This is a genomic window from Streptococcus mitis (assembly GCF_000722765.2).
GTDB lineage: Bacteria > Bacillota > Bacilli > Lactobacillales > Streptococcaceae > Streptococcus > Streptococcus mitis_AQ.
Map to the genome: position 1 here is coordinate 250,172 of NZ_CP028415.1, position 56,922 is coordinate 307,093.

A 56,922-nucleotide genomic window follows, 5' to 3' on the forward strand; every position below is an offset into this window, starting at 1 on the left:
TGGTTGAAAGGTGGGTACAAAAACAAGATGCTTTGCAAGTAGTTACACGTGAAGCGGATGCTTTTTGGCAACTGTTAGTGCAAGCAGGATGTAGGATTCAAGAAATTGAAGTCAATAATCGTAGCTTGTTGGATACAATCTTTGAAGAAACACAAAAGGGAGATGACTAAGATGAAACGATGGATCGCACTAAACAAGATAGAATTTCTATTGACCAAACGACAATTAGTCTATTATCTATTATCCGTAGGGATGCCGACAGCCTTCTATTTATTCTTTTCAGGCATGTACCAGGACACACCAGGTGGACCCGCGAATTTTATGCGTGATTATCTCATCTCCATGACAGCCTTTTCCATGATGTCGACAGCTATGTTTTCATTCCCAGCTATTTTACATACAGATAAAATCAACAACTGGCAGAAAACATTGCGCCATACTCCGGTAAATATGGTAGAATATTATCTATCAAAGATAACAAGTATGATGGTTGATTATCTGGTCTCAATCCTGGTTGTTTTCTCAGTTGGGCACTTGGTCAGAGGTGTGGATATGCCTTTAGGAAGCTGGATTGGGGCTGCGTTCTTGCTGATAGTAGGAAGTGTAGCTTTTGTAGCGCTTGGCTTGACCTTGACACTCTTGCCTTCTAATCAGCTGATGTCTGTCGTGGGCAATCTTCTCTATCTAGGCTTGGCTGTTTTAGGTGGACTCTGGATGCCCGTCTCTTTATTTCCAGACTGGATGCAAGCAATCGGGAAGCGTCTACCAAGCTATCAGTTGATGGAATTAATCAAGACCTTCTTAAATGAGGGTAGCATCAATTTATCAGCCACAGTTTATCTACTTGTTTTTTCAGTAGTTTTGTTTGGTTTGACCATTTACCTTCAAGGTCATAAGGAGAATGCTTAATGCTTGAAAGACTGAAAAGCATACATTATATGTTCTGGGCCAGTTTAATTTTTATGATTTTCCCCATCCTACCTGTAGTGACTGGGTGGCTTTCTGCCTGGCATTTATTGATTGATATTCTATTTGTAGTGGCATATTTGGGTGTTTTAACAACTAAGAGCCAGCGCCTATCTTGGCTATATTGGGGCCTCATGCTGACTTATGTAGTTGGGAATACTGCCTTTGTTGCTGTTAATTATATCTGGTTTTTCTTTTTCCTATCCAATCTCTTAAGTTATCATTTCAGCGTACGTAGTTTAAAGTCTTTACATGTCTGGACTTTTCTTCTTGCTCAAGTCCTTGTTGTGGGCCAACTGTTGATTTTTCAGAGAATCGAAGTTGAGTTTCTATTCTATCTACTTGTAATTCTTACTTTTGTCGATTTAATGACTTTTGGATTGGTTCGGATTCGGATTGCGGAGGATTTGAAAGAAGCTCAGGCTAAGCAAAATGCCCAGATAAATCTATTGCTTGCTGAAAATGAACGCAGTCGTATCGGTCAGGATTTGCATGATAGTTTGGGACATACCTTTGCTATGCTCAGTGTCAAGACAGATTTAGCCTTGCAGTTATTTCAGATGGAGGCTTATCCACAGGTGGAAAAGGAATTAAAAGAAATTCACCAGATCAGCAAGGATTCGATGAATGAAGTGCGAACTATCGTGGAAAATCTGAAATCACGGACCCTAGCTTCAGAACTTGAAACTGTTAAGAAGATGCTAGAAATTGCTGGGATTGAGGTTGAGGTTGATAATCAATTAGACAAGGCTAGTTTGACCCAGGAATTGGAGTCAACGGCTTCCATGATTTTGCTTGAATTAGTGACCAACATCATCAAACATGCTAAAGCGTTTAAAGTCTACTTAAAATTAGAACGGACAGAGAAAGAACTCATTCTAACAGTGAGAGATGATGGCTGTGGCTTTACTTCTATAAAGGGGGATGACCTCCATACAGTTCGAGATCGTGTTCTTCCATTTTTGGGAGAAGTAAAGGTAATTAGTTGGAAACAACCGACAGAAGTTCAGGTTCGACTACCTTATAAGGAGAGAAAGTAGATGAAAGTATTAGTCGCAGAAGATCAAAGTATGTTGCGAGATGCCATGTGCCAGTTGCTCACGCTTCAACCAGATGTAGAGTCTGTCTTTCAAGCCAAGAATGGGCAAGAAGCAATCCAACTATTAGAAAAGGAGTCTGTAGATATCGCCATCCTTGACGTAGAAATGCCTGTTAAGACAGGTCTTGAAGTTTTGGAGTGGATACGAGCAGAAAAGCTTGAAACAAAGGTGGTTGTGGTGACGACCTTCAAACGTCCTGGGTATTTTGAGCGTGCGGTTAAGGCTGGAGTGGATGCTTATGTATTAAAAGAGCGAAGCATTGCAGACCTCATGCAAACCTTGCACACTGTCCTCGAAGGGCGCAAGGAGTATTCGCCTGAATTGATGGAAGTGGTGATGACGCATCCCAATCCATTAACAGAACAAGAAATTGCAGTTTTAAAGGGAATTGCTCAGGGCTTCTCTAACCAAGAAATTGCAGACAAACTTTATCTATCCAACGGAACAGTCCGAAACTATGTCACTAATATTCTTTCTAAATTACATGCAGGCAATCGAACAGAGGCAGCTAATATTGCGAAAGAATCTGGTTGGTTGTGATACTATCATATCTCGAAAACCATTATGTGCTAAAATTGATGGGATTGAATGGAACAATAGTAACTTTAGGAGAGGGGGGATTCCTCCTTTTTCTTTTTTGGGGAGCACTACAAAAGAGCTAAAATTAACAATAAAAAAGAAAAATATCTTGACAACCAATGGAAAATTTTGTTACAATAATAGACGGTACTTTTTACTTTTGGTCTCTCAAGAGTGTACAGGGACGTGCTGACAAATGTTGCAAAAGTACACACAGATGATAGCTGTCACCAAGTGTATCATCACCAAAAATAAAAAAACACAGGAGAATGTAGATGCCTACAATTAACCAATTGGTTCGCAAACCGCGTAAATCAAAAGTAGAAAAATCTAAATCACCAGCTTTGAACGTTGGTTACAACAGTCATAAAAAAGTTCAAACAAACGTTTCTTCACCACAAAAACGTGGTGTTGCAACTCGTGTTGGAACAATGACACCTAAAAAACCTAACTCAGCCCTTCGTAAATTCGCTCGTGTACGTTTGAGCAACCTTATCGAAGTTACTGCCTACATCCCAGGTATCGGACACAACTTGCAAGAACACAGCGTGGTGCTTCTTCGTGGTGGACGTGTAAAAGACCTTCCAGGGGTACGTTACCATATCGTCCGTGGTGCACTTGATACTGCAGGTGTTAACGATCGTAAACAAGGCCGTTCTAAATACGGTACTAAACGTCCAAAAGCATAAGGAAAGGGGATAAAGAGAAATGAGTCGTAAAAATAGAGCTCCAAAACGTGACGTATTGCCAGATCCGCTTTACAATTCACAACTAGTTACTCGTCTTATCAACCGCGTTATGCTTGATGGTAAACGTGGTACAGCTGCTTCAATCGTTTACGGTGCTTTTGAGCAAATCAAAGAAGCTACTGGAAACGATGCACTTGAAGTATTTGAAACAGCTATGGAAAACATCATGCCTGTACTTGAAGTACGTGCACGTCGTGTTGGTGGTTCTAACTACCAAGTCCCAGTTGAAGTTCGTCCAGAACGTCGTACAACACTTGGACTTCGTTGGTTGGTAACAATCGCTCGTCTTCGTGGTGAACACACAATGCAAGACCGTCTTGCAAAAGAAATCTTGGATGCTGCTAACAACACTGGTGCAGCTGTTAAGAAACGTGAAGACACTCACCGTATGGCTGAAGCTAATCGTGCATTCGCACACTTCCGTTGGTAATATAGGATGCGAAAGCGTTAAGAAAGTCCCAGAGAAAATAGGGAATCGAAGCAGGTTGCGATTGCAACCAATGAGATTCATCTTTTTCTCCAGACTTTTAGCTTGAGCTCAACTAGGTCATGATGCTAGGAACGGTAAGGATGCAAGATGAAAATAGGAAACTGACGCAGTATTCGACGAATACAAGGAAGTTTATCTTTTTCACACAGCATCCCGTTCCGGCTCAAATCGGCTAATTAACTTTAGCCCGAGTTCAACTCACCTTACCATCTCGTAAGTTGAAACCAACAATAGCATGAAAACATTGAGAACGGGTAGGTCCTGCCTATCCGTTTTTATTAAAATCGTGTTATAATAGAATAGAAATCAAAAATAAATAGGAGAAACAAACCTCATGGCACGCGAATTTTCACTTGAAAAAACTCGTAATATCGGTATCATGGCTCACGTCGATGCTGGTAAAACAACAACTACTGAGCGTATTCTTTACTACACTGGTAAAATCCACAAAATCGGTGAAACTCACGAAGGTGCGTCACAAATGGACTGGATGGAGCAAGAGCAAGAACGTGGTATCACTATCACATCTGCTGCGACAACAGCTCAATGGAACAACCACCGCGTAAACATCATCGACACACCAGGACACGTGGACTTCACTATCGAAGTACAACGTTCTCTTCGTGTATTGGACGGTGCGGTTACCGTTCTTGACTCACAATCAGGTGTGGAGCCTCAAACTGAAACAGTTTGGCGTCAAGCAACTGAGTATGGAGTTCCACGTATCGTATTTGCCAACAAAATGGACAAAATTGGTGCTGACTTCCTTTACTCTGTAAGTACACTTCACGATCGTCTTCAAGCAAATGCACACCCAATCCAATTGCCAATCGGTTCTGAAGATGACTTCCGTGGTATCATCGACTTGATCAAGATGAAAGCTGAAATCTATACTAACGACCTTGGTACAGATATCCTTGAAGAAGATATTCCAGCTGAATACCTTGACCAAGCACAAGAATACCGTGAAAAATTGGTTGAAGCAGTTGCTGAAACTGACGAAGAATTGATGATGAAATACCTCGAAGGTGAAGAAATCACTAACGAAGAATTGAAAGCTGGTATTCGTAAAGCGACTATCAACGTTGAATTCTTCCCAGTATTGTGTGGTTCTGCCTTCAAGAACAAAGGTGTTCAATTGATGCTTGATGCGGTTATCGACTACCTTCCAAGCCCACTTGACATCCCAGCAATCAAGGGTATTAACCCAGATACAGACGAAGAAGAAACTCGTCCAGCATCTGACGAAGAGCCATTTGCAGCTCTTGCCTTCAAGATCATGACTGACCCATTTGTAGGTCGTTTGACATTCTTCCGTGTTTACTCTGGTGTTCTTCAATCAGGTTCATACGTATTGAACACTTCTAAAGGTAAACGTGAGCGTATCGGACGTATCCTTCAAATGCACGCCAACAGCCGTCAAGAAATTGACACTGTTTACTCAGGTGATATCGCTGCTGCCGTTGGTTTGAAAGATACTACAACTGGTGACTCATTGACAGATGAAAAAGCTAAAATCATCCTTGAGTCAATCAACGTTCCAGAACCAGTTATCCAATTGATGGTTGAGCCTAAATCTAAGGCTGACCAAGACAAGATGGGTATCGCCCTTCAAAAATTGGCTGAAGAAGATCCAACATTCCGCGTTGAAACAAACGTTGAAACTGGTGAAACAGTTATCTCAGGTATGGGTGAGCTTCACCTTGACGTCCTTGTTGACCGTATGCGTCGTGAGTTCAAAGTTGAAGCGAACGTAGGTGCTCCTCAAGTATCTTACCGTGAAACATTCCGCGCTTCTACTCAAGCACGTGGATTCTTCAAACGTCAGTCTGGTGGTAAAGGTCAATTCGGTGATGTATGGATTGAATTTACTCCAAACGAAGAAGGTAAAGGATTCGAATTCGAAAACGCAATCGTCGGTGGTGTGGTTCCTCGTGAATTTATCCCAGCGGTTGAAAAAGGTTTGGTAGAATCTATGGCTAACGGTGTTCTTGCAGGTTACCCAATGGTTGACGTTAAAGCTAAGCTTTACGATGGTTCATACCACGATGTCGACTCATCTGAAACTGCCTTCAAGATCGCGGCTTCACTTGCCCTTAAAGAAGCTGCTAAATCAGCACAACCAGCTATCCTTGAGCCAATGATGCTTGTAACAATCACTGTTCCAGAAGAAAACCTTGGTGATGTTATGGGTCACGTAACTGCTCGTCGTGGACGTGTAGATGGTATGGAAGCACATGGTAACAGCCAAATCGTTCGTGCTTATGTTCCGCTTGCTGAAATGTTCGGTTACGCAACAGTTCTTCGTTCTGCATCTCAAGGACGTGGTACATTCATGATGGTATTTGACCACTACGAAGATGTACCTAAGTCAGTACAAGAAGAAATCATTAAGAAAAACAAAGGTGAAGACTAATCTGTCCTCGCTCTAGAAGGAAGTCACTTAGTGGCTTCCTTTTGTCTTTAGAAAATACCTCTAAGTATGGTAAAATAGTAGGAGAATAATGTGAGGAAAATGAATGTCAAATAGTTTTGAAATTTTGATGAATCAACTGGGGATGCCTGCTGAAATGAGGCAGTCTCCTGCTTTATCACAGGCCGATATTGAGCGAGTTGTGGTTCATAAAATTAGTAAGGTATGGGAGTTTCATTTCGTATTTTCTAATATTTTACCGATTGAAATCTTTTTAGAATTAAAGAAAGGTTTGAGCGAGGAATTTTCTAAGACAGGTAATAAAGCAATTTTTGAAATCAAGGCTCTGTCTCAAGAATTTTCAAACCAACTCTTGCAGGCCTATTATAGAGAGGCTTTTTCTGAAGGGCCATGTGCTAGTCAAGGTTTTAAGTCCCTTTATCAAAATCTGCAAGTTCGTGCTGAGGGGAACCAACTCTTTATTGAAGGCTCTGAGGCAATTGATAAGGAACATTTTAAGAAGAATCATCTTCCTAATTTAGCCAAACAACTTGAAAAGTTTGGTTTTCCAACTTTTAATTGTCAAATAGAGAAAAATGATGTGCTGACCCAAGAGCAGGAAGAGGCCTTCCATGCTGAAAATGAGCAGATTGTTCAAGCTGCTAATGAGGAAGCGCTCCGTGCTATGGAACAACTAGAACAGATGGCACCTCCTCCAGCGGAAGAGAAACCAGCCTTTGATTTTCAAACGAAAAAAGTTGCAGCTAAACCCAAGCTAGATAAGGCAGAGATTACTCCTATGATCGAAGTGACGACGGAGGAAAATCGTTTGGTCTTTGAAGGGGTTGTTTTTGATGTGGAGCAAAAAGTGACCAGAACTGGTCGCGTTTTGATCAATTTTAAAATGACGGATTACACTTCCAGTTTTTCTATGCAAAAGTGGGTTAAGAATGAAGAAGAAGCTCAGAAATTTGATCTAATCAAGAAAAATTCTTGGCTCCGAGTTCGTGGGAATGTGGAGATGAATAACTTCACACGCGATTTGACTATGAACGTGCAAGACGTGCAGGAAGTTGTTCACTATGAGCGTAAGGATTTGATGCCAGAAGGTGAGCGTCGAGTTGAGTTTCATGCTCATACTAACATGTCGACTATGGATGCTTTGCCAGAGGTAGAAGAAATCGTTGCGACAGCTGCTAAGTGGGGACACAAGGCGGTTGCCATCACGGACCATGGAAATGTTCAATCCTTCCCACACGGCTATAAGGCTGCTAAGAAAGCAGGAATTCAGCTGATCTATGGTATGGAAGCTAATATCGTGGAGGACCGTGTCCCTATCGTCTATAATGAAGTGGGGATGGACTTGTCCGAAGCAACCTATGTGGTCTTTGACGTGGAAACGACGGGTCTATCAGCCATCTATAATGACTTGATTCAGGTTGCGGCTTCTAAGATGTACAAGGGGAATGTTATTGCCGAATTTGATGAATTTATCAATCCTGGGCATCCCTTATCAACTTTTACTACTGAGTTGACTGGAATTACAGATGACCATGTCAAAAATGCCAAGCCACTAGAACAAGTTTTGCAAGAATTCCAAGAATTCTGCAAGGATACGGTCTTAGTTGCCCACAATGCTACCTTTGACGTTGGATTTATGAATGCCAACTATGAGCGTCATGGTCTTCCAAGGATTAGTCAGCCAGTTATTGATACACTTGAGTTTGCTAGAAATCTCTATCCTGAGTATAAACGTCATGGTTTGGGGCCTTTGACCAAGCGTTTTGGTGTGGCTTTGGAACATCACCACATGGCTAACTACGATGCGGAAGCTACAGGTCGCCTGCTTTTCATCTTTATCAAAGAGGTAGCAGAAAAACATGGTGTGACCGATTTAGCTAGACTCAACATTGATTTGATTAGCCCAGATTCTTATAAAAAAGCTCGGATTAAACATGCAACCATTTATGTCAAGAATCAAGTAGGGTTAAAAAATATCTTTAAGCTGGTTTCCTTGTCTAATACCAAGTACTTTGAAGGAGTGCCACGGATTCCAAGAACGGTTCTAGATGCTCATCGGGAAGGTTTGATTTTAGGTTCAGCTTGCTCTGAAGGTGAAGTTTTTGATGCAGTCGTTTCCCAGGGCGTGGATGCGGCGGTTGAGGTGGCCAAGTATTATGACTTTATCGAGGTCATGCCCCCAGCTATCTATGCTCCCTTGATTGCCAAGGAGCAGGTCAAGGATATGGAGGAACTCCAGACCATTATCAAGAGTTTGATAGAAGTTGGAGACCGTCTTGGTAAACCCGTTCTGGCTACCGGAAATGTTCACTATATCGAACCGGAAGAAGAGATTTACCGTGAAATTATCGTCCGTAGTTTGGGACAGGGGGCGATGATTAACCGAACTATTGGTCATGGCGAACATGCCCAACCCGCTCCTCTTCCAAAAGCTCATTTTAGAACGACTAATGAAATGTTGGATGAATTTGCCTTCTTGGGAGAGGAATTAGCTCGCAAATTGGTTATTGAAAATACCAATGCCTTGGCAGATATCTTTGAACCTGTTGAGGTAGTTAAGGGTGACTTGTATACGCCTTTCATCGACAAGGCGGAAGAAACGGTCGCTGAATTGACCTATAAGAAGGCCTTTGAGATTTATGGAAATCCGCTGCCAGATATCGTTGATTTGCGGATTGAAAAAGAACTAACCTCTATTCTGGGGAATGGATTTGCTGTGATTTATCTGGCTTCCCAGATGCTGGTGCAACGTTCCAATGAACGGGGTTACTTGGTTGGTTCTCGTGGGTCTGTCGGATCTAGTTTCGTTGCGACCATGATTGGGATTACAGAGGTCAATCCTCTCTCTCCTCACTATGTCTGTGGTCAGTGTCAGTACAGTGAGTTTATCACAGATGGTTCGTACGGTTCAGGATTTGATATGCCCAATAAGGACTGTCCTAAATGTGGTCACAAACTCAGCAAAAACGGACAGGATATTCCTTTCGAGACCTTCCTTGGTTTTGATGGGGATAAGGTTCCTGATATTGACTTGAACTTCTCGGGAGAAGACCAGCCTAGCGCTCACTTGGATGTGCGTGATATCTTTGGTGAGGAATATGCCTTCCGCGCAGGAACGGTTGGTACGGTGGCTGCTAAAACTGCTTATGGATTTGTCAAAGGATACGAGAGGGACTATGGCAAGTTCTATCGTGATGCAGAGGTGGAGCGACTAGCTCAAGGTGCGGCTGGTGTCAAGCGGACAACAGGACAACACCCGGGAGGAATCGTTGTTATTCCTAACTACATGGATGTTTACGACTTTACGCCTGTTCAGTATCCAGCAGATGACGTGACGGCTGAATGGCAGACGACTCACTTTAACTTCCACGATATCGATGAGAACGTCCTCAAACTCGATGTGCTGGGACATGATGATCCGACCATGATTCGGAAACTGCAGGACTTGTCTGGGATTGACCCTAATGAAATTCCTATGGATGATGAAGGTGTCATGGCCCTCTTTTCTGGGACGGATGTGCTTGGGGTGACGCCTGAGCAAATAGGAACGCCGACGGGTATGCTGGGGATTCCAGAGTTTGGAACCAACTTTGTACGTGGGATGGTGGACGAGACGCACCCAACGACTTTTGCGGAGTTGCTTCAGTTGTCAGGGTTGTCCCACGGTACCGACGTTTGGCTGGGCAATGCACAAGATTTGATTAAACAAGGAATAGCGGACCTATCAACTGTTATCGGTTGTCGGGACGACATCATGGTTTACCTTATGCATGCTGGTCTCGAACCTAAGATGGCCTTTACCATCATGGAACGGGTACGTAAGGGCTTGTGGCTCAAGATTTCCGAAGAGGAGAGAAATGGATATATCGAAGCTATGAAGGCCAATAAGGTGCCAGAGTGGTATATCGAGTCCTGTGGGAAAATTAAGTACATGTTCCCTAAAGCCCATGCGGCAGCCTACGTTATGATGGCCTTGCGTGTAGCTTACTTCAAGGTTCACCATCCTATTTATTACTACTGTGCTTACTTCTCCATTCGTGCTAAGGCTTTTGATATCAAGACTATGGGGGCGGGCTTGGATGCCATCAAACGCAGAATGGAAGAAATCTCTGAAAAACGGAAGAACAATGAAGCCTCTAATGTGGAAATTGATCTCTATACAACTCTTGAGATTGTCAATGAGATGTGGGAGCGTGGTTTCAAGTTTGGAAAACTCGATCTCTACCGTAGTCAGGCTACTGAATTCCTCATCGATGGAGACACCCTCATTCCGCCATTTGTAGCAATGGATGGTCTGGGAGAAAACGTTGCCAAGCAGCTGGTGCGAGCGCGCCAAGAGGGAGAATTCCTCTCTAAAACAGAACTACGCAAGCGTGGTGGACTCTCATCAACCTTGGTTGAAAAGATGGATGAGATGGGGATTCTGGGCAATATGCCAGAGGATAACCAGTTGAGTTTGTTTGATGAGTTGTTTTAAAAAATTGTTTAATCATCTATCCAAAGAGGCTAATGTATATCCAATAGATTTACATTGGCTTTCTTTTTTGTTAAAATAGTCTATAGAAAGAGGGTGAGAGTATGTCAAAGACGAGTATGAGCATCCGTCTGGATAGTGAGGTTAAGGAGCAGGCCCAACAGGTGTTTAGTAATCTGGGAATGGATATGACAACAGCTATTAATATTTTCCTTCGTCAGGCTATTCAATATCAGGGATTACCTTTTGATGTTAGACTAGACGGGAATCGGAAGTTGCTTGAGGTATTAACGGATTTAGACCAAAATCGTAATATGAGCCAATCCTTTGAATCAGTCTCTGACTTGATGGAGGATTTGCGTGCTTAAGATTCGTTATCATAAACAGTTTAAAAAAGATTTTAAGTTGGCTATGAAGCGTGGTTTGAAGGCAGAATTATTAGAAGAAGTTTTAAATTTTCTTGTTCAAGAAAAAGAACTTCCTGCTAGATATCGTGATCATCAATTGACGGCATCCAAACATTTTCAAGGAGTTCGTGAATGCCATATCCAGCCAGATTGGCTTTTGGTTTATAAAGTAGACAAGTCGGAATTGATTTTAAATTTGCTGAGGACAGGCAGTCATAGTGATTTGTTTTAATAAATTTTAAGGGGGTTCTCATGAAACTAAGAATATTCGCGGAAGATAAGCCGGCTGAGAAGGTATTTGAATACCAATTAGAACTTGCTGATCAAACAATTCTTCTATCAACAGCACTCTTGTCAGGTGCTATTGCTTTAGCAGGATTATTCTCTGCTTTGAAAGAAAAATAAAAATAGAAAAGAGAAAATTACATGGTTTTACCAAATTTTAAAGAAAATCTAGAAAAATATGCGAAATTATTGGTTGCGAACGGAATCAACGTGCAACCTGGTCACACTTTGGCTCTCTCTATCGATGTGGAGCAACGTGAGTTGGCTCACTTAATTGTCAAAGAAGCTTATGCCTTGGGTGCGCATGAGGTGATTGTTCAGTGGACAGATGATGTCATTAACCGTGAGAAATTCCTCCATGCGCCGATGGAGCGTTTGGACAATGTGCCTGAATACAAGATTGCTGAGATGAACTATCTCTTGGAGAACAAGGCTAGCCGTCTAGGAGTTCGTTCATCTGATCCAGGTGCCTTGAACGGAGTGGATGCGGACAAGCTTTCAGCTTCTGCGAAAGCTATGGGACTCGCTATGAAGCCAATGCGTATCGCAACTCAATCCAACAAGGTTAGCTGGACTGTGGCAGCCGCTGCTGGACTTGAGTGGGCTAAGAAAGTCTTTCCAAATGCTGCGAGCGACGAAGAAGCAGTCGATTTCCTTTGGGACCAAATCTTCAAAACTTGCCGAGTCTACGAAGCAGATCCTGTTAAGGCTTGGGAAGAGCATGCAGCTATCTTGAAGAGCAAGGCCGATATGCTTAATAAAGAGCAATTTTCAGCCCTTCACTATACAGCGCCAGGGACCGATTTGATACTGGGTTTGCCGAAGGACCACGTTTGGGAATCAGCTGGTGCTATCAATGCACAGGGCGAAGGATTCTTGCCAAATATGCCTACAGAGGAAGTTTTCACAGCGCCTGATTTCCGTCGCGCAGATGGTTATGTCACTTCTACAAAACCGCTTAGTTATAACGGAAACATTATTGAAGGTATTAAGGTGACCTTTAAGGATGGACAAATCGTGGATATTTCAGCTGAGAAGGGTGATCAGGTCATGAAAGACCTTGTCTTTGAAAATGCGGGTGCGCGTGCCTTAGGTGAATGTGCCTTGGTACCAGATCCAAGCCCAATTTCTCAGTCAGGCATTACCTTCTTTAATACTCTTTTCGATGAGAATGCATCAAACCACTTGGCTATCGGTGCAGCCTATGCAACTAGCGTTGTTGGTGGAGCGGAGATGAGCGAAGAGGAGCTTGAAGCTGCGGGGCTTAACCGTTCAGATGTTCACGTAGACTTTATGATTGGTTCTAACCAAATGGATATCGATGGTATCCGTGAGGATGGGACACATGTACCACTCTTCCGTAACGGAGATTGGGCAAATTAAGGAGATAATATGTTAGGAAGTATGTTCGTTGGTCTCCTAGTGGGATTTTTAGCAGGTACTCTGACCAATCGTGGAGAACGCATGGGATGTTTTGGAAAAATGTTTCTCGGCTGGATTGGTGCCTTTATAGGCCACTTGCTTTTTGGGACTTGGGGACCGATAATAGCAGGAACTGCCATTATTCCGGCAGTACTAGGTTCCATGATTGTCTTAGCGATTTTCTGGAGACGAGGAAGTTAATTTCTTAAATCTGATACTCAATGAAAATCAAAGAGCAAACTAGGAGACTAGCCACAGGTTGCTCAAAGCACTGTTTTGAGGTTGCAGATAGAACTGACGAAGTCAGCTCAAAACACTGTTTTGAGGTTGCAGATAGAACTGACGAAGTCAGTAACATCTATACGGCAAGACGACGTTGACACGGTTTGAAGAGATTTTTGAAGAGTATGAAACGAAAAGGAGGTTGGTCATTGTACCAGCCTCCTTTTGATATGATATAATAGTTCTATGAGATTAGATAAATTTTTAGTTACCTGCGCTGTAGGGAGTCGGACAGAGGTCAAAAACATGCTCAAGGCTGGGCGCGTGACGGTAAATGGTAAAAAAGAAAAGTCAGCAAAATTGCAGATTGATGAAGAAATAGATGAGATTCGCTTTGATGGGCAAGTGTTGGAGTATGAAGAGTTTGTCTACTACATGATGAACAAGCCCCAAGGAGTTATCTCAGCGACTGAGGATCCTAAGCACAGAACCGTTCTGGACTTGTTGGATGATATTGCTCGGAGCAAGGAAGTTTTCCCAGTAGGACGCTTGGATATTGATACACATGGTCTTCTACTCTTGACCAATGATGGCCAGCTTGCCCATGCTCTTCTTTCGCCCAAGCGTCATGTGGACAAGACTTATCTGGCTCAGGTCAAGGGAATGATGACCCAAGAAGATGTGGAGACATTTGCCAAGGGAATTCCTCTTAAGGATTTTACCTGTCAGCCCGCTAGACTGGAGCTTGTGTCCATAGATACAGAAAAAAATCAAAGCCAAATCCGTGTGACCATTGCAGAAGGGAAGTTTCATCAGGTCAAGCGTATGGTGGGCTACTGTGGCAAGGAAGTAGTAGACTTGCAACGTTTGACTATGGGAACGCTAGTATTGGATGAGAACTTGCAGAGAGGAGAATGGCGTCGCTTGACCAAGGAAGAATTAGAAGATCTCCGTGCAAGTATTGCTTAGTTTGGTTTATATTCGAAAAGGTGAGGAAGAATGTCCTTGCCTTTTATGTTTTTCAGTTGCTTCCTTTGTGAAAAGAGTTATAATAGACTGTAGAATAAAAGGAGGAATCTATGAACGCGATTCAAGAATCATTTACTGATAAACTATTTGCCAACTATGAAGCAAATGTTAAATACCAAGCGATTGAAAATGCTGCTAGCCACAACGGGATTTTTGCAGCTCTAGAACGCCGTCAAAGCCATGTAGACAATACACCTGTTTTCTCATTGGATTTGACCAAGGACAAGGTAACTAACCAGAAAGCATCTGGTCGTTGCTGGATGTTTGCAGCTCTTAACACCTTCCGTCACAAGCTCATTTCACAATATAAATTGGAAAATTTTGAGTTGTCACAGGCCCACACCTTCTTCTGGGACAAGTATGAGAAATCAAACTGGTTCTTGGAGCAAGTGATTGCGACTGCAGTTCAAGATCTAACTAGCCGTAAGGTTAAATTCCTACTTCAAACTCCCCAACAAGATGGCGGTCAATGGGATATGGTCGTTTCTCTCTTTGAGAAATACGGTGTCGTGCCTAAGTCAGTTTACCCTGAGTCTGTTTCATCTAGTAGCAGCCGTGAGCTAAATGCAATCCTTAACAAATTGCTTCGCCAAGATGCTCAAATCTTGCGTGACTTGCTTGCTTCTGGCGCAGACCAAGCGACTGTTCAAGCTAAGAAAGAAGACCTCTTGCAAGAAATTTTTAACTTCCTTGCTATGTCATTGGGGCTTCCACCACGAAAATTTGACTTTGCTTATCGCGATAAAGACAACAACTACCAAAGCGAAAAGAGCATTACACCACAAGAGTTTTACAAGAAATATGTCAATCTTCCTCTAGAAGACTACGTTTCTGTTATCAATGCTCCAACTGCTGATAAACCTTATGGCCAATCTTATACAGTTGAGATGTTGGGAAATGTGGTTGGTAGCCGTGCGGTTCGTTACATCAATGTACCGATGGAACGCTTGAAAGAATTAGCGATTGCCCAAATGCAAGCAGGTGAGACTGTTTGGTTTGGATCAGATGTCGGTCAACTCAGCAATCGTAAAGCTGGGATCCTTGCGACAGATGTTTATGACTTTGAATCAAGCATGGACATTAAACTCACTCAAGACAAGGCTGGACGTTTGGATTACAGTGAGAGCTTGATGACCCACGCCATGGTCTTGACAGGTGTGGATTTGGATGAAAATGGCAAGTCAACCAAGTGGAAGGTTGAAAACTCATGGGGAGACAAGGTTGGTACAGATGGTTACTTTGTTGCTTCAGATGCTTGGATGGACGAATACACTTATCAAATTGTTGTTCGTAAGGAATTACTAACAGCAGAAGAACTAGCTGCCTATGAAGCAGAACCAATCGTCCTTGCACCATGGGATCCAATGGGTGCCTTGGCATAATAAATGAGATATAAAAAGAACGGTTCTATAATTTTTAGGGTTGATGGAAATTTTCCACCAACCCTATTTTAGTGTATACAAAAAGGCCAACATCCATTATATTAAAGGCGCTGAAACCTAAAACAAAAGAATGATGACCATATGAACAATATACTAGAAGCTACACTACAAATCAAAGATAAAAACATTATTTGGGATAATAATGTTCAAGAGAAGATATTAAAAAATAGAAAATCTTTATTTTATTCAGCTACATATACGCATAAACCAGAATTTTGTGCCGTTTGTGGGTGCGTTAGCCAAAATAACAATATAGTTAAAAACGGGACGAAAACTTCTCGTATCACTCTCTGTTCTGTTTCAGGCCTTCCAGCCTACTTAAATCTACGAAATCAGAGATTTCTCTGTAGAGAATGTGGTTCTTCATTTACTGCAGATACTAGCCGAATTGTAGAAAAATACTGTCATATCTCGAAACGATTAAAAAATGAAATTAAGACAAAAATAAGTGAAACAGTATCTGAAACATATATTGCCAAAGAAACAAATGTTTCAATTCATACCGTTAGACGTATCATATATGATACAGCACGATTATTAACGATTAAACCATTACATGATTTACCTGAGCATTTGTGTTTTGATGAATTTAAATCTGTTAAATCTTCCGATTGCAATATGAGCTTCATTATTTTTGATAGCACTACACACAAGTTGGTCGATGTTGTACGAGATAGAAAATCTTACAGTTTGAAACAATATTTTTATCGTTTTGAGCCTAAGACTAGATTAAAGGTGAAAACTATCTCCATCGATATGTACTTGCCATACATTCAATTAATAAAAGAAATGTTTCCTAACGCAAAAATTATCATTGATCCTTTTCACATTGTACAAGCCTTGAATAGAGAATTAAATAGAACTCGGGTACGTATCATGAATCAGCATCGTTATAAAAATCCTAAATTATATCGAAAGTTAAAATACTATTGGAAGTTAATTTTAAAGAACTCTAATGAACTTCAGAACTATAAATATAATCGTTATAAGCTTTTTGAAAGCTTCATAACAAGTAAAGGAATCGTAGATTATATCTTAGAAAAAAATCCATCTCTTAAAAATGATTATGAGGTTGTATATTCACTTCGTGAATGTATACAGGATAGAGATTATATAGAATTCAAGGAAACGATTGAAGCAGCTACGCAATTAGACCTATCTCCTGGTTTAAAAAGAGTTTTAAAGACTCTTATGACTTACTTGCCATATATTCAAAATACTTGTGAGTATCCAACTAGAACAAATGGCCCTATTGAAGGAATAAACAATAAAAGCGCTTAAAAGAAATGCCTACGGCTTTAGAAACTATTACCATTTTAGAAATAGGATTATTTTAATAACAAAAATGTTTGGCCCAAAACAAAAAGGAATTAAGCAACAATTAGTTGTTTAATCCCTTCCTAAATTTCTTCATCAACACTATTTGACAAAGAGCCCTTTTTTAGTGCTCAAAATAGCACTCAATTTTAAATGGATTTGGTGTTCAAAAAATATAATCAAATGCAACAAACTAATTTCATTTTTAATAGGCACAATTAATTTTAGAAGATAGTACGAAAAAATATTGACTATTTTCTTTAGAAAGTGTAAAATTTAGATAGATTATTTAAAATGAGGTTTTTTTATCTTGTCTATATTAAAGAAGAAAGTTAATATGTTTAGTGTACTATTGAATGTGGTATTAATAGCTATTATAGCTATTGGAGTGCTATTTTTCTTACCTAAGGAACATAAATCAGAAGTCAAATCGTCAATTAATATCGAAAGTATTGAAAAAGTGAATGAAGTTGTATTTTTGAATGCGGGAATTAATGAAATTATTTCTGAAACAAAAACAACTCAAGTTTTTGGGTTTGATGTGCCGTTCTCTAAAAAAGCAGCATTAGTAATTTTAAATTATAAAGCTAAATTTGGAATTAAAAGTAGTGTAAAGGTTGAACAAATAAGCGAAAAAGAATATAAGGTTATTGTTCCAAAATTGGAAGTAATTGGTGTTGAACTTTCAAAAGATAATCCTTATGATTTATATGATAGTCATGGAGAGTTATTAAGTGGAACTACAGAAGATATTGATACTGGGAAATTGGTCTCTAACCAACTTTCTAGTGATAGACAAGCAGAGTATTTAGATAAATTTAAGAGTGAAATTAAAGAATCTGCAATCAATTATTATAAAACAATATTTTCTTCAATGGATTCTGAAGTAAAAGTAACTATAGAATTTACAGAATAATTTTTGAAATACAAACCCCTGGCCATCTCTGGTCAGGGTTTTGTGTGGTTCTATAATTTTTAGGGTTGATGGAAATTTTCCACCAACCCTATTTTAGTGTATACAAAAAGGCCAACATCCATTATATTAAAAGCGCTGAAACCTAAAACAAAAGAATGATGACCATATGAACAATATACTAGAAGCTACACTACAAATCAAAGATGCACACAATGAAGGTGTTACATTCCATTTCTTAGAGAATATTAAAGAAGTATTGCGTGATGAGAGTGGGAAAGTAACTGGTGTAAAGGTTATTACAATGGAACTTGGTGAATCAGATGAAAGTGGAAGAAGATCAACGCATGAAGTGGCAGGTAGTGAACATATTATTCCATGTGACCTTGTCGTTGCAGCAATTGAACAAAAGTAGACTTTAGTGTTCTAGATGAAAGGTAAAAATTTGACTTTCGGTCAACATCAGAATACAATAGAAATGAACTAATAACAGGGGATGCATATTTAGGTCCTCAATCTATCGCAACCGCAATTAAAGGCGGGTGAGAAGTTGCGACAGAAGTACATGAGTCGTTTAAAGAAAACACATAAATAACTTGTGGTGCCTTTCGTTTTTTTACTGGTGGGAAAATTAAGGAACTATAGTTATAAATCCTTGAAGATATTAATATATTAACATGCGTATATTTATGGGAAGATTAAATAGAAATATTTGATATTAGCAAGAATATCTACATCCTATAACAATACAAGTATTAATATATTCATAAAATATTAGGAGGAGAAATAATGAACAAGAAACTATTATCAGGCTTATGTGCAGCAGTACTCTTATCAGGTTTAGTAGGATGCGGACCTAAGGAGTCAAAACAAAATACCACAACAAGTACTTCTACAATAGAAACAAAAAATAACACAACAAATAACTCTGAAGTAACAGAGAAGAACTTCAAAGACTTCCCAGAGACAGATGAAAAGTACTTCACATATGATGAATGGCAAGAAGGTTATGTCATCTATAGTTGTACTTCTGACGATAAGGTTGTTCGTGTACCAAAGGAAATTAAAGGTAAACCTGTTATCGCAATTGGAGAACGTGGTCTTGCGAACTTGAAACATTGTGAGGCAATCGTTTTACCAGATACAGTACGATATATTGGAAAAGGTGCGTTTGCGATTGACAATAAGTTAAAGTATGTCCACTTTGGTAAGTCAATAGAAACAGTAGAAGATGATGTTTTCAACTCTGACAGTTCATTAGAATCAGTTGTATTCCCAGAAGGAACAAAGAGTATTGGAATATTAGTATTCTGGGGGACATCATCAATTAAATCTATTACAATTCCAGCAAGTGTAACAGAAATTACAGAATACTTCTATTTTGTGGATAACTGTAACCCAGATGTAGAAATCCATACACCTAAGGGATCAAAGGCAGAAGAAGTAGCTAAAGCAATGCAACTTAAAGTAGTAAATGACTAAAGGGGAATAGTATGAACAAGAAATTACTATCAGGCTTAGGGACTGACCCCAAAAAGTGAGAATTTAATAAAAACACCCTAGGGCTACCGTCTTCGGTATTCAACCGGAGACAGGTAGTCCAATTTTTGTTGGATTCTTTTTTCATTAGGTTCTTCATCAACACTATTTGACAAAGAGCCAAAAGAATCAGGTGATAAACCTGATTCTTTTTTTGTTTGTACATTCTCACCAAGATTACATGATACCGAAGAAACGAGCTGCGATACCTACTGCAAAGAGTGCAAGGATGATTGAGATTGGTGATACTTTTTTCTTAAGCAACCACATGCAAAGGAAAGTAAGGAGAAGTCCCATCAATCCTGGAATCAATGAGTTCAACTGACCTTGAAGGGTTTGTGGTTGAATCTTATCTAGGCTCAATCCACCAAGGGCTTGACCAAGGATACCTTTCAATTCAGCACCTGATACAGGTCCTTCTGGGAAGTTGATGTAGGCACCTTCAGCCAGTTGTTTACCTGGAAGGTTAACAGTAAAGTTAATCGATACCCAACGTTGTACAAGAACGGCAAGAATGAACATACCAAGGATAGAAGCACCTTTAGTGATGTCTTTCAAGATACCACCAGACATGTCTTTAGTGATTTCAGAACCAGCCTTGTAACCAAACTCTTGTGTGTACCATAGGAAGGCCATACGGATAGCATTCCATCCGAAGAAGAAGAGAAGTGGACCAACCAAGTTACCAGATGCAGCAAGTGATGCACCAAGAGCTCCAAGGATAGGACGAACTGTAAACCAGAATACTGGGTCACCGATACCTGCAAGAGGTCCCATCATACCGATTTTAACCCCTTGGATAGCAGCATCATCAATTTCAACACCGTTTGCACGTTCTTCTTCAAGTGCAAGAGTAACCCCCATGATTGGAGCAGCTACGTATGGGTGTGTGTTGAAGAACTCAAGGTGACGCTCAAGAGCAGCAGCTTGGTCTTCTTTAGTAGTGTACAATTTTTTGATAGCTGGGATCAATGAGTAAGCCCAACCCAAGTTTTGCATACGCTCGTAGTTCCAAGAACCTTGAAGGAATTGTGAACGCCACCAAACTTTTTTACGATCTGATTTTGATAATTGAAGTTTTTCAGTCATGATTGTTCCCCTTTCTAGTAGTCTTCTAGGATATCACCGATTGGGTCGTTAGAAGTCGCAGCTCCGCCGCCACCGTTACCACCTTGTTTTGAAAGGTTAAGGTAGATGAAGGCAAGGGCAACACCGACTACACCAAGGGCAATCAAAGTCAATTGAGAAATCGCAGCAAGTGCAAAACCGATTGCGAAGAATGGCCATACTTCACGAGTTGCCATCATGTTGATAACCATAGCGTAACCAACGGCAACGACCATAGCACCACCGACAGCCATACCACCGTTCAACCATTCTGGCATCAATTTAAGAGCATCTTGAACGGCAGAAGCTGGGATAGCGATAAGGAAGGCTGCAGGGATAGCAATACGAAGACCTTGAAGAAGAAGTGCGATAAAGTGAGCACGTTCAACAGCTGCAATATTTCCTTCTTTAGCAGCAGCATCTGCAGTGTGAACCAAACCAACTGAGATTGTACGAACAATCATAGTCAAGAAAAGTCCAGCTACGGCAAGAGGGATAGCTGTTGCTGTTGCAACGGCGATACCTTCAGTAGTAAAGTTACCACCTTTGATCAAGATGATTGCTGCGGCAACAGATGCAAGAGCAGCGTCAGGAGCTACGGCAGCTCCGATGTTTGCCCAACCAAGGGCGATCATTTGAAGTGATCCACCAAGCATAACCCCTGCTTCGAGGTTACCAGTTGCAAGTCCGATAAGGGTACATGCGACGATTGGTTGATGGAATTGGAATTGGTCGAGGATACCTTCAAGACCTGCAAGGAAGGCAACAACTACAACCAAGACAGCAGAAATAATTGAAATATCTGACATGGTTTTATTCCTTTTCTATTTAATGATAATAAAGTGAAAAATTTTCTTAGAATTCTTCTATAGTTTGATATTTGTTATTGAACGTTGGCTTTGCTAATCAAGTCAAACAAATCTTTTTTAGTGTCGTTTGGTACTTTACGTACGTCAAATTCAACACCGAGGTCACGCATTTTTTCAAATGTAGCAACGTCATCTTTGTCCATAGACAAAACGTTGTTGACCATTGTTTTACCTGTTGAGTGAGCCATTGATCCTACGTTAAGGGTCTTGATTGGCACGCCACCTTCGATTGCACGAAGGGCATCTTGAGGTGTTTCAAACAAGATAAGGGCATGTGTTTCTCCAAAACGTGGGTCTTTTGAAACCTCAATCAATTTTTGGATTGGTACAACATTGGCTCTGACATTATTTGGAGCTGCTTGTTTAATCAATTCTTTACGAAGATCGTCGTTGGCAACGTTATCTGAAGCAACGATAATACGGTCTGCTTTTGAATCTGGAGTCCAAGCAGTTGCAACCTGACCGTGAAGTAGACGAGTGTCCAGACGGGCAAGGTTAATCTTGAGTTTTCCATCTCCGATAACAGTTCCTTCTGGAATAGCAGCTTGAGCAACTGGAGCAGCTGCAGCGCTTGCTACTTCCTCAACTGGGTTTAACTCTTCTGGAAGAGCTTTGATGCCATCTTTGGCTTCTTTAATGATATTAGCAGCGACTTTTTCTACACCTGCAGCAGCGTCCATGAGGCGCTCTGTGTAGGCTTGAATTAACATCGGTAAGTTAAGTCCTGTGATGATGGCAAACTTACGCTCAGGATTTTCTCCCATCACGCGACTAGCTTGGTTAAATGGAGATCCACTCCAAAGGTCAGCCAAAACTAGAACCTCATCTTCTGCGTCAAATGCAGCAACAGCGTTATTAAACTTAGCGTATAGATCATCAGGACCTTCATTTGGCATAAAGGTTACAACTTGAACCTTTTCTTGTTCACCAAAGATCATAGAACCTGACTGATGAATACCCGCAGCAAATTCGCCGTGGCTCGCAATAATGATTCCGATACTCATTATTGTCATTCCTCCTTTTTTGTTTTAGTTTTCGTTTAAGAAAACTTTAAGACTGTTTAAGTATAAACCGTTTTCATCTAAAAATCAACTATTTATCATAAAATAATTAAAAAGATTACATCTGAAAATATTGATATACTGAGTTTTAGAGAAGTTTTTTTGAATTCTTATTAAAAAATTTAATATAAAAAAGTTGGAAGCGCATTCCAACTTTTTAAAATAGGTTTCTATTAGATTAGTGGGTGAAGTCGAGTACCATACGTCCTTGGATTTGACCTTTTTCCATTTCGTCGAAAATGGCAACAGCATCTTCTACTGGACGTTTTTGAACAACTGGGACTACCAGACCTTCTGCACCGAATTGGAAGGCTTCTTCCAAGTCTTTACGAGTTCCAACAAGAGAACCGATGACTTGGATTCCATCTAGAACGGTTTTCACGATGCTGAGTTCCATCATTTCAGAAGGAAGACCAACAGCGACGACGCGACCACCGGCACGAACGGAGTCAACAGCCTGATTGAAGGCAACTTTAGATACAGCAGTTACGACAGCTGAATGAGCTCCTCCATCAGTTTTTTCCTTGATGAGTCCTGGTACATCATCAACTTCTAGGCCGTTAATCACAATGTCAGCGCCTACTTCTTTTGCAAGGGCAAGTTTGTCGTTATTGATATCAACTGCGATGACATGAGCATTGAATACTTTTTTAGCGTATTGAACAGCTAGGTTACCAAGGCCACCAGCACCGTAAAGGACAACCCATTGGCCTGGTTCAACTTTGGCCTCTTTAATAGCTTTATAGGTTGTTACACCAGCACATGTGATAGAAGAAGCTTGGGCTGGATCAAGTCCGTCAGGAACTTTGACAGCATAGTCTGCAGTTACAATACATTGTTCAGCCATACCACCATCTACTGAGTAGCCAGCATTTTTTACAGTACGGCAAAGAGTTTCACGGCCAGTTGTACAGTATTCGCAAGTACCACATCCTTCAAAGAACCAAGCAACGCTGACGCGGTCACCGACTTTAAGGCTTTTCACATCTGGGGCAATTTCTTTAACGATACCAACACCTTCATGTCCTAAAACACGTCCTGGTACTTGACCAAAGTCACCATGGGCAACGTGGAGGTCAGTGTGGCAAACACCACAGTATTCAATTTCTACAAGTGCTTCTCCAGTTTCAAGTGGACGGAGTACTTTTTCTTCAACAGCAACACCAGTGCTTTCTGGATTTACAACAACAGCTTTCATAGCTATCCTCCTTGATATTAACTGAGAGCGGGAGAAACAGGACTGGATTGATTTTGTGTCAACAGAGTCGAGTATGACGAGCTCTCTTGTATTTATATGTGAAGTATATCACAAAAGAAAGCCTTTTCCAAGGTTTTGGAGGTGAAAAATAGAACAATCGATTAACCGGTTGATGAGACTGTGAAAAGAACACAAAGACCAGCCCGCAAGCTGGTCATACTCTTCGAAAATCTCTTCAAACCACGTCAGCTTCGCCTTGCCGTACTCAAGTACTGCCTACGGCTAGCTTCCTAGTTTGCTCTTTGATTTTCATTGAGTATCAGTATGGACTATAAGAATAAGTCTTGCATGGTTTTGGCAACCCCGTCTTGGTCATTTGTCAAGGAAATTTGCTCATCTGCATAGGGGAGTAGCTCAGGATTGGCATTTTTCATGGCATAACCTTTCCCAGCAAAAGCGAGCATTTCGGTATCATTGTGCTCATCTCCAAAAGCAATCAAATCCTTTTTGTCACGGTTCATTACCTTGAGCAAGTAGTCTAAGGCGAAGGCCTTGTTGACACCTTTTGGGGTACACTCAAGGATATTGAGCGGACCTCCCCAAGTATTGATAGACAGTTGATGCTGGTAGAAGGCGTTCATTTCTTTTGCTAAGGCATATTTGTCACTGGCTCTGGTCTGCAACAGGATACAGTTAGGGTCCTTGGTCACCAATTCAGGCTGGAATTGATCTTCAGGCTGGAAAGCTTCTACACCAAATAGTTTGGGATTGGCAATTTCTTCATTAGGATTTGTGATATAGAATTTTTTACGATACTCTCCAGCGATAAAATCGGCTTGAATGTCCTCTGAACGTCGAACCATGTCTAGCAGATATTTTTTGTCTACAGTTAAACACTTTTCAAAATCCCAAACTTGGTCTGGTAAATGAGTAAGGGAGCCGTTGAAATTAATCATAGGAGTGTTTAAGCCTAGTTCATGGTAAAAATCTTTTGACATACGGTAAGGGCGACCTGTCGTAATAATAACCTGATGGCCTTTTTCAGCAACTTTTTTAATGGTTTCTTTGGTAAAGTCAGAAATTTGACTGTCTGAGTTGAGCAGGGTGCCATCCAGGTCAACTGCAATAATTTTTTTCGTCATATGGACCTTTCTAGTGTCTTTTCAGATAAGATGTCTACTATTATAACAGAAAGCAGGCAGAAAATCAGATTCGAAACCAAAAAAGAAATTTCATCAAATTCTTAAATAAATCAAACAAAGATATTGAAAAAGTGAATGATAAATGATATAATTCTATTATTGTTCGTAAAAATTAAAAGGAGATTGATAATGGACAAATTATTTAAACTAAAAGAGAACGGTACAGACGTTCGTACAGAGGTTCTCGCTGGTTTAACAACTTTCTTTGCAATGAGCTATATTCTCTTTGTAAACCCACAAATTCTTTCGCAAACAGGAATGCCTGCTCAGGGTGTATTCCTCGCAACGATTATCGGTGCAGTTGCTGGTACCTTGATGATGGCCTTCTACGCTAACTTACCTTACGCCCAAGCACCAGGTATGGGACTCAATGCCTTCTTTACCTTTACAGTTGTATTTGGGCTCGGTTATTCTTGGCAAGAAGCCCTAGCTATGGTCTTCATCTGTGGGGTCATCTCATTGATTATTACCTTGACAAATGTTCGTAAAATGATCATTGAATCGATTCCAAATGCCCTTCGCTCAGCAATTTCAGCTGGTATTGGTGTCTTTCTTGCCTACGTGGGGATTAAGAATGCTGGACTTTTGAAATTCACGATTGATCCAGGAAACTATATTGTTGTAGGAGAAGGGGCTGACAAAGCCCAAGCAACGATTGCGGCAAACTCTTCAGCGGTTCCAGGCTTGGTCAGCTTTAATAATCCAGCTGTTTTGGTGGCTCTTGCAGGACTTGCCATTACTATCTTCTTTGTTATTAAAGGGATTAAAGGGGGAATTATCCTTTCTATCTTGACAACAACTGTTCTTGCTATCGCAGTTGGTTTGGTAGATTTGTCTAGTATCGATTTTGCTAATAACCATGTTGGTGCAGCCTTTGAAGACTTGAAGACAGTCTTTGGTGCAGCTCTTGGTTCAGAAGGTTTGGGAGCTTTGATTTCAGATACAGCTCGCTTACCTGAAACTCTGATGGCTATTCTTGCCTTCTCATTGACAGATATTTTTGATACAATTGGTACCTTGATCGGTACAGGTGAAAAAGTTGGTATCGTAGCGACAAATGGTGAAAATCACCAATCAGTTAAGTTGGACAAGGCTCTTTACTCTGACTTGATTGGTACTTCAATTGGTGCCATCGCAGGTACTTCAAACGTAACGACTTATATTGAGTCTGCTGCTGGTATCGGTGCAGGTGGACGTACTGGTTTGACAGCCTTGGTTGTAGCTATCTGTTTTGCGATCTCAAGCTTCTTTAGTCCACTTCTAGCGATCGTACCAACAGCCGCTACAGCTCCAATCTTGATTATCGTTGGGATTATGATGTTGGCTAGCTTGAAAAATATCCATTGGGACGATATGTCTGAAGCGGTTCCTGCTTTCTTCACATCTATCTTTATGGGATTCAGCTACTCTATCACTCAAGGGATTGCAGTTGGTTTCTTGACTTACACTTTGACTAAGCTTGTCAAAGGTCAAGCTAAAGATGTTCACGTCATGATTTGGATTTTGGATGCCTTGTTTATCCTTAACTACATCAGCATGGCCCTATAATAGGATAACCCAGGGGGATTTCCCCCCTTTTTTAATATAAAGGAGATGAATGATGGAAGAGAAAAGTATATGGAAAGAATTGTTGAATCGTGCAGGTTGGCTGTTAATCTTCTTTCTGGCGACAATTTTATATCAGATTCCTATAGGGGTTACTGCTATTTTAACTTTAAATGCAGTACCACTGTTGCAGTCAGGACTGATAGTTGCAGGAATTTCGATTGTGATTCTGGTGCTATTTATTATTGGAGCTCGTAAAACGCAATTAGCAAGTTTTAATTTTCTTTTTTTAGAGCTAAGGATCTAGCACGTTTGGGCTTGAGTTATTTAGTTATTATCTGTTCAAATATACTTGGTTCCATCTTGTTGCAACTGTCAAATGAGACGACAACAGGGAACCAGTCTCAGATTAACGATATGGTTCAAAATAGTTCTTTGATTTCTAGCTTTTTCTTGCTAGCCGTACTTGCTCCGATTTGTGAGGAAATCTTGTGCCGTGGGATTGTTCCTAAAAAGATTTTCCGAGGAAAAGAGAACTTGGGATTTGTAGTCGGTACGGTTGTGTTTGCTTTATTGCATCAACCAAGTAATTTACCTTCTTTATTGATTTATGGAGGTATGTCGATCGTTCTGTCTTGGACGGCTTACAAGACCCAACGTTTGGAAATGTCTATCTTGCTTCACATGATTGTGAATGGGGTTGCTTTCTGTTTGTTGGCTCTTGTGGTGATCATGAGTCGGACATTAGGGATTTCTGTTTAAGATTTTTGACAATTGCTTACTTGTTTCTATTGGGAAAAAAGATGAATGCAATCGTGTCCATCTTTTTCTTTTTATGGTAAAATAGAGAAATAATATGGTGAAAAGCCTTGAGGGAGTGACCGATATGTCAACTAAAGTAAATCATGCAAAGACAGCTATTTGCGGAATTATCAATGTAACCCCAGATTCCTTTTCGGATGGTGGTCAATTTTTTGCTCTTGAGCAGGCACTCCAGCAGGCTCGTAAATTGATAGCAGAAGGGGCTAGTATGCTAGATATCGGCGGAGAATCGACTCGGCCGGGAAGTAGCTATGTTGAGATAGAAGAGGAAATCCAGCGTGTTGTTCCAGTGATTAAAGCGATTCGCAAGGAAAGTGATGTCCTCATCTCTATTGATACTTGGAAGAGTCAGGTAGCAGAAGCTGCTTTGGCTGCTGGTGCCAATCTAGTCAATGATATCACTGGTCTTATGGGTGATGAGAAAATGGCCCATGTGGTTGCTAAGGCTGGTGCGAAAGTAGTCATTATGTTTAATCCAGTCATGGCGCGACCTCAGCATCCTAGCTCGCTCATCTTCCCTCATTTCGGTGTTGGTCAAGCTTTTACAGAGGAAGAGTTAGCTGACTTTGAAAAAATGCCAATCGAAGACTTGATGGAGACTTTCTTTGACAGAGCCCTATCGAGAGCGGACGAAGCTGGAATCGCACAAGAAAATATCCTGTTGGATCCAGGAATCGGCTTTGGTCTGACCAAGAAAGAAAATTTGCTTCTTTTACGGGATCTGGATAAACTCCATCAGAAGGGCTATCCAATCTTTCTTGGAGTGTCGCGTAAGCGGTTTGTCATCAATATCCTTGAAGAAAATGGCTTTGAAGTCAATCCTGAGACAGAACTTGGTTTCCGCAATAGGGACACGGCTTCGGCTCATGTAACCAGTATCGCTGCGAGACAGGGTGTGGAAGTGGTGCGCGTGCATGACGTAGCCAGTCACAAGATGGCAGTTGAAATTGCATCAGCCATTCGATTGGCTGATGAAGCGGAAAATTTAGATTTAAAACAATATAAATAAGATGAAAGAAATTGAAAACAATCAGTGGATTGCTAACTACCGGACGGATCAACCGCATTTTGGCTTGGAACGAATGGTGGAACTGTTAGCTTTGCGCGGAAATCCCCATCTCAAACTCAAAGTCATCCATATCGGAGGAACCAATGGCAAGGGTTCGACCATTGCTTTTTTGAAAAATATGCTGGAAAAGCTAGGTCTGAGAGTTGGGGTGTTCAGCTCGCCCTATCTCATTCATTATACAGACCAGATTAGCATCAATGGGGCATCTATCCTAGAAGCGAGACTAGAAGCCCTCATGGCGGATTACCGGTCTTTGCTGGAGGGAGAAGCGGCCGCTAATTTACAGGGGACAACCGAGTTTGAGATTATCACAGCCATAGCCTATGATTACTTTGCCTCAGAGCAAGTAGATGTGGCCATCATGGAAGTGGGTATGGGCGGACTCTTGGATAGTACCAATGTCTGCCAACCCATTTTAACAGGTATCACGACTATTGGACTGGACCATGTAGCCCTACTTGGTGATACCTTGGAAGCCATAGCAGAGCAGAAAGCTGGTATTATCAAACAAGGTATTCCCTTGGTTACAGGTAGTATTGCTCCAGAAGCTTTGGCTGTGATTGACAGCATTGCGGAAGGGAAAGATGCGCCGAGATTTGCCTACGGGACAGATTATCAGGTCAGCCATCAAAAGAGTGTGGTTACAGGTCAAGTCTTTGACTATACAAGTGTTGTCAGACAAGGTCGTTTCCAGACTGGCCTGCTTGGTTTGCACCAGATAGAGAATGCTGGGATGGCCATAGCTTTACTCGATACTTTTTGTCAGGAGGATGGCCGAGAGCTACCAGCTAATATCTTGATTGCTCAAGCTCTGGAAGAAACAAGATGGCCGGGGCGTCTGGAGGTCATGTCAAGGAACCCCTTGATGATCTTGGATGGGGCCCACAATCCCCATGCTATTAAGGCTTTATTGGCAACCTTGCAAGAACGCTTTGCGGATTATCGTAAGGAAATCCTCTTTACTTGCATCAAAACCAAGGCCTTGGAGGATATGTTGGACTTGCTGGGGGCCATGCCAGATACCGAGCTTACCCTGACACATTTTGACGACAGTCGGGCGACTGATGAAAGAGTGTTGAAAGAGGCAGCTAAGTCTAGAAATCTCAGCTACCAAGGTTGGCAGGATTTTCTAGAGCAGAAATTGACAGATAAAAAAGAAGAGAAACAAACAGTTAGGATTGTCACGGGTTCCTTGTATTTCTTTAGCCAAGTGAGAGCCTATCTGATGGAGAGGAAGAACGAAAATGGATACACAAAAGATTGAAACAGCTGTAAAAATGATTATCGAAGCTGTCGGAGAGGACGCTAACCGTGAGGGCTTGCAGGAAACGCCTGCTCGTGTGGCACGTATGTACCAAGAGATTTTTTCAGGGCTTGGTCAAACAGCGGAGGAACATTTGTCAAAATCCTTTGAGATTATCGACGATAATATGGTTGTAGAAAAGGATATCTTTTTCCATACTATGTGTGAACACCACTTCTTGCCATTTTATGGTAGAGCGCATATTGCCTATATTCCAGATGGTCGTGTGGCAGGTTTGTCTAAGCTAGCCCGTACGGTTGAAGTTTATTCGAAAAAACCACAAATTCAAGAACGTTTGAATATCGAAGTAGCTGATGCCTTGATGGACTATCTAGGTGCTAAAGGAGCCTTTGTTGTCATTGAGGCGGAACATATGTGTATGAGCATGCGTGGTGTCAGAAAACCAGGTACTGCAACCTTGACGACAGTAGCTCGTGGTCTATTTGAAACAGATAAGGACCTCCGAGATCAGGCTTATCGTTTAATGGGACTATAATACTCTTCGAAAATCTCTTCAAACCAGGTCAGCTTCCATCTGCAACCTCAAAACAGTGTTTTGAGCAGCCTGCAGCTAGCTTCCTAGTTTGAACTTTGATTTTCATTGAGTATAAAAAGAATCCGCTTTGGGCGGATTTTTCTAGAAAGGAATCATTATGGATCAACTGCAGATTAAGGATTTGGAAATTTTTGCCTATCATGGTCTTTTTCCTAGTGAGAAGGAATTGGGGCAAAAGTTTGTCGTTTCAGCTATCCTATCCTATGATATGACCAAGGCGGCTACAGACTTGGATTTGACAGCTTCTGTCCATTATGGAGAACTGTGTCAGCAGTGGACGACTTGGTTTCAGGAAACGAGTGAGGACTTGATTGAAACGGTAGCTTATAAACTGGTGGAACGTACTTTTGAGGCTTATCCTCTTGTCCAAGAAATTCAGCTGGAACTGAAAAAACCTTGGGCGCCAGTTCATTTGCCACTAGATACTTGCTCGGTAACCATTCATCGCCGCAAGCAGCGGGCCTTTATCGCCCTAGGAAGCAATATGGGGGATAAGTCAGCCAACTTGAAGCAAGCCATTGAGAAAATGCGAAATCGAGGTATCCATATTCTCAAAGAGTCCAGTGTCTTGACGACGGAGCCTTGGGGAGGTGTGGAGCAGGATATCTTTGCTAATCAAGTGGTTGAAGTAGAAACATGGTTGCCGGCTCCAGTGCTATTAGAGACCTTGTTAGCCATTGAGTCAGAGATGGGGCGGGTGAGAGAAGTGCATTGGGGACCTCGTTTGATTGATTTGGACTTGCTCTTTGTGGAGGACCAGATCCTTTATACAGACGACCTTATCTTGCCTCATCCTTACATAGCGGAACGCCTTTTTGTCCTTGAGTCCTTACAGGAAATTACACCTCATTTTATCCATCCTACCTTAAAGCAACCGATCCGTAACTTGTATAATGCTTTGAAAAAATAGAAAAACTCTAGCCTTCAGTCGTTTGTAACTGAAGGCTAGAGTTTTTAAAATAGGTCATTTTCTTCTGGGAGGAGGATAGTTTCTCTACCGTCCATGTCTAAAACCAGTACTCTTGGCGGATAAAGAGGGTCAAAAGGATGGTTAAAGTCAAAATCAATAGCTGTAGGGAGGTGTTGACTTGAAAAATGGAAGGTAATTTTTCCTTGGTTATTAAGCAATTGAAACTCGAGTTCTTCTTCCAATTCAAAGACATTTTTTAAGAAGTGGTCGATGATATACCAAAAAGAGTCAATGACATCATCAGGCAAGCTGGTAACAATGCCAAAACTAGCAGACCGCATGTGGGTATTGGTAAAAGCCATATCTTTGCCTCCTTTCTTTTCCATTATCATACAGCAAATAGGATTAAAAATCAAGAAAAGGCGATTTTTTCTTCATAAACATAGTTTTCTATGAAATTTTTTTCAAACAATCTTCAAAAAAAGCTTGAAAGTGTTTACAAATAGTGATAAAATGGAATAAGTAGAATCATGAAAACGAAATTTTCATATCGTCTCTTTTTTTGGAGTCTCGTGAGGTATGATATAGAAAGGAAATGAAATGAATACAGACGATACAGTAACGATTTATGATGTCGCCCGTGAAGCAGGAGTTTCAATGGCGACAGTTAGCCGTGTAGTCAATGGCAATAAGAATGTAAAAGAGAATACTCGTAAAAAAGTGCTTGAGGTGATTGATCGTTTGGATTACCGTCCAAATGCCGTGGCGCGTGGTCTTGCAAGTAAAAAGACAACCACTGTCGGTGTCGTGATCCCCAATATTACCAATGGTTATTTCTCAACGCTTGCTAAAGGAATTGATGATATCGCTGAAATGTACAAGTATAACATCGTCCTTGCTAATAGTGATGAGGATGATGACAAGGAAGTTTCAGTGGTTAACACCCTGTTTTCTAAGCAAGTGGATGGTATCATTTTTATGGGGTACCACTTGACTGAAAAAATTCGTTCAGAGTTTTCTCGTTCTCGAACACCAGTTGTTCTTGCAGGAACTGTGGATGTAGAACATCAGCTTCCAAGTGTCAATATTGACTACAAACAAGCAACGATTGATGCAGTAACCTACCTTGCTAAAGAGAACGAGCGCATTGCTTTCGTTAGCGGTCCACTAGTGGATGACATCAATGGTAAGGTTCGCTTGGTTGGCTACAAGGAAGCCTTGAAAAAAGCAGGTATTTCTTATAGCGAAGGATTGGTATTTGAATCTAAATACACTTATGAAGATGGCTATGCCTTGGCAGAGCGTTTAATTTCATCAAACGCAACTGCAGCAGTTGTAACAGGTGATGAACTGGCAGCAGGTGTCTTGAACGGCCTTGCTGATAAGGGTGTATCAGTACCAGAAGAGTTTGAAATTATTACTAGTGATGATTCGCAAGTCTCACGCTTTACCCGTCCAAACTTGACAACTATTGCCCAACCTCTTTATGACCTTGGTGCTATTAGTATGCGTATGTTGACTAAGATTATGCACAAGGAAGAGTTGGAAGAACGTGAAGTTCTCTTACCTCATGGATTAACAGAACGTCGTTCAACACGAAAACGTAAATAGAAAAAATCAGGGAATCGTGAAGATTTCCTGATTTTGCTTTCTGGAGAGGAGACTTAGCCTTCCATATAGTCTTTCAAAGCCTGTTCTGTTAGTCCGGCATTGAGAGCGATGAGGAGTTTCAAGCGGGCTTTTTGGGCGTTAAGTTCTTTGACAAAGAAAACACCTGCCTTTTGCAACTGCACGCCCCCACCTTGGTAGGCATAAACAGGCTCCGCTATACCGTTAAAGCATCGTGAAACCAGGGCGACTGGGATTCCTTTTTGCAGAAGGCTTTCTAATTTTTGAGCCGTTTCTTTGGGAATATTACCAGCTCCGAAGGCTTGGATAATCAAACCGTCCAGTTGTTCCAAATCCAGCATATCAATCAGCTCATCTGTCATACCAGCATAAGCCGAGATGATAGGTACCAAGCCTTGTATGTGATCAAGGTCAAAGCGAACACGAGGTTCAGCTGTTTTGAAGTAGAGGATTTCCTGTTTCATGATGAGACCAAGGGGGCCGTGAGTAGGAGTTTGGAAGGTACTGACATTGGTCGTATGTGTTTTGGTAACATACTTGGCAGCGTGGATCTCATCGTTCATAACAACCAAAACTCCTTTGTCAGCAGCCCTGTCATCGCTAGCCACTCGTAAAGCACTCAGATAATTATAAACACCGTCGCTACCGAGTTCATTGGAGCTACGCATGGCCCCTGTTAGAACGATGGGTATATGGGGAACTTCCATGGTATCAAGGAAATAAGCTGTTTCCTCTAAAGTATCGGTCCCGTGTGTGATCACCACTCCATCGTAGTTAGAAGCTTCCTCTTTAACTTTCTGGTAGAGGGCCAGCATATGCTTGGGTTTGATATGGGGGCTTGGCAGGTTAAAAAAGTCTAGGGCGTGGACTTGGATTCCTTCGAGGGGATTGGACACATGGTTCATGGGATTATCTGAACTTGTCACAACAGCGCCAGAAGCATCGGCTTGCATGGAAATAGTTCCACCCGTATGTAAAACAAGGATTTTCTTAGGCATGATTTACTCACTCTTTCTGAAATGTGGTATAATCATTGTATCACAAAAGGGGAGATTGGGATAGGATGGAAGTCAAAGCTGTTTTTTTTGATATCGATGGAACCTTGGTCAACGATCGCAAGAGTGTTTTGAAATCCACTAAGGACGCGATTAAGATTGTCAAAGAACAAGGAGTGCTAGTTGGTGTAGCAACGGGTCGAGGACCTTTTTTTGTTAAGGAATTGATGGACGATTTGGATCTGGATTTTGCGGTAACCTATAATGGCCAGTATATCTTTACTAAAGACAAAGTCTTGTTCACGAGCCCTATTTCCAAGTTACATTTGCGTCAGCTTATTACGTATGCTAAAAAAGAGGGCAAGGAGATTGCCCTAGGGACCAAGGATGCCATGTTGGGTTCTAAAATCATGTCCTTTGGTTTGGGTTCTTTTTCCCAACGAATCAGTCGCTTCGTTCCCTCTGTTTTAACTCGTACGGTGAGTCATTCCTTTAATTGTATGGTCAGCAAGATTGTTCCCCAAAAGGAAGAAGACCTACTTGAACTAATGAATCAGCCCATCTACCAAGTTTTGATGCTGATGACACCAGAAGAATCTGAGAAGGCAGAAGCTGATTTTGAAGATTTGAAATTGACACGTAGCAATCCTTTTGCAGCAGATGTCATCAATCAAGGAAACTCTAAATTGGAAGGCATACGCCGAGTCGGGAAAGAATATGGCTTTGACCTCAACCAAGTCATGGCCTTTGGTGACTCAGATAATGACCTAGAAATGCTGGCAGGTGTCGGTATGTCGGTCGCTATGGGAAATGGTAGTAGCAGTGTCAAGGAAGTGGCAAAGCACATCACCACTAGCAATCAGCAAGATGGAATCCACAAGGCCTTGGAACATTTTGGTGTTCTAGCTTCAGAAAAAGTTTTTGTCAGCCGTGACTATCATTTCAATAAGGTCAAGACCTTCCACCACATGATGGATGAACGAACCCAAGAAGAACCTCGAGCTTGGGATTTAGAAGGTGCAACCCACAGGGCTGGCTTTAAAATAGAAGAATTGGTGGAGTTTGTTCGAGCTGCCAGTCCTTCTGAAGAGGACTTTGGTCAAGCTCTATCGCAACTTCATCAAGCCCTTGATAAGGCAGCAGAGAAAGTAGCCAAGAAGACACCTGCCCAGCAAGATTTGGTGGGACAAGTGGATGCTTTGATTGACACGCTTTACTTCACCTATGGTAGTTTTGTCTTGATGGGGGTCGACCCAGAACGTATTTTTGACATTGTCCATCAGGCCAATATGGGGAAAATTTTTCCAGATGGCAAGGCTCATTTTGATCCAGTGACCCATAAAATCTTAAAACCAGATGATTGGGAAGAAAAATATGCTCCAGAGCCTGCCATTAAAAAGGAACTGCAGCGCCAACTCAAGGCTTATGAACGTCATAAAGAGAGAAATAATACTCAATGAAAATCAAAGAGCAAACTAGGAAACTAGCCGCAGGCTGCTCAAAACACTGCTTTGAGGTTGCAGATGGAAGTTGACGTGGTTTGAAGAGATTTTCGAAGAGTATAAATAGTAAACAAAAAGGAGCGCTGAGCTCCTTTTCTTCGTGATTATAAGGTTTTCTCTTGTTCTCTCACAACCAGCAAATCGACTTTGGCATGGCGGAGGATGTATTCAGATGAAGAACCGACCAAGAGGCGTTCAAAGGCGTTGAGACCAGTTGCGCCAACGAGGATGAGGTCCACTTCTTCAGCATCGGGAATAGTACGTGCCAGTAGGGTCTTTGGATTTCCCATTTCAATGACGATATGAACATCTGCCACACCAGCATCTTTAGCACGTTTTTCGTACTCTTTCATCAGACTTTCAGCGTCGACTTGGAGTTCTTCGTAAACTTCAGCATCAAAGGTGGATACGCTTTGGAGCGCGCGTGTGTCAATGACATGTGCGATGGTCAGTTTAGCGTCGTTTCGTAGAGCAGAATGAACTCCCTTGACAAAAGCCAAGTCTGCTTCTTTAGAACCATCGATTGCGACCATGATATTTTGGTAACGTTGTGCCATAATGAAACCTCCTGAAATTTTCTTACTATCATTGTAAACCTTTTCACTATAGAAGTAAAGCAAAAAAAGTATTTTCTAAAAGAATATTAGCGCTTAAAAACTATATAAATATATGATAAAATAAAAGAAAGGATAGCAGGAAAGAAGTGAAGGGAGGGAGAATGATGAAGAACTCTTTTCAAGAAACAAAAAATTTAAATTTCCTTTATTATGGAATTATCCTAGTTTCAGTCTTGGTAGAAGTTATTATGATCTGGCAATTAGAGAAGCTAATTCCACTTCTCTATCCAGGTTTTGTTGGCTTTTTAGTCTTTCACCTACTCTACCATTTGGTATTATTCCTAGTCGCTAAACGAAGTGGGCGTTGGGATTACTTGATGATATGGGGACTTTTCCTCATGTTCAATCTTCTTTATGACTCCTTTTTAGGCTTGCTTTTTCTAGGTTTATCTTTTGGTATGTGATGTGACTTTCGCAAAATACCTGCTATCTCCCCTATTTCCTCGCTTTTAGCGAGGTTTTTCTTCTGTAGGATTTTAGTAATACATTTCAGTAAACTTGTCGCATTATCTTTCTAGTGGTATAATATTACTATCCTGACGAATTGAGGAAACAAGATGAAAGAATATAACAAGTCTAGTAAGTTAGAGCATGTTGCTTATGATATCCGTGGTCCTGTTTTGGAAGAAGCCATGCGGATGCGAGCAAACGGAGAAAAGATTTTACGTCTGAATACAGGAAATCCAGCAGAATTTGGTTTTACAGCGCCAGACGAAGTCATTCATGACTTGATTATGAATGCGCGTGATAGTGAAGGTTATTCTGACTCCAAAGGGATTTTCTCAGCCCGTAAGGCCATCATGCAGTATTGCCAATTGAAGAAATTCCCAAATGTAGATATTGATGATATCTACCTTGGAAATGGTGTTAGTGAGTTGATTGTCATGTCTATGCAGGGGCTTTTGGACAATGGAGATGAGGTCTTGGTGCCTATGCCAGACTATCCTCTTTGGACAGCGGCTGTCAGCCTAGCTGGAGGAAATGCCGTTCACTATATCTGTGATGAAGCTGCAGAATGGTACCCAGCTATTGATGATATCAAGTCAAAAATCACTTCCAATACCAAGGCAATCGTCCTTATCAATCCAAACAACCCAACTGGAGCCCTTTATCCTAAGGAACTCTTACTGGAGATTATTGAGATTGCCCGTCAAAACGATTTGATTATCTTTGCGGATGAAATTTACGACCGCATGGTAATGGATGGGCATGTGCATACGCCGGTGGCTAGCTTGGCACCAGATGTCTTCTGTGTCAGCATGAATGGTCTATCAAAATCCCACCGTATTGCTGGTTTCCGTGTGGGTTGGATGGTCTTGTCTGGACCTAAGACTCATGTCAAGGGCTATATTGAAGGTCTCAATATGCTGTCCAATATGCGCCTTTGCTCTAATGTTTTGGCCCAACAAGTCGTACAAACTTCCTTGGGTGGTCACCAATCAGTCGATGAATTGCTCCTTCCTGGTGGACGAATTTACGAGCAAAGAAATTTCATTTATAATGCCATTCAAGAGATTCCAGGTTTGTCTGCGGTTAAACCCAAAGCTGGGCTCTATATCTTCCCTAAAATCGACCGTAATATGTACCGTATCGATGATGATGAGCAGTTTGTCCTTAATTTCTTGAAGCAGGAAAAGGTTCTTTTGGTTCATGGTCGAGGCTTTAACTGGCAGGAACCAGACCACTTCCGTATTGTTTACCTTCCTCGTGTCGATGAACTAGCCCAAATTCAAGAAAAGATGACTCGTTTCTTGAAACAGTATCGTAGATAGGGCTTACATTCGAAAAAGCTGGAAACATTTGCCTTGAGCTATTGACAAAAGTGAAAGAATCAGATAGAATAGTAAAGTATGTTTAGTAACTGATCACTTTATAGCCGGCTAAACGAATACAAAATCTATGAGGAGGTATTCATCGTGAAACGTACTTATCAACCAAGTAAACTTCGTCGTGCGCGCAAACACGGATTCCGTAACCGTATGTCAACTAAAAACGGTCGTCGCGTATTGGCAGCTCGTCGTCGTAAAGGACGCAAAGTTTTGGCTGCATAATCCAAACGAACCATAACAAAAATCAGTAGGAACTCGAGTCTACTGATTTTTATTTTTGTAAAAAAGTTCAAAAATGCTTTATATTTTTGCTCAAATAGTGTATAATATTTCACATACTGTAAAAAATGGAGAATAATCATGAAGAAATCAAAAGTTATGCTTTTTGGAGTTATGGCTTTGACAGCAGGTCTAGCTCTAGCGGCATGCGGGTCATCCCAATCAAGTAATGCAGACAAGACTTACTCTTATATCTTTGTCAGCAACCCAGATACCTTGGATTATATTACTTCTACACGAGACTCTACATCTAGTATCACAACCAACTTGATTGATGGGTTGTTGGAAAATGACCAGTATGGCAATCTCATCCCCTCTATGGCTGAGTCATGGACTGTGTCAAAAGATGGCTTGACTTACACTTATAAGATCCGTCAGGGAGCTAAATGGTACACTTCTGAAGGAGAAGAGTATGCGGATGTAACAGCTCATGACTTTGTGACTGGTCTCAAGTATGCGGCTGATAAAAAGGCTGAAAACTTGTACTTGGTACAAGATTCCATCAAGGGTCTAGCAGACTATGTTGAAGGGAAATCATCTGATTTTGGAGCTGTTGGTGTTAAGGCAGTGGATGATTACACGCTACAATACACTCTCAATCAACCTGAGACTTATTGGAACTCTAAAACAACAGCAAGTATCCTTAATCCTGTAAATGAAGCCTTCTTGAAGTCTAAGGGAGATGACTTTGGAAGTGTAACACCATCAAGTATCTTGTCAAATGGTCCTTACTTGTTTAAATCTTTCTCATCAAAATCTTTGATTGAGTTTGATAAAAACCCTAATTACTGGGATAAGGACAATGTTAAAATTGAGAAAGTGAAACTTTCTTTCTTTGACGGTTCTGACCAAGACAGCATTGCTAGAGGTTTCTTGGATGGTAACTATACAGATGGCCGTATCTTCCCAACAAGTTCAGTCTTTGCTGAACTCAAGAAGGGCAATGAGGACAAGATTACCTACACACCACAAAACTCAGTTACTTTCTACTATCTTTTCAACGTCAATCGTCAAAGTTACAAGCAGACTATGAAACAGTCTGATAAGGAAAAGACAGATTCACGCGCAGCTATGCAGAATAAAGATTTCCGTCAGGCTATCAACTTTGCCTTTGACCGTCATGCTTATGCAGCACAGACAAATGGTGAAGATGGAGCAGACCGTATCTTGCGTAACACAGTTACACCAAGTAACTTTGTCCAAGTTGGAGATAAGAACTTTGGTGATATTGTCAATGAAAAAATTGTCAACTACGGTAAAGATTGGGCAAATATTAACCTAAACGATGGTAAGCAAGCCTTCTTGAACCCTGACAAGGCCAAAGAGAAGTTTGCTAAGGCCAAAGAAAGTCTGCAAGCTCAAGGAGTAACCTTCCCAATTCATTTGGATATGCCAGTTGACCAGACTGCTAAGTTGGATGTGCAACAGGCTGGATCTTTCAAACAAACAGTGGAAGAAACCCTTGGTAAGGATAATGTAGTCATTGATGTTATCCAACTTTCTCCAGATGAAAAAGACCAAGCAACCTACTTTGCAGATACAGCAGAACAAAAAGACTATGATATTGACATCTCAGGATGGGGTGGAGACTACTCAGATCCTAAGACTTACCTAGCCATCCTTGATCCAGAGACAGGTTCTCAGTTGAAAAACATGGGCTTGTCTGAAGGAAAAGACAAGGAAGTTAAGGACAAGATTGGTCTTGCTGATTATAAGAAACTCTTGGATCAAGCAGATGCGGAAATCACAGATACTCAAGCTCGCTATGAAAAATATGCTGAAACCCAAGCTTGGTTGACAGATAGCGCCCTCTTCCTACCAGTTCAAAGTGGTGGAGCTAATCCAATCTTCCGTAAGACTGTACCGTTTACAGGCCCATTCTCATTCGTTGGGAATAAAGGAAATGCAGACAACTACAAATATGTTGAATTGCAAAAAGAGCCAGTAACCGCTAAACAGTACCAAGAACTCTATGAAAAATGGCTGAAAGAAAAAGCTGAGTCAAATAAAAAAGCTCAGGAAGATTTAGCTAACCATATTCAATGATATTCCTAGTCATGCTTTTCAGTTAATACTCTTCGAAAATCTCTTCAAACCACGTCAGCTTCCATCTGCAACCTCAAAACAGTGTTTTGAGCAGCCTGCGGCTAGCTTCCTAGTTTGCTCTTTGATTTTCATTGAGTATAAGCATAGTGGATGGATTCAGAAAAAGGCCTTACCAGACGCTTCTTGGTTCTGGTAGGGCCTTTTCTTTATTCTTTTAAGTGATAGGAGTAGCTAGCGACAACAACGTCTTGGTGCCAACGAAGGGCGTATTTGAGTTTGAGACTCATCTGATTGTGCAGGATATTCTGCCAAGGTTTATTAGGGATAAACTGGGGAACGAGAACAGTGACTGTATAGTTCTTTTTCTGAGCTTCCTCGGAAATCCGTTTGACATACTTGACAGTAGGGGTGATGATGTCGCGATAGCTGGTCTTGATATTTTTCAGAGTAATGGTTGGGAAGTAATCGGCAAATTCTTGGAGAATTTCTTGGTCTTTTTCTGCTGTTTCCTTAGTAGAAATGTGCATGGCTAAGACTTCATCACCGATACTTTGAGCGTAGTTAATGGCTCCGATGCTGACACGGGTGACATTTCCTACTAGGACCAGAACCAGATTGCCGTCGTAAGTACGTTTTTCGATTCCTTCATAGAGTCGCAGTTGTTGGGCTACTTTTTGGTAATGACTGTGAATTGCCAAGAAGAGTAGAGTGAGTACGAGAATAATAGGGAAGAAAGGCCAGATATCACTGAGACGGAAAAAGAGCAGGATTAGCACAATCGCGTAGCAAATGATTGCTCCAAGGATATTAGCAAGAGCAGGTTTTAAGAAGTTGGCCCCTTTTTCCTTTTTCCAATGACGAATCATCCCAGTCTGAGAAAGGGCGAAGGGAACGAAGACCCCAATAGTATAAAGAGGAATCAAGCGTTCGGTATTGCCATTAAAAATGAGAAGAAGAATCATAGCCCCAAAAGCCAGAGTTAAAATTCCATTGGAGTAGCCTAGGCGGTCTCCTTTTTCCATAAAGAGATGGGGCATGTATTTGTTTTTAGCCATATTATAAGCCAGCATGGGGAAGGCCGAAAAGCCAGTATTGGCAGCTACGGCCAAAATCAAGGCTGTGGAGAATTGGAAGATATAATACCCAAGGTGGCCTAAGAAGGAAGTGCCAAGGATCCCCTGAGCCATCTGTGAAAGAATAGTTTCTCCGTGTTGAGGCATAATCCCCATCCAGTAGTTTAGGAAGGTGATACCAGCAAAAAGGAAACCTAAAATCAGTGACATAATGGTCAAGGTTTGAGCGGCATTCTTTTCTTTTGGAGCCTTGAAAAAGGGAACGGCATTTGAAATAGCTTCAACCCCTGTCAGAGAGGCAGAACCGCTGGTAAAAGCTCTTAGGATGAGAACGATAGACAGGCTCGGAACAGCATGCCCAATAGGTGAAGTTGCCTGATAGCTGAGAGAACCTGTCATTAGTTGAAAGATTCCATAGAGCAAGAGAAAGACAGTACTGATGATAAAGAGATAGACAGGAATCATCAGTGAGCTGGCAGATTCTTTTAAGCCCCGTAAGTTCAGGAGCATGAGCAAGCAAACCAGAAAAATGGAGATGTGGAGGTTGTAAGGGTGAAGAGAAGGGAGAGCTGCTGTGATAGCGTCCGCTCCAGATGAAACAGATACCGCTACGGTCAGCATATAGTCAACCAGAAGACTACCTCCAGCGATCAAGCCAAGTTGGGGAGATAGATTTTCTCGAGTAACCATATAGGCCCCTCCCCCTTGAGGATAGGCATGGATGATTTGACGGTAGGAAACGGTCAGGCTAGCTAGGAGCAGGAGGACAAAGAGGCCGATAGGAAGGCTCCACCATATAGCTAGAGGAGAGAGACTAGTCAAGACCAGGACTACTTGCTCAGGTCCATAGGCAATGGAGGACAGAGCGTCGCTTGACAACATGGCCAGTGCCTGCATTTTTCCCAGTAGTCCCCCTTCTCCTTCGGTTAAGGACTTAAGAGGACGACCGATAAAGGTCTGTTTTAATTTTGTAAACATAGTTGTTTCCTTTGTTGAAAAATTCAATAAGTGTTATTATACTGCTTTGGAAAAAAAGCGTCAAGAGAGGACGATGGATTTTAGAATATTTTGTACAGATGAGGAGAGAGGGCAGTTTTTTGGTATAATAGAAGATAGAAAACGAGGTTAGAAGAGATGATTTTTGATACACATACACACTTAAATGTAGAAGAATTTGCAGGTCGTGAGGCAGAAGAAATCGCCTTAGCTGCTGATATGGGTGTGACACAGATGAATATTGTTGGTTTTGATCAACCAACGATTGAGCGTGCCTTGGAGTTGGTAGATGAGTACGACCAACTCTATGCAACTATTGGTTGGCATCCGACAGAAGCTGGAACTTACACAGAGGAGATTGAAGCCTACTTGCTTGACAAGCTCAAGCATCCAAAGGTAGTTGCTTTAGGTGAGATTGGTTTGGATTATCATTGGATGACAGCGCCTAAAGAAGTGCAGGAGCAGGTTTTTCGTCGTCAGATTCAGCTATCTAAGAACTTGGATTTGCCTTTTGTTGTCCATACCCGTGATGCGCTGGAAGATACTTATGAGGTTATCAAGAGCGAGGGAGTTGGCCCTCGAGGTGGCATTATGCATTCTTTCTCAGGGACTCTTGAATGGGCAGAGAAGTTTGTCGAGCTTGGCATGACTATTTCCTTCTCAGGAGTGGTGACTTTTAAGAAGGCAACTGACATCCAAGAAGCAGCTAAAGAGTTACCTTTGGACAAGATTTTGGTGGAGACGGATGCTCCCTACTTGGCTCCTGTTCCTAAACGTGGTCGCGAAAACAAAACAGCCTACACTCGCTATGTAGTAGATTTTATCGCGGATTTGCGTGGTATGACGACCGAGGAGTTATCGGCAGCAACGACTGCAAATGCAGAACGAATTTTTGGATTGGATAGCAAGTAATGAAAGAAAAAATTTCTCAAGTCATCGTGGTTGAAGGTCGCGATGATACGGCCAATCTTAAACGTTACTTCGATGTAGAGACCTATGAGACACGAGGTTCTGCCATCAATGAGCAGGATCTAGAGCGGATTCAGCGTCTACACCAACGCCATGGGGTCATTGTCTTTACAGACCCAGATTTTAATGGGGAGCGGATTCGTCGCATGATTATGACGGCCATTCCAACAGTTCAGCATGCCTTTCTCAAACGAGATGAAGCTGTTCCCAAGTCCAAGACCAAGGGGCGTTCTTTGGGAATTGAGCATGCCAGCTATGAAGACCTGAAAACGGCTCTAGCTCAGGTGACAGAACAATTTGAACATGAGAGTCAGTTTGACATCAGTCGTAGCGACTTGATTCGCCTTGGTTTTCTAGCAGGAGCAGATAGCCGTAAGCGCAGAGAATATCTAGGAGAGGCTCTCCGAATCGGCTATTCTAACGGTAAGCAACTCCTCAAGCGCTTAGAGTTGTTTGGGATTACCTTGGCAGAAGTGGAAGAAACCATGAAATCTTATGAGAACAGCTAAGCAGACCCCAAATGTAAGGGGAATGTGTTACAATATAAGTAAGTAGATTTATGTCAGGGGATTCACTTTGATAATATTTAAATAGATGTTTACAAGGAAAGAGTGAAATGAAAATACGAGTTGATAGAGAATCTATCTGCATGGGGGATGATGTTTTCTCTCATCAGATGGATCTTGATGTCCCGAAGGATATGACAGTTGAGGAGTTTTGTAGTTTTCTTCAAAAGGACAGATATCTGCCTAGATTGGATACGGAATGGCTTCTACGACATGGTGGGCAGACAGTAACAAGTTATAATACAGAAACAAAAGAATTGACGAATCCAAATGTTTCTTTAACAGAGCTCATTTATCAGAGTTCAGGAGACAATGAGTTTGTTTGGATAATAAAACGCCGTTTACACTAGAAAAGAGAATAGATGAGAATTGCAGATTATAGCGTGACCAAGGCAGTGCTGGAGCGTCACGGTTTTACTTTTAAAAAGTCCTTTGGGCAAAATTTCTTGACGGATACCAATATTTTACAAAAAATCGTGGATACGGCTGAGATTGATGATCAGGTTAATGTCATCGAAATCGGGCCAGGGATTGGTGCCTTGACGGAGTTTTTGGCTGAGCGTGCAGCAGAAGTCATGGCTTTTGAGATTGACCATCGTTTGGTGCCTATTTTGGCAGATACCTTGCGTGATTTTGACAATGTGACTGTAGTCAACGAGGACATTCTCAAGGTTGATTTGGCGCAACATATCCAGAATTTCAAAAATCCTGACCTGCCAATCAAGGTAGTGGCTAATTTGCCTTATTACATCACGACACCTATTCTCATGCACTTGATTGAGAGTGGCATTCCGTTTAGTGAGTTTGTCGTCATGATGCAAAAAGAAGTGGCGGATCGCATCTCCGCTCAACCTAATACCAAGGCTTATGGTAGCTTGTCGATTGCGGTGCAGTATTACATGACTGCCAAGGTTGCCTTTATCGTGCCTCGCACGGTCTTTGTGCCAGCGCCAAATGTGGATTCAGCCATCTTGAAAATGGTGCGTCGTCCAGAGCCAGCCGTAGCAGTGGAAGACGAGAACTTCTTCTTTAAGGTTTCTAAGGCTAGTTTCACCCATCGCCGCAAGACCTTATGGAATAACCTGACAGGTTACTTTGGCAAGACTGAGGAAGTTAAGGACAAGCTGACCAAGGCTTTGGACCAAGCAGGCTTGTCACCAAGTGTACGTGGTGAAGCTCTCAGCTTGGCAGAATTTGCCAGCCTAGCAGATGCACTTAAAGGGCAAGGACTCTAAGATGCAGGGACAAATCATTAAAGCCTTGGCTGGGTTCTACTATGTAGAGAGTGAGGGCCAAGTCTATCAAACACGAGCGCGTGGAAATTTCCGTAAAAAAGGTCATACCCCTTACGTTGGGGACTGGGTAGATTTCTCTGCCGAGGAAAATTCAGAGGGCTATATCCTCAAGATTCATGAACGGAAAAACAGTCTGGTCCGTCCGCCCATTGTCAATATTGACCAAGCTGTAGTAATCATGTCCGTCAAGGAACCTGATTTTAACAGCAATTTGTTGGATCGTTTCTTAGTTCTTTTGGAACACAAGGGTATTCATCCCATCGTCTATATTTCTAAGATGGACCTACTGGAAGATAGAGGGGAACTGGATTTTTATAAACAGACTTATGGTGACATCGGCTATGACTTTGTGACTAGTAAAGAGGAACTATTGCCTTTGTTAACAGGCAAGGTTACAGTCTTTATGGGACAGACAGGTGTTGGGAAATCAACTCTTCTCAATAAAATCGCACCAGATCTCAATCTTGAAACAGGAGAAATCTCAGACAGTCTGGGTCGTGGGCGTCACACCACTCGAGCTGTTAGTTTTTACAACCTCAATGGGGGTAAAATCGCAGACACACCAGGCTTTTCATCACTGGATTATGAAGTATCAACGGCTGAAGACCTCAATCAGGCATTTCCAGAGATTGCCACTATCAGTCGAGACTGCAAATTCCGCACTTGTACCCATACCCATGAGCCTTCTTGTGCGGTCAAGCCAGCTGTAGAAGAAGGTACCATTGCGCCCTTCCGTTTTGATAACTACCTGCAATTCCTTAGCGAAATTGAAAATCGTAGAGAAACCTACAAAAAAGTCAGCAAAAAAATTCCAAAATAAGGAGAAACCTATGTCTCAATACAAGATTGCTCCGTCAATTCTGGCAGCAGATTATGCCAACTTTGAACGTGAAATCAAACGTCTAGAAGCAACTGGGGCAGAATATGCCCATATCGATATTATGGATGGTCATTTTGTGCCACAAATCAGTTTTGGTGCGGGTGTGGTCGAGAGCCTTCGTCCTCATAGTAAAATGGTTTTCGATTGCCACTTGATGGTGTCAAACCCTGAGCATCATTTAGAAGATTTTGCGCGTGCAGGTGCAGATATCATCAGTATCCATGTAGAAGCAACACCCCATATCCATGGTGCCCTCCAAAAAATTCGTTCACTCGGTGTCAAGCCTTCAGTCGTTATCAATCCTGGTACGCCTGTTGAAGCTATCCAGCACGTCCTTCATCTAGTTGACCAAGTTTTAGTCATGACGGTTAATCCAGGTTTTGGTGGGCAAGCCTTTCTGCCAGAAACCATGGATAAAGTCCGTGAGTTGGTTGCACTTCGTGAGGAAAAAGGTTTGAACTTTGAAATCGAAGTGGATGGTGGGATTGATGATAAAACGATTGCTCAAGCTAAAGAAGCTGGTGCGACTGTTTTTGTAGCAGGTTCCTATGTCTTTAAGGGAGATGTCAATGAGCGAGTACAAACTCTCAGAAAACAACTGGACTAAGGTTGCCGTTTTTGCAGGCGGAGACCGTGGTCATTATCGGACGGACTTTGATGCTTTTGTTGGTGTGGATCGAGGCTCGCTCTGGGTCTTGGAAGAAGACTTGCCTCTTGCTCTAGCAGTTGGAGATTTTGATTCTGTGACGGAAGAAGAGCGACAGGTGATTCAAAAACGTGCCCAGCATTTTGTTCAAGCCCGACCAGAAAAAGATGATACAGATTTGGAATTGGCTCTCTTAACCATCTTTGAGCAAAATCCTCAGGCTGAGGTTACTATTTTCGGTGCTTTGGGAGGTCGTATTGACCATATGCTGGCTAACGTCTTTCTACCTAGCAATCCCAAGTTGGTACCTTATATGCGCCAGATAGCGATTGAGGATGGGCAAAATTTGATTGCCTATTGTCCAGAAGGGACCAGTCAGCTACATCCCCGTTCAGACTACGACTATCTTGCCTTTATGCCGGTTCGGGATAGCCAGCTGACTATTCTTGGTGCCAAGTATGAGTTGACAGAGGAAAATTTTTTCTTTAAAAAAGTGTACGCTTCTAACGAATATATAGATAGGGAAGTGTCGGTGACTTGCCCAGATGGCTATGTGGTCGTGCTGCATAGTAAGGACAGGAGGTAGGATGGAAAGTTTACTTGTTCTATTATTGATTGCCAACCTAGCTGGTATCTTTCTGATTTGGCAAAGGCAGGATAAGCAGGAAAAACATCTAAGTAAGAGCTTGGAGGATCAGGCAGATCACTTGTCAGACCAGTTGGATTACCGCTTTGAACAAGCAAGACAAGCCAGCCAGTTAGATCAAAAAGATTTGGAAGTGGCTGTCAGTGACCGTTTGCAAGAAGTGAGAATCGAATTGCATCAAGGCCTGACTCAAGTTCGTCAAGAAATGACAGATAATCTCCTCCAAACCAGAGATAAGACCGACCAACGCCTTCAAGCCTTGCAGGAATCAAATGAGCAACGCTTGGAACAAATGCGTCAGACGGTCGAGGAAAAGTTAGAAAAGACCTTGCAAACACGCTTGCAGGCTTCCTTTGAGACAGTTTCCAAACAACTGGAGTCTGTCAATCGAGGCCTTGGAGAAATGCAGACGGTGGCTCGCGATGTCGGTGCTCTCAACAAGGTTCTCTCTGGAACCAAAACACGAGGGATTCTGGGAGAATTGCAACTGGGGCAAATCATCGAAGACATCATGACTCCTGCCCAGTACGAAAGAGAATACACAACGGTTGAAAACTCCAGTGAACGAGTGGAGTATGCCATCAAGTTACCTGGACAGGGAGACCAGGAATACGTTTATCTACCGATTGACTCCAAGTTTCCACTGGCAGATTATTATCGCCTAGAAGAAGCCTATGAAGCAGGTGACAAGGATGAAATCGAACGCTGTCGTAAGTCACTCCTAGCAAGTGTCAAGCGCTTTGCCAAGGATATCAAGAGCAAGTACATAGCACCGCCTCGGACTACCAATTTTGGAGTTTTATTTGTCCCTACCGAAGGTCTCTACTCAGAAATTGTCCGTAATCCTGTCTTCTTTGATGATTTGAGACGGGAGGAACAGATTATTGTCGCAGGTCCAAGTACCCTATCAGCCCTGCTTAACTCTCTATCAGTTGGCTTCAAGACTCTCAATATCCAAAAGAGTGCCGACCATATTAGCAAGACTCTTGCCAGTGTCAAGACTGAATTTGGCAAGTTTGGTGGCATTCTGGTCAAGGCACAAAAACACCTCCAACATGCCTCTGGCAATATTGATGAACTATTAAACCGTCGTACCACAGCTATCGAGCGGACGCTCCGTCACATTGAGTTGTCAGAAGGTGAGCCTGCGCTTGATCTACTCCATTTCCAAGAAAATGAGGAAGAATATGAAGATTAGTCACATGAAAAAAGATGAGCTGTTTGAAGGCTTTTACCTAATCAAGTCAGCTGACCTGAGACAAACTCGCGCTGGGAAAAACTACCTAGCTTTTACCTTCCAAGATGATAGTGGCGAGATTGAAGGGAAACTCTGGGATGCCCAACCTCATAACGTTGAGGCCTATACTGCAGGTAAGGTTGTCCACATGAAAGGACGCCGAGAAGTTTATAACAACACCCCTCAAGTCAATCAAATTACCCTTCGCCTGCCTCAACCTGGTGAACCCAATGACCCAGCTGATTTCAAGGTCAAGTCGCCAGTTGATGTCAAGGAAATCCGTGACTACATGTCGCAAATGATTTTTAAAATTGAAAATCCTGTCTGGCAACGAATTGTCCGAAAGCTCTACACCAAGTATGATAAGGAATTCTACTCCTATCCAGCTGCCAAGACTAATCACCATGCCTTTGAAACGGGTTTGGCCTATCATACGGCGACCATGGTGCGTTTGGCAGATGCTATTAGCGAAGTTTATCCTCAGCTCAATAAGAGCCTGCTCTATGCGGGGATTATGCTGCATGACTTAGCTAAAGTCATTGAGTTGACGGGACCAGATCAGACCGAATACACAGTTAGAGGCAATCTCCTTGGGCATATTGCTCTAATTGATAGCGAAATTACCAAGACAGTTATGGAACTCGGTATCGATGATACCAAGGAAGAAGTCGTTCTGCTTCGTCACGTCATCCTTAGTCACCACGGCTTGCTTGAGTATGGAAGTCCAGTCCGTCCACGCATTATGGAAGCAGAGATTATCCATATGATTGATAATCTGGATGCAAGCATGATGATGATGTCAACAGCTCTGGCTTTGGTGGATAAAGGAGAGATGACCAATAAAATCTTCGCTATGGACAATCGTTCCTTCTATAAACCAGATTTAGATTAATAATTTAAGAAAAACGAGCATTTTTAGGATAAGAATGTTCGTTTTTTTATGTGAATATGGTATAATAGATAAAATATCAAAATTAAATGAAGTGGGAAATAGAAATGAAATTAAGAAGAAGTGATCGGATGGTTGTTATTTCCAACTATTTGATTAATAATCCTTATAAACTAACTAGTCTCAATACTTTTGCTGAAAAGTATGAATCTGCTAAATCATCCATCTCAGAGGATATCGTCATTATCAAACGTGCCTTTGAGGAAATTGAAATCGGTCATATCCAGACAGTAACTGGTGCTGGTGGTGGTGTCATTTTCACACCATCAATCTCAAGCCATGATGCCAAGGAAATGGTTGAGGACTTGCGTGCCAAGTTGTCAGAAAGTGACCGTATCTTGCCAGGTGGCTATATCTACCTGTCTGATTTGCTTAGCACACCAGCTATCTTGAAAAATATTGGACGCATTATTGCCAAGAGCTTTATGGACCAAAAAATCGACGCGGTTATGACCGTAGCGACTAAGGGTGTTCCACTTGCAAATGCAGTTGCCAATGTCCTCAATGTTCCTTTTGTTATTGTGCGCCGCGACCTGAAAATTACCGAAGGTTCAACTGTCAGCGTCAACTATGTATCCGGTTCAAGTGGTGACCGTATCGAGAAAATGTTCCTTTCAAAACGCAGTCTCAAGGCTGGCAGCCGTGTCTTGATTGTGGATGACTTCTTGAAAGGTGGCGGAACTGTCAACGGGATGATCAGTCTCTTGCGTGAGTTTGATTCAGAATTGGCAGGTGTAGCGGTCTTTGCGGATAATGCTCAAGAAGAACGCGAAAAGCAGTTTGACTACAAGTCACTCTTGAAAGTAACCAATATTGATGTCAAGAACCAAGCCATCGATGTTGAGGTTGGCAATATCTTTGACGAAGATAAATAAGAGATAGAACTAAAGGTTGGAACGATTGTCCCAGCCTTTCTTTGCAAATAGAATAGAAGGAAACTTATGAAGACACCATTTATCAATAAAGAAGACTTAGAAGCGATTGTTGCCGAGTTCCCGACTCCCTTTCACTTGTATGATGAGAAGGGAATTCGTGAGAAGGCAAGAGCCGTCAACCAAGCCTTTTCGTGGAACAAGGGCTTTAAGGAATATTTTGCAGTGAAGGCTACTCCAACCCCAGCTATTTTGAAAATTCTCCAAGAGGAAGGTTGCGGTGTGGACTGCTCTAGTTATGTGGAGCTTTTGATGAGTCATAAATTGAATTTCCCTGGTTCTGAGATCATGTTCTCTTCTAACAACACGCCAGACAAGGAATACGCCTATGCACGTGAATTGGGTGCGACCATTAACTTGGATGCCTTTGAAGATATTGAACATCTAGAGCGTGCAGCAGGCATTCCAGAAATTATCTCTTGTCGTTACAATCCTGGAGGCGTTTTTGAACTAGGGACAGACATTATGGACAATCCTGGAGAAGCCAAGTTTGGCATGACCAAGGACCAGCTATTTGAAGCTTTTGCCATTTTGAAGGAAAAAGGAACCAAGACTTTTGGGATTCACTCCTTCCTAGCGTCCAATACCGTGACCCATCTCTATTATCCAGAGTTGGCGCGTCAGCTTTTTGAATTGGCTGTTGAAATCAAGGAAAAGTTGGGCATTTCGCTAGACTTTATCAATCTTTCTGGCGGTATTGGTGTCAATTATCGTCCTGAGCAGGAACCAAATGATATTGCCTTGATTGGTGAGGGAGTTCGTAAGGTGTATGAAGAGGTTCTTACGCCAGCAGGTCTTGGTCAGGTTAAGATTTTCACCGAATTGGGTCGCTTTATGTTAGCTCCTCATGGGGCTCTAGTCACAAGAGTCACTCATAAGAAGAAAACCTACCGTACCTATCTAGGTGTGGATGCATCAGCAGTCAATCTCATGCGTCCAGCCATGTATGGAGCCTACCACCATATTACTAACGTAACCCATCCAGATGGACCAGCTGAAGTGGTAGATGTGGTAGGATCTCTCTGCGAAAATAATGATAAATTTGCAGTGAATCGCGAACTGCCTCATACAGAAATAGGTGATTTGCTAGTCATTCATGATACAGGTGCTCACGGTTTTTCAATGGGCTACCAGTACAATGCCAAACTTCGCTCTGCGGAAATCCTTTATACTGAAGAAGGCAAAGCCCGTCAAATCCGCCGTGCAGAGCGCCCTGAGGACTATTTTGCAACCTTGTATGGTTTTGATTTTGAAGAATAAAATGATAATTAATTGAAAATGAAATTGAAAAACAGATTGCTTTCTAAAAAATAGGCAAAAATCTTGTTTTTCCTTCAAGTCGTGATATAATAAAACTATAAAACGTTTTCAAGGAAGGTAACGATATGTCTGAAGAAATAATTGATTATGGACAAGTGACAGGAATGGTGCATTCGACAGAAAGTTTTGGGGCGGTAGATGGCCCTGGTATTCGCTTTATTGTCTTTTTGCAGGGCTGTCACATGCGTTGCCAGTATTGCCATAACCCGGATACTTGGGCTATGGAGTCTAATAAATCACGTGAACGGACGGTAGATGATGTCTTGACAGAGGCCTTACGTTACCGCGGTTTCTGGGGAGACAAGGGAGGAATCACTGTCAGTGGGGGAGAAGCCCTCTTGCAGATTGATTTCTTGATTGCACTATTTACCAAGGCCAAGGAAAAAGGAATTCACTGTACCTTGGATACCTGTGCACTGCCTTTCCGTAATAAACCCCGTTACCTTGAGAAGTTTGACAAGCTCATGGCTGTCACTGACTTGGTTCTCTTGGATATCAAGGAAATCGACGAAGAACAGCACAAAATTGTTACTAGCCAAACCAATAAAAATATCTTGGCCTGTGCCCAGTATCTATCAGATATTGGAAAACCTGTCTGGATTCGCCATGTGCTAGTTCCGGGATTGACAGATAGAGATGATGACTTGATTGAACTTGGTAAGTTCGTCAAGACCCTCAAAAATGTTGATAAGTTTGAAATTCTACCTTATCACACCATGGGTGAGTTCAAGTGGCGTGAATTGGGAATCCCATATTCACTCGAAGGGGTCAAACCACCAACAGCAGACCGCGTTAAGAACGCTAAAAAACTCATGGATACCGAAAGTTACCAAGACTATATGAAACGTGTACATGGATAAAAAAGAAGCCTGATGGAAACATCGGGCTTTTGATACTCAATGAAAATCAAAGAGCAGACTAGGAAGCTTGCCGCAGGCTGCTCAAAACATAGTTTTGAGGTTGTGGATAGAACTGACGAAGTCAGTAACATATATACGGCAAGGCGAAGCTGACGTGGTTTGAAGAGATTTTCGAAGAGTATGACTTGCAAAAAAGACTTAGCAAACTAGCTAAGCCTTTTTCTTCTTATCTCGAACGTTGTTTTCCAGCGTTGCGATTTTTGTGTTTTTTCTTGCTTGTGATAGCAGTTGGTTGTTCAGGGGTAACGTCTTTTCGTCCACTTGGTGTAGAGAAAGAACTTGCTTTTGGTGGGTTCTTTGCCAGTTCTTCACGGACTTTTTTGCGAAGTTTTGGACGAACGATATAGTTGACGATAAACTGTTGGAGAATCATCATGAAACCACCAACAACCCAGTAAAGTGTGACACTAGCTGGTGAGAATAGGGAGAAGACGACAATCATGAGTGGGCTCATGTAAATCATTTTCTTGATTTGTTCTCTTTGCATTTCATCTTCTACTCCGTGAAGTGAAAGGAGCGATTGAAGATAATAAAGGACACCAGCGCAGGCAACCAAAATCATACTTGGAGAACCTAGAGGAATGCCTAGGTAGCTTGCTTGAGCAACCCCTTCAGTATGTTGGGCAGCAAAGTAGATAGCAGAGAAGAAAGGCATTTGAAGGAGGATAGGGAAACATCCTACACCACCAAACATGCTGATGCCGTGCTCTTTTTGAGCGGCAAAGAGGGCTTGTTGAGCTTCAAGTTTTTCTTCTTGAGTTGTTGCTTCCTTGAGACGAGTTTGATGTGGTTCAAGGACGTGCTTGAGGGCGTTCATCTTTTCAGAGTGAAGCGTTGCCTTCCATGATTGATAGATACCAAGTGGCAAGATAATCAAGCGCACGATAATGGTTACGATAATGATAGCCATACCAAATCCTAGACCTTTATCAGTAGCGAAGTACTTGATAGCTTCAGCCATAGGCGCTCCGATAGTATTCCAAATCAATCCTGTGGGTTGTCCTGTGGCTTTATCGACATTGACACAGCCAGTTAAGACTAGCAACATAGCCACTCCCATAGCTGAGAGTGCAAAACGTTTAATAGATTTCACTGTTTTTATTCCTTCTTTAAAAATTATACCTTTCTATTCTACTGTTTTTTTACAAAATATACAATAGTTCTAGAGACCTAATTTGCGATTTTAAAGTCAGGGTAGGGAGGAAAGTTGCTCAGTTTGACATCTAAGTAGCTGACTTTTGAAAAAGGTGTCGGTCCTTTGCGGATTTCTTGGATAAATTTTGCCATGATAGCAGATGAGTCTGCTTGGGCTAAGATTTCCACTGTGCCATCGTCGTTATTCCATACCCGACCTGTGATGCCACCAATTTCAAGTGCCAGGCTGTAAACACCCCAACGAAATCCGACTCCTTGTACCCTACCTTGGGCAATCATTCTAACCTTTTGCATACCAAACCCCTTTGATTGTGTTATAATATTTCTATGACTATTATAACCTCAAAAGCCAATTCTGTGGTAAAAAATGCCAAGAAATTACACCAAAAAAAATACCGCAAGTCTGCTTATTTGATTGAAGGCTGGCACTTGTTTGAAGAAGCTGTTCAAGCTGGAGTGACGATTGAAAAAATCTTTGCCCTAGAAAATTACCGAGATCAGTTAGCCTCGTTTCCGCAAACTGTCTGGGTTTCAGAGGATATTTTGCTAGATTTGGCGGATTCTCAGACTCCACAGGGCATTGTTGCGGTGGTTCAAAAAGAAGAAGTAGGACAAGCTGATCTGAGTCAGGGCAAGTTCTTATTTTTGGAAGATGTACAAGATCCTGGTAATGTGGGAACTATCATTCGGACTGCGGATGCAGCAGGTTTTACTGGAGTGATTGTTTCAGAAAAGTCGGCAGATATCTACAGTCTCAAGACCTTACGTTCCATGCAAGGCAGTCATTTTCATCTGCCTATTTACCGAATGTCTAGTCAAAGGCTTCTCGAGGAAGCTAAGGAAGCAGCTATCCCAGTGCTGGCAACAACCCTATCTAAAGATTCTGTTGATTACAGAGAACTGCCTCCTATAGAAAATTTTGTACTAGTCATGGGAAATGAGGGTCAAGGAATTAGTCCCCTCATGGTTGAAAGTGCAGACCAGTTGGTCCATATTAGCATGAAGGGGCAGGCGGAAAGTTTGAATGTTGCAGTTGCGGCCGGTATTTTGATTTTCCATTTAAGCTAATTTTAACTTTCTTTGTTATAATCAAGGAAAGATGTTCATAGAAAAGGAGAAAAGATGAATCACACTATTATTCAAGACCGCGCAGGTCTCAATCAATTTTACGCTAAGGTTTATGCCTTTGTTGGTCTGGGAATTGGACTATCTGCTTTGGTATCAGGCCTTATGTTGACGGTCTTTCAGTCTCAGTTGGTTTACTTTTTGATGCAGGGGCGTCTCTGGTTGACCATTGCTACTTTTGCGGAGCTAGCCTTGGTTTTCGTTGCCAGCAGTATGGCTTCAAAGAATAGTCCAGCGGCTCTTCCAGTATTTTTACTTTACTCAGTATTAAACGGCTTTACCCTCAGTTTTGTGGTGGCCTTCTATACTCCAGGTACCGTTTTATCTGCCTTTGTATCGAGCGCCCTTCTCTTCTTTGTCATGGCGGCAGTTGGTATCTTCACCAAGAAAGATTTGAGTGGCCTTGGTCGGGCTATGATGGCGGCTCTTATCGGTTTGCTGATTGCCATGGTAGTTAATATTTTCTTGGCTAGCGGTTTCTTTGATTATATGATTAGCGTAGCCATGGTCTTGGTCTTCTCTGGGCTGATTGCTTGGGACAACCAAAGAATTCGTCTCGCTTATGAACAATCACAAGGCCGTGTAGCGACAGGTTGGGTTGTATCAATGGCTCTCAGTATCTATCTTGATTTTATCAATCTCTTCCTAAGTATTCTACGTATCTTTGGTCGTAATGACTAGAAGGTCTATGAAATCAGTGTTTTGAGTGACACTGATTTTTTTAAATTTTCTCTTTTCTTTTTTGGGAAATAGGTGTATAATGCTTTTAATTAAATTTTTGAGGAGTAGCCTATGAAGAAAAGTTTTATCCATCAACAAGAAGAAATTTCCTTTGTTAAAAACACTTTTACCCAGTATTTGAAAGATAAGCTAGAAGTTGTCGAAGTTCAAGGTCCTATCTTGAGCAAGGTCGGTGACGGGATGCAGGACAACTTATCTGGTGTGGAAAATCCAGTATCTGTCAAGGTTTTGCAGATTCCTGATGAAACTTATGAAGTGGTGCATTCGCTTGCTAAATGGAAACGCCACACTTTGGCTCGTTTTGGTTTCGGTGAGGGTGAGGGTCTCTTCGTCCACATGAAGGCCCTTCGTCCAGACGAAGACTCGCTGGATGCAACCCACTCTGTCTTTGTGGATCAGTGGGACTGGGAAAAGGTCATTCCAAATGGACAACGTAATATTGCCTATCTAAAAGAAACAGTTGAGAAGATTTATAAGGCTATTCGCCTGACGGAGCTAGCTGTTGAAGCTCGCTATGATATCGAATCTGTCTTGCCAAAACAAATCACTTTTATTCATACAGAAGAGTTGGTAGAACGCTATCCAGACTTGACTCCGAAAGAACGTGAAAATGCAATCTGTAAAGAATTTGGCGCTGTCTTCTTGATTGGTATCGGTGGTGAATTACCAGACGGTAAACCGCACGATGGACGTGCGCCAGACTATGATGACTGGACAAGTGAGTCTGAAAATGGCTACAAGGGTCTAAATGGCGATATTCTTGTCTGGAATGAATCTTTAGGTGGGGCCTTTGAGTTGTCTTCTATGGGAATCCGTGTAGATGAAGAAACGCTTCGCCGTCAGGTTGCCATCACAGGTGATGAAGACCGTTTAGAATTGGAATGGCACAAGGCTTTGTTGAACGGTCTATTCCCATTGACAATCGGTGGAGGAATTGGACAATCTCGTATGGCTATGTTCCTACTTCGCAAGAAACATATCGGAGAAGTGCAAACAAGTGTTTGGCCTCAAGAAGTCCGCGATACTTACGAAAATATTTTGTAGAGAATCGAACCGCAAGGTTCGGTTTTCTTTCTCTTTTTGTCCATAATTTGGTATAATAAACGGTATGAAAATCGTATCAGGAATCTATGGGGGACGTCCCCTCAAGACACTAGAAGGCAAGACGACAAGACCTACTTCGGATAAGGTTAGGGGAGCCATTTTTAACATGATTGGTCCCTACTTTGAAGGGGGACGAGTCTTGGACCTTTATGCAGGTAGTGGTGGTTTATCTATCGAGGCAGTATCGCGTGGCATGTCCAGCGCTGTTTTGGTGGAACGAGACCGTAAGGCTCAGGCTATTGTGGCTGAAAATATTCAGATGACCAAGGAAGTTGGAAAATTTCAATTCCTCAAGATGGATGCAGAAAGGGCATTGGAACAGGTATCTGGGGAATTTGACCTCATCTTCTTAGACCCTCCTTATGCCAAGGAACAAATCGTAGCAGATATTGAAAAAATGGCTGAGAGGGAGCTTTTTTCTGAAGATGTCATGGTCGTGTGTGAGACGGATAAGGCCGTTG

57 protein-coding genes and 2 pseudogenes (2 of these 59 only partly in view) are annotated in these 56,922 nt (G+C 41.9%); 48 read left to right on the forward strand and 11 right to left on the reverse strand.

Annotation, left to right across the window (positions count from 1 at the left end; genetic code table 11):
- From SK637_RS01290 to SK637_RS01395, 20 genes and pseudogenes are all read left to right on the forward strand, one after another.
- Positions 1-170: the final stretch of an ABC transporter ATP-binding protein gene (locus tag SK637_RS01290; protein ID WP_033688074.1), read on the forward strand. The gene continues 715 nt to the left of window position 1, outside the view; only the last 170 of its 885 coding nucleotides appear in the window; the start codon falls outside the window, past its left edge; the stop codon is at positions 168-170.
- A gap of 1 nt (position 171) precedes the next feature.
- Complete coding sequence (locus SK637_RS01295; protein ID WP_033688075.1) at positions 172-909, forward strand: ABC transporter permease; 738 nt, start codon at positions 172-174, stop codon at positions 907-909.
- Positions 909-2,006 (forward strand): sensor histidine kinase, encoded by a 1,098-nt coding sequence (locus SK637_RS01300; protein ID WP_033688076.1) that lies wholly within the window; start codon positions 909-911, stop codon positions 2,004-2,006. The genes SK637_RS01295 and SK637_RS01300 overlap by 1 nt, the downstream gene beginning before the upstream one ends.
- On the forward strand, positions 2,007-2,606 hold the full coding sequence (locus SK637_RS01305) for a response regulator transcription factor (RefSeq protein WP_033688077.1): 600 nt from the start codon (positions 2,007-2,009) through the stop codon (positions 2,604-2,606).
- A gap of 314 nt (positions 2,607-2,920) precedes the next feature.
- Positions 2,921-3,334 carry a 30S ribosomal protein S12 gene (rpsL, locus tag SK637_RS01320; protein ID WP_001142332.1) on the forward strand — a complete coding sequence of 138 codons (414 nt, stop codon included), beginning with the start codon at positions 2,921-2,923 and terminating at the stop codon, positions 3,332-3,334.
- A gap of 19 nt (positions 3,335-3,353) precedes the next feature.
- Complete coding sequence (rpsG, locus tag SK637_RS01325; RefSeq protein ID WP_000087873.1) at positions 3,354-3,824, forward strand: 30S ribosomal protein S7; 471 nt, start codon at positions 3,354-3,356, stop codon at positions 3,822-3,824.
- 394 nt (positions 3,825-4,218) lie between these two features.
- Positions 4,219-6,300, forward strand: coding sequence for an elongation factor G (fusA, locus tag SK637_RS01330; protein ID WP_000090357.1), 2,082 nt, complete (start codon positions 4,219-4,221; stop codon positions 6,298-6,300).
- A gap of 103 nt (positions 6,301-6,403) precedes the next feature.
- Positions 6,404-10,795 (forward strand): PolC-type DNA polymerase III, encoded by a 4,392-nt coding sequence (locus SK637_RS01335; RefSeq protein ID WP_033688078.1) that lies wholly within the window; start codon positions 6,404-6,406, stop codon positions 10,793-10,795.
- 101 nt (positions 10,796-10,896) lie between these two features.
- Positions 10,897-11,160, forward strand: a complete 264-nt coding sequence (locus SK637_RS01340; protein WP_033688079.1) for a type II toxin-antitoxin system RelB/DinJ family antitoxin — start codon at positions 10,897-10,899, stop codon at positions 11,158-11,160.
- Positions 11,153-11,431 (forward strand): type II toxin-antitoxin system YafQ family toxin, encoded by a 279-nt coding sequence (locus tag SK637_RS01345; RefSeq protein WP_033688080.1) that lies wholly within the window; start codon positions 11,153-11,155, stop codon positions 11,429-11,431. Before SK637_RS01340 ends, SK637_RS01345 begins: the two co-directional genes overlap by 8 nt.
- 20 nt (positions 11,432-11,451) lie before the next feature.
- On the forward strand, positions 11,452-11,604 hold the full coding sequence (locus SK637_RS09830; RefSeq protein ID WP_000776626.1) for a hypothetical protein: 153 nt from the start codon (positions 11,452-11,454) through the stop codon (positions 11,602-11,604).
- A gap of 21 nt (positions 11,605-11,625) precedes the next feature.
- Positions 11,626-12,867, forward strand: a complete 1,242-nt coding sequence (locus SK637_RS01355; RefSeq protein ID WP_033688081.1) for an aminopeptidase — start codon at positions 11,626-11,628, stop codon at positions 12,865-12,867.
- Positions 12,868-12,876: 9 nt separating this feature from the next.
- Positions 12,877-13,107 carry a GlsB/YeaQ/YmgE family stress response membrane protein gene (locus SK637_RS01360; RefSeq protein ID WP_000901572.1) on the forward strand — a complete coding sequence of 77 codons (231 nt, stop codon included), beginning with the start codon at positions 12,877-12,879 and terminating at the stop codon, positions 13,105-13,107.
- Positions 13,108-13,127: 20 nt separating this feature from the next.
- Positions 13,128-13,286, forward strand: coding sequence for a hypothetical protein (locus tag SK637_RS10030; RefSeq protein WP_237397637.1), 159 nt, complete (start codon positions 13,128-13,130; stop codon positions 13,284-13,286).
- An 88-nt stretch (positions 13,287-13,374) separates the two neighbouring features.
- On the forward strand, positions 13,375-14,097 hold the full coding sequence (locus tag SK637_RS01370; protein ID WP_033688082.1) for a pseudouridine synthase: 723 nt from the start codon (positions 13,375-13,377) through the stop codon (positions 14,095-14,097).
- A 110-nt stretch (positions 14,098-14,207) separates the two neighbouring features.
- Positions 14,208-15,539, forward strand: a complete 1,332-nt coding sequence (gene pepC, locus SK637_RS01375; RefSeq protein ID WP_033688083.1) for an aminopeptidase C — start codon at positions 14,208-14,210, stop codon at positions 15,537-15,539.
- A gap of 141 nt (positions 15,540-15,680) precedes the next feature.
- Positions 15,681-16,992 (forward strand): annotated as a pseudogene (locus SK637_RS01380) (ISL3 family transposase).
- A gap of 261 nt (positions 16,993-17,253) precedes the next feature.
- Positions 17,254-17,832, forward strand: a complete 579-nt coding sequence (locus tag SK637_RS01385) for a DUF4230 domain-containing protein (RefSeq protein ID WP_050489865.1) — start codon at positions 17,254-17,256, stop codon at positions 17,830-17,832.
- 166 nt (positions 17,833-17,998) lie between these two features.
- Complete coding sequence (locus SK637_RS01390; protein WP_004238875.1) at positions 17,999-18,244, forward strand: hypothetical protein; 246 nt, start codon at positions 17,999-18,001, stop codon at positions 18,242-18,244.
- Between the two features lie 374 nt (positions 18,245-18,618).
- Positions 18,619-19,311, forward strand: a complete 693-nt coding sequence (locus tag SK637_RS01395) for a leucine-rich repeat domain-containing protein (RefSeq protein WP_080702881.1) — start codon at positions 18,619-18,621, stop codon at positions 19,309-19,311.
- Between the two features lie 234 nt (positions 19,312-19,545).
- Here the strand turns inward: SK637_RS01395 and SK637_RS01400 are convergent, their stop codons facing one another.
- The 5 genes from SK637_RS01400 to SK637_RS01420 form a co-directional block, all read right to left on the reverse strand.
- A complete protein-coding gene (locus tag SK637_RS01400) occupies positions 19,546-20,457 on the reverse strand; it encodes a PTS system mannose/fructose/sorbose family transporter subunit IID (RefSeq protein ID WP_000136858.1) in 912 nt (303 codons plus the stop codon).
- A gap of 14 nt (positions 20,458-20,471) precedes the next feature.
- On the reverse strand, positions 20,472-21,284 hold the full coding sequence (locus SK637_RS01405; protein ID WP_001280330.1) for a PTS mannose/fructose/sorbose transporter subunit IIC: 813 nt from the start codon (positions 21,282-21,284) through the stop codon (positions 20,472-20,474).
- 74 nt (positions 21,285-21,358) lie between these two features.
- Complete coding sequence (locus SK637_RS01410; RefSeq protein ID WP_033688085.1) at positions 21,359-22,348, reverse strand: PTS sugar transporter subunit IIB; 990 nt, start codon at positions 22,346-22,348, stop codon at positions 21,359-21,361.
- 235 nt (positions 22,349-22,583) lie between these two features.
- Entirely contained in the window at positions 22,584-23,603 is a 1,020-nt protein-coding gene (adhP, locus tag SK637_RS01415) for an alcohol dehydrogenase AdhP (RefSeq protein WP_000649182.1), read from the reverse strand.
- A gap of 329 nt (positions 23,604-23,932) precedes the next feature.
- On the reverse strand, positions 23,933-24,745 hold the full coding sequence (locus SK637_RS01420) for a Cof-type HAD-IIB family hydrolase (protein ID WP_033688086.1): 813 nt from the start codon (positions 24,743-24,745) through the stop codon (positions 23,933-23,935).
- Positions 24,746-24,934: 189 nt separating this feature from the next.
- On the opposite strand from SK637_RS01420, the gene SK637_RS01425 reads away from it, so the two are divergent.
- From SK637_RS01425 to folB, 6 genes and pseudogenes are all read left to right on the forward strand, one after another.
- Complete coding sequence (locus tag SK637_RS01425; protein ID WP_033688087.1) at positions 24,935-26,353, forward strand: NCS2 family permease; 1,419 nt, start codon at positions 24,935-24,937, stop codon at positions 26,351-26,353.
- 52 nt (positions 26,354-26,405) lie between these two features.
- Positions 26,406-27,112 (forward strand): annotated as a pseudogene (locus tag SK637_RS10270) (lysostaphin resistance A-like protein).
- Positions 27,113-27,206: 94 nt separating this feature from the next.
- Positions 27,207-28,181, forward strand: a complete 975-nt coding sequence (gene folP, locus SK637_RS01435) for a dihydropteroate synthase (protein ID WP_033688088.1) — start codon at positions 27,207-27,209, stop codon at positions 28,179-28,181.
- Position 28,182: 1 nt separating this feature from the next.
- Entirely contained in the window at positions 28,183-29,505 is a 1,323-nt protein-coding gene (locus SK637_RS01440; RefSeq protein ID WP_033688089.1) for a bifunctional folylpolyglutamate synthase/dihydrofolate synthase, read from the forward strand.
- Positions 29,486-30,040, forward strand: coding sequence for a GTP cyclohydrolase I FolE (folE, locus tag SK637_RS01445; RefSeq protein WP_000380931.1), 555 nt, complete (start codon positions 29,486-29,488; stop codon positions 30,038-30,040). Before SK637_RS01440 ends, folE begins: the two co-directional genes overlap by 20 nt.
- A gap of 157 nt (positions 30,041-30,197) precedes the next feature.
- Positions 30,198-31,010 carry a dihydroneopterin aldolase gene (gene folB, locus SK637_RS01450; RefSeq protein ID WP_033688090.1) on the forward strand — a complete coding sequence of 271 codons (813 nt, stop codon included), beginning with the start codon at positions 30,198-30,200 and terminating at the stop codon, positions 31,008-31,010.
- Positions 31,011-31,054: 44 nt separating this feature from the next.
- Here folB and SK637_RS01455 read toward each other — a convergent pair whose 3' ends face one another.
- Positions 31,055-31,372: a DUF960 domain-containing protein gene (locus SK637_RS01455; protein WP_000886035.1), complete on the reverse strand. Its 318-nt coding sequence runs from the start codon at positions 31,370-31,372 to the stop codon at positions 31,055-31,057.
- Positions 31,373-31,610: 238 nt separating this feature from the next.
- Here SK637_RS01455 and ccpA point away from each other — a divergent pair, with 238 nt between their 5' ends.
- Positions 31,611-32,621 (forward strand): catabolite control protein A, encoded by a 1,011-nt coding sequence (ccpA, locus tag SK637_RS01460; protein ID WP_001090628.1) that lies wholly within the window; start codon positions 31,611-31,613, stop codon positions 32,619-32,621.
- 53 nt (positions 32,622-32,674) lie between these two features.
- Here the strand turns inward: ccpA and SK637_RS01465 are convergent, their stop codons facing one another.
- Positions 32,675-33,637 carry an asparaginase gene (locus SK637_RS01465; protein WP_033688092.1) on the reverse strand — a complete coding sequence of 321 codons (963 nt, stop codon included), beginning with the start codon at positions 33,635-33,637 and terminating at the stop codon, positions 32,675-32,677.
- Between the two features lie 65 nt (positions 33,638-33,702).
- On the opposite strand from SK637_RS01465, the gene SK637_RS01470 reads away from it, so the two are divergent.
- Positions 33,703-35,094, forward strand: coding sequence for a Cof-type HAD-IIB family hydrolase (locus SK637_RS01470; protein ID WP_033688093.1), 1,392 nt, complete (start codon positions 33,703-33,705; stop codon positions 35,092-35,094).
- A 146-nt stretch (positions 35,095-35,240) separates the two neighbouring features.
- Here the strand turns inward: SK637_RS01470 and SK637_RS01475 are convergent, their stop codons facing one another.
- Complete coding sequence (locus tag SK637_RS01475; RefSeq protein ID WP_000079148.1) at positions 35,241-35,693, reverse strand: universal stress protein; 453 nt, start codon at positions 35,691-35,693, stop codon at positions 35,241-35,243.
- A gap of 161 nt (positions 35,694-35,854) precedes the next feature.
- On the opposite strand from SK637_RS01475, the gene SK637_RS01480 reads away from it, so the two are divergent.
- The 4 genes from SK637_RS01480 (at position 35,855) to SK637_RS01495 (ending at position 39,907) form a co-directional block, all read left to right on the forward strand.
- Complete coding sequence (locus SK637_RS01480) at positions 35,855-36,157, forward strand: hypothetical protein (protein ID WP_033688094.1); 303 nt, start codon at positions 35,855-35,857, stop codon at positions 36,155-36,157.
- Between the two features lie 153 nt (positions 36,158-36,310).
- Positions 36,311-37,525 (forward strand): pyridoxal phosphate-dependent aminotransferase, encoded by a 1,215-nt coding sequence (locus tag SK637_RS01485; protein ID WP_033688095.1) that lies wholly within the window; start codon positions 36,311-36,313, stop codon positions 37,523-37,525.
- Between the two features lie 144 nt (positions 37,526-37,669).
- Positions 37,670-37,804, forward strand: a complete 135-nt coding sequence (rpmH, locus tag SK637_RS01490; protein ID WP_000831905.1) for a 50S ribosomal protein L34 — start codon at positions 37,670-37,672, stop codon at positions 37,802-37,804.
- Between the two features lie 138 nt (positions 37,805-37,942).
- Complete coding sequence (locus SK637_RS01495) at positions 37,943-39,907, forward strand: peptide ABC transporter substrate-binding protein (RefSeq protein ID WP_033688096.1); 1,965 nt, start codon at positions 37,943-37,945, stop codon at positions 39,905-39,907.
- A gap of 206 nt (positions 39,908-40,113) precedes the next feature.
- On the opposite strand, the gene SK637_RS01500 is transcribed toward SK637_RS01495, so the two are convergent.
- Positions 40,114-41,958 (reverse strand): APC family permease, encoded by a 1,845-nt coding sequence (locus tag SK637_RS01500; RefSeq protein WP_033688097.1) that lies wholly within the window; start codon positions 41,956-41,958, stop codon positions 40,114-40,116.
- 156 nt (positions 41,959-42,114) lie between these two features.
- On the opposite strand from SK637_RS01500, the gene SK637_RS01510 reads away from it, so the two are divergent.
- The 12 genes from SK637_RS01510 (at position 42,115) to pflA (ending at position 52,276) form a co-directional block, all read left to right on the forward strand.
- On the forward strand, positions 42,115-42,888 hold the full coding sequence (locus tag SK637_RS01510) for a TatD family hydrolase (protein ID WP_033688098.1): 774 nt from the start codon (positions 42,115-42,117) through the stop codon (positions 42,886-42,888).
- The gene (rnmV, locus tag SK637_RS01515; protein WP_033688099.1) at positions 42,888-43,454 is read left to right on the forward strand and encodes a ribonuclease M5; all 567 of its coding nucleotides are present in this window, start codon (positions 42,888-42,890) and stop codon (positions 43,452-43,454) included. The genes SK637_RS01510 and rnmV overlap by 1 nt, the downstream gene beginning before the upstream one ends.
- Before the next feature lie 107 nt (positions 43,455-43,561).
- Positions 43,562-43,861, forward strand: a complete 300-nt coding sequence (locus SK637_RS01520) for a hypothetical protein (protein WP_033688101.1) — start codon at positions 43,562-43,564, stop codon at positions 43,859-43,861.
- Between the two features lie 12 nt (positions 43,862-43,873).
- Complete coding sequence (gene rsmA / locus SK637_RS01525) at positions 43,874-44,746, forward strand: 16S rRNA (adenine(1518)-N(6)/adenine(1519)-N(6))-dimethyltransferase RsmA (protein WP_001216838.1); 873 nt, start codon at positions 43,874-43,876, stop codon at positions 44,744-44,746.
- Between the two features lies 1 nt (position 44,747).
- Positions 44,748-45,626 carry a ribosome small subunit-dependent GTPase A gene (rsgA, locus tag SK637_RS01530; protein WP_033688102.1) on the forward strand — a complete coding sequence of 293 codons (879 nt, stop codon included), beginning with the start codon at positions 44,748-44,750 and terminating at the stop codon, positions 45,624-45,626.
- A 10-nt stretch (positions 45,627-45,636) separates the two neighbouring features.
- Positions 45,637-46,293, forward strand: coding sequence for a ribulose-phosphate 3-epimerase (gene rpe, locus SK637_RS01535; RefSeq protein WP_033688103.1), 657 nt, complete (start codon positions 45,637-45,639; stop codon positions 46,291-46,293).
- Entirely contained in the window at positions 46,256-46,918 is a 663-nt protein-coding gene (locus SK637_RS01540; RefSeq protein ID WP_033688104.1) for a thiamine diphosphokinase, read from the forward strand. The genes rpe and SK637_RS01540 overlap by 38 nt, the downstream gene beginning before the upstream one ends.
- Before the next feature lies 1 nt (position 46,919).
- The gene (locus SK637_RS01545) at positions 46,920-48,176 is read left to right on the forward strand and encodes a DNA recombination protein RmuC (protein ID WP_033688105.1); all 1,257 of its coding nucleotides are present in this window, start codon (positions 46,920-46,922) and stop codon (positions 48,174-48,176) included.
- Entirely contained in the window at positions 48,166-49,107 is a 942-nt protein-coding gene (locus SK637_RS01550) for a 3'-5' exoribonuclease YhaM family protein (protein WP_000703213.1), read from the forward strand. The genes SK637_RS01545 and SK637_RS01550 overlap by 11 nt, the downstream gene beginning before the upstream one ends.
- Before the next feature lie 104 nt (positions 49,108-49,211).
- Positions 49,212-50,039: a pur operon repressor gene (gene purR / locus SK637_RS01555; RefSeq protein WP_004238844.1), complete on the forward strand. Its 828-nt coding sequence runs from the start codon at positions 49,212-49,214 to the stop codon at positions 50,037-50,039.
- Positions 50,040-50,105: 66 nt separating this feature from the next.
- Complete coding sequence (locus tag SK637_RS01560; protein WP_033688106.1) at positions 50,106-51,356, forward strand: diaminopimelate decarboxylase; 1,251 nt, start codon at positions 50,106-50,108, stop codon at positions 51,354-51,356.
- Between the two features lie 125 nt (positions 51,357-51,481).
- Entirely contained in the window at positions 51,482-52,276 is a 795-nt protein-coding gene (gene pflA / locus SK637_RS01565; protein ID WP_033688107.1) for a pyruvate formate-lyase-activating protein, read from the forward strand.
- Between the two features lie 226 nt (positions 52,277-52,502).
- Here pflA and yidC read toward each other — a convergent pair whose 3' ends face one another.
- Positions 52,503-53,429, reverse strand: coding sequence for a membrane protein insertase YidC (gene yidC / locus SK637_RS01570; protein WP_033688109.1), 927 nt, complete (start codon positions 53,427-53,429; stop codon positions 52,503-52,505).
- A gap of 77 nt (positions 53,430-53,506) precedes the next feature.
- Entirely contained in the window at positions 53,507-53,785 is a 279-nt protein-coding gene (locus SK637_RS01575) for an acylphosphatase (protein WP_001174612.1), read from the reverse strand.
- Positions 53,786-53,818: 33 nt separating this feature from the next.
- Between SK637_RS01575 and SK637_RS01580 the strand changes: the two genes are divergently transcribed.
- The 4 genes from SK637_RS01580 to rsmD form a co-directional block, all read left to right on the forward strand.
- Positions 53,819-54,559 (forward strand): TrmH family RNA methyltransferase, encoded by a 741-nt coding sequence (locus SK637_RS01580; protein ID WP_033688110.1) that lies wholly within the window; start codon positions 53,819-53,821, stop codon positions 54,557-54,559.
- Between the two features lie 54 nt (positions 54,560-54,613).
- Positions 54,614-55,297: a Bax inhibitor-1/YccA family protein gene (locus tag SK637_RS01585; RefSeq protein WP_033688112.1), complete on the forward strand. Its 684-nt coding sequence runs from the start codon at positions 54,614-54,616 to the stop codon at positions 55,295-55,297.
- Between the two features lie 111 nt (positions 55,298-55,408).
- On the forward strand, positions 55,409-56,401 hold the full coding sequence (gene asnA, locus SK637_RS01595) for an aspartate--ammonia ligase (RefSeq protein WP_033688114.1): 993 nt from the start codon (positions 55,409-55,411) through the stop codon (positions 56,399-56,401).
- 64 nt (positions 56,402-56,465) lie between these two features.
- Positions 56,466-56,922 carry the 5' portion of a 16S rRNA (guanine(966)-N(2))-methyltransferase RsmD gene (gene rsmD / locus SK637_RS01600; RefSeq protein WP_004260538.1) on the forward strand. The gene runs 83 nt beyond the window's last position, so 457 of the gene's 540 nt are visible here — the first part of the coding sequence; it begins with the start codon at positions 56,466-56,468; its stop codon lies beyond the right edge, outside the window.

What these genes read in the sequence shown, in the direction of transcription:
- SK637_RS01295 (WP_033688075.1), top strand. Translation starts at nt 172, where the DNA reads ATGAAACGATGGATCGCACTAAACAAGATAGAATTTCTATTGACCAAA.
- SK637_RS01300 (WP_033688076.1), top strand. Translation starts at nt 909, where the DNA reads ATGCTTGAAAGACTGAAAAGCATACATTATATGTTCTGGGCCAGTTTA.
- SK637_RS01305 (WP_033688077.1), top strand. Translation starts at nt 2,007, where the DNA reads ATGAAAGTATTAGTCGCAGAAGATCAAAGTATGTTGCGAGATGCCATG.
- rpsL (WP_001142332.1), top strand. Translation starts at nt 2,921, where the DNA reads ATGCCTACAATTAACCAATTGGTTCGCAAACCGCGTAAATCAAAAGTA.
- rpsG (WP_000087873.1), top strand. Translation starts at nt 3,354, where the DNA reads ATGAGTCGTAAAAATAGAGCTCCAAAACGTGACGTATTGCCAGATCCG.
- fusA (WP_000090357.1), top strand. Translation starts at nt 4,219, where the DNA reads ATGGCACGCGAATTTTCACTTGAAAAAACTCGTAATATCGGTATCATG.
- SK637_RS01335 (WP_033688078.1), top strand. Translation starts at nt 6,404, where the DNA reads ATGTCAAATAGTTTTGAAATTTTGATGAATCAACTGGGGATGCCTGCT.
- SK637_RS01340 (WP_033688079.1), top strand. Translation starts at nt 10,897, where the DNA reads ATGTCAAAGACGAGTATGAGCATCCGTCTGGATAGTGAGGTTAAGGAG.
- SK637_RS09830 (WP_000776626.1), top strand. Translation starts at nt 11,452, where the DNA reads ATGAAACTAAGAATATTCGCGGAAGATAAGCCGGCTGAGAAGGTATTT.
- SK637_RS01355 (WP_033688081.1), top strand. Translation starts at nt 11,626, where the DNA reads ATGGTTTTACCAAATTTTAAAGAAAATCTAGAAAAATATGCGAAATTA.
- SK637_RS01360 (WP_000901572.1), top strand. Translation starts at nt 12,877, where the DNA reads ATGTTAGGAAGTATGTTCGTTGGTCTCCTAGTGGGATTTTTAGCAGGT.
- SK637_RS10030 (WP_237397637.1), top strand. Translation starts at nt 13,128, where the DNA reads ATGAAAATCAAAGAGCAAACTAGGAGACTAGCCACAGGTTGCTCAAAG.
- SK637_RS01370 (WP_033688082.1), top strand. Translation starts at nt 13,375, where the DNA reads ATGAGATTAGATAAATTTTTAGTTACCTGCGCTGTAGGGAGTCGGACA.
- pepC (WP_033688083.1), top strand. Translation starts at nt 14,208, where the DNA reads ATGAACGCGATTCAAGAATCATTTACTGATAAACTATTTGCCAACTAT.
- SK637_RS01385 (WP_050489865.1), top strand. Translation starts at nt 17,254, where the DNA reads ATGTTTAGTGTACTATTGAATGTGGTATTAATAGCTATTATAGCTATT.
- SK637_RS01390 (WP_004238875.1), top strand. Translation starts at nt 17,999, where the DNA reads ATGAACAATATACTAGAAGCTACACTACAAATCAAAGATGCACACAAT.
- SK637_RS01395 (WP_080702881.1), top strand. Translation starts at nt 18,619, where the DNA reads ATGAACAAGAAACTATTATCAGGCTTATGTGCAGCAGTACTCTTATCA.
- SK637_RS01400 (WP_000136858.1), bottom strand. Translation starts at nt 20,457, where the DNA reads ATGACTGAAAAACTTCAATTATCAAAATCAGATCGTAAAAAAGTTTGG.
- SK637_RS01405 (WP_001280330.1), bottom strand. Translation starts at nt 21,284, where the DNA reads ATGTCAGATATTTCAATTATTTCTGCTGTCTTGGTTGTAGTTGTTGCC.
- SK637_RS01410 (WP_033688085.1), bottom strand. Translation starts at nt 22,348, where the DNA reads ATGAGTATCGGAATCATTATTGCGAGCCACGGCGAATTTGCTGCGGGT.
- adhP (WP_000649182.1), bottom strand. Translation starts at nt 23,603, where the DNA reads ATGAAAGCTGTTGTTGTAAATCCAGAAAGCACTGGTGTTGCTGTTGAA.
- SK637_RS01420 (WP_033688086.1), bottom strand. Translation starts at nt 24,745, where the DNA reads ATGACGAAAAAAATTATTGCAGTTGACCTGGATGGCACCCTGCTCAAC.
- SK637_RS01425 (WP_033688087.1), top strand. Translation starts at nt 24,935, where the DNA reads ATGGACAAATTATTTAAACTAAAAGAGAACGGTACAGACGTTCGTACA.
- folP (WP_033688088.1), top strand. Translation starts at nt 27,207, where the DNA reads ATGGTGAAAAGCCTTGAGGGAGTGACCGATATGTCAACTAAAGTAAAT.
- SK637_RS01440 (WP_033688089.1), top strand. Translation starts at nt 28,183, where the DNA reads ATGAAAGAAATTGAAAACAATCAGTGGATTGCTAACTACCGGACGGAT.
- folE (WP_000380931.1), top strand. Translation starts at nt 29,486, where the DNA reads ATGGATACACAAAAGATTGAAACAGCTGTAAAAATGATTATCGAAGCT.
- folB (WP_033688090.1), top strand. Translation starts at nt 30,198, where the DNA reads ATGGATCAACTGCAGATTAAGGATTTGGAAATTTTTGCCTATCATGGT.
- SK637_RS01455 (WP_000886035.1), bottom strand. Translation starts at nt 31,372, where the DNA reads ATGGCTTTTACCAATACCCACATGCGGTCTGCTAGTTTTGGCATTGTT.
- ccpA (WP_001090628.1), top strand. Translation starts at nt 31,611, where the DNA reads ATGAATACAGACGATACAGTAACGATTTATGATGTCGCCCGTGAAGCA.
- SK637_RS01465 (WP_033688092.1), bottom strand. Translation starts at nt 33,637, where the DNA reads ATGCCTAAGAAAATCCTTGTTTTACATACGGGTGGAACTATTTCCATG.
- SK637_RS01470 (WP_033688093.1), top strand. Translation starts at nt 33,703, where the DNA reads ATGGAAGTCAAAGCTGTTTTTTTTGATATCGATGGAACCTTGGTCAAC.
- SK637_RS01475 (WP_000079148.1), bottom strand. Translation starts at nt 35,693, where the DNA reads ATGGCACAACGTTACCAAAATATCATGGTCGCAATCGATGGTTCTAAA.
- SK637_RS01480 (WP_033688094.1), top strand. Translation starts at nt 35,855, where the DNA reads ATGATGAAGAACTCTTTTCAAGAAACAAAAAATTTAAATTTCCTTTAT.
- SK637_RS01485 (WP_033688095.1), top strand. Translation starts at nt 36,311, where the DNA reads ATGAAAGAATATAACAAGTCTAGTAAGTTAGAGCATGTTGCTTATGAT.
- SK637_RS01495 (WP_033688096.1), top strand. Translation starts at nt 37,943, where the DNA reads ATGAAGAAATCAAAAGTTATGCTTTTTGGAGTTATGGCTTTGACAGCA.
- SK637_RS01500 (WP_033688097.1), bottom strand. Translation starts at nt 41,958, where the DNA reads ATGTTTACAAAATTAAAACAGACCTTTATCGGTCGTCCTCTTAAGTCC.
- SK637_RS01510 (WP_033688098.1), top strand. Translation starts at nt 42,115, where the DNA reads ATGATTTTTGATACACATACACACTTAAATGTAGAAGAATTTGCAGGT.
- rnmV (WP_033688099.1), top strand. Translation starts at nt 42,888, where the DNA reads ATGAAAGAAAAAATTTCTCAAGTCATCGTGGTTGAAGGTCGCGATGAT.
- SK637_RS01520 (WP_033688101.1), top strand. Translation starts at nt 43,562, where the DNA reads ATGAAAATACGAGTTGATAGAGAATCTATCTGCATGGGGGATGATGTT.
- rsmA (WP_001216838.1), top strand. Translation starts at nt 43,874, where the DNA reads ATGAGAATTGCAGATTATAGCGTGACCAAGGCAGTGCTGGAGCGTCAC.
- rsgA (WP_033688102.1), top strand. Translation starts at nt 44,748, where the DNA reads ATGCAGGGACAAATCATTAAAGCCTTGGCTGGGTTCTACTATGTAGAG.
- rpe (WP_033688103.1), top strand. Translation starts at nt 45,637, where the DNA reads ATGTCTCAATACAAGATTGCTCCGTCAATTCTGGCAGCAGATTATGCC.
- SK637_RS01540 (WP_033688104.1), top strand. Translation starts at nt 46,256, where the DNA reads ATGAGCGAGTACAAACTCTCAGAAAACAACTGGACTAAGGTTGCCGTT.
- SK637_RS01545 (WP_033688105.1), top strand. Translation starts at nt 46,920, where the DNA reads ATGGAAAGTTTACTTGTTCTATTATTGATTGCCAACCTAGCTGGTATC.
- SK637_RS01550 (WP_000703213.1), top strand. Translation starts at nt 48,166, where the DNA reads ATGAAGATTAGTCACATGAAAAAAGATGAGCTGTTTGAAGGCTTTTAC.
- purR (WP_004238844.1), top strand. Translation starts at nt 49,212, where the DNA reads ATGAAATTAAGAAGAAGTGATCGGATGGTTGTTATTTCCAACTATTTG.
- SK637_RS01560 (WP_033688106.1), top strand. Translation starts at nt 50,106, where the DNA reads ATGAAGACACCATTTATCAATAAAGAAGACTTAGAAGCGATTGTTGCC.
- pflA (WP_033688107.1), top strand. Translation starts at nt 51,482, where the DNA reads ATGTCTGAAGAAATAATTGATTATGGACAAGTGACAGGAATGGTGCAT.
- SK637_RS01575 (WP_001174612.1), bottom strand. Translation starts at nt 53,785, where the DNA reads ATGCAAAAGGTTAGAATGATTGCCCAAGGTAGGGTACAAGGAGTCGGA.
- SK637_RS01580 (WP_033688110.1), top strand. Translation starts at nt 53,819, where the DNA reads ATGACTATTATAACCTCAAAAGCCAATTCTGTGGTAAAAAATGCCAAG.
- SK637_RS01585 (WP_033688112.1), top strand. Translation starts at nt 54,614, where the DNA reads ATGAATCACACTATTATTCAAGACCGCGCAGGTCTCAATCAATTTTAC.
- asnA (WP_033688114.1), top strand. Translation starts at nt 55,409, where the DNA reads ATGAAGAAAAGTTTTATCCATCAACAAGAAGAAATTTCCTTTGTTAAA.